This is a genomic window from Streptomyces sp. NRRL F-525 (genome assembly GCF_000716605.1).
GTDB lineage: Bacteria > Actinomycetota > Actinomycetes > Streptomycetales > Streptomycetaceae > Streptomyces.
On the sequence record NZ_JNXE01000029.1, the window covers coordinates 57,672 to 115,342 of the forward strand.

A 57,671-nucleotide genomic window follows, 5' to 3' on the forward strand; every position below is an offset into this window, starting at 1 on the left:
GCTGGTGACGGTGGCGGCGGCAGCGACCCACAACGGGGTCATCAGTAGGTAGTAGCCGTCCTGTGAACGGGTGGCCAGGTAGAACGCGCACCACGGCAGTACGGTGGCGGCCGGGCCGAGTCGCCGTACGAAGAGGGCGAACAGGGTGAGCAGTCCGGCGGCGAGCAACATGCTGGCGTACGAGTAGAAGTCCAGTCGGCTGCTGCCGTCGGAGAAGTAGTACGACAGGCCCATGATGCCCTGGCCGTGCAGGACCCCGTGCTGGGTGAACGGCAGGGCCAGGCCGGTTATCCAGGCCCGGGGGCTCTGCGCGATGAAGTAGGCGTTGGCGGCCAGGGCCACGAGCGCAGAGATCGCGGTGAAGCGTGCGACCACGCCGAGGGCCGCCCGCGCCGGGAGCTCGCCATTCCGTACCGCGTAGACACCGACGAGCAGGAACGGCGTGAGGAACCAGGGCAGTTGGTGGGTCGCGCAGGCGGCTCCGAGGAGTCCGGCGCGCACGAAGTCCGAGCGGCTCAGCCGTCCCCCGGCGCCGATCGCGGGCCAGCGGATCACCACCGGGATGAGCAGCACGAGTGCCGGGATCGCCGGGTAGCCCATGGCCGCGTAGCCCTTGAGCATGGGGAAGCCCAGGCAGACCGCCGTCGCGGCCGACCGCCACGGTGTCGGCAGCAGCCACCACAGCACCGCGGCGCCGACGAGCAGCAGGAGGGTCGGGACGAGCGTGGCCGCTTTGGCGCCGATCAACGCGTACACGGGGGCGTTGAACAGCACGGCCAGGGGCGGATACGCGAAGGAGTAGTCCGCGCCGCCCGACATCGTCTTTGTCACGCCGACGTGGCTGCGTTCGAACACCCATGGCCATTCGTGCCCGTACACGGCGTGGCCGTGCACCAACTCGTGCGTGGCCTGGGTCATCAGCACCGTCTCGTCGTTCATCCCGCCGCCGAGGGCGTACGAACACAGCGCCAGCACCATGCCCAGGAGCAGCACCCCCGCGTCGACCAGGACGAGAGCGCGACGGCCGCGCACGGCGAGGGCCAGGATGCCCAGGATCAGGATCCCGGCATACCCGAGCATGATCACTGCGCCGACCTTGGGCCGGTTGGCGATCGCTGTCGACCATTCACCGCGCGTGCCGATGAACAGACTGATGACGGCGAGCAGGGTGATCGCGCGGTGCAGTGGCGCGGGGCCGGTGGACTGCGACGGACTCGGGTGGATCAGTGGGGCGCGGGTGGCGACACCGCCGACCGTCTCGCTCATGTAGGGCACACCTCAAGCAGACAGATCATGATCAGACAAGGCTGCTCCGGCAGCAGAAGTTCGCCATCTTATCCGCGTCGGTGGCGGAGTTTTCCAGGAAGAATCCCATGCGGCTCTCGATGATCCGACCGATCGATACATGGCCGGAAAGGGACTCAATGGCGCCCCCGGCAGGACTCGAACCTGCGGCCAAGCGCTTAGAAGGCGCCTGCTCTATCCACTGAGCTACGGGGGCCGGGTGTGTGGCCTCGGTCGTGGTGTGCCCGGGTGTGGGCCGGTCCGTGACGTTGCCGGGGACAAGGATAGGGCTCCCGGGTCCTTGTCCCTGTTGCTTCACCTCCGTGGCTCGATGTGGAGGTTCAGTGAAGCGGTCCTGATAATCGCAGGCAGGTACGAATCGTGCATCGCTTTTGGTGCCCCGGGCCACGGGTGTTGTGCACTCGTTATGCCTGGACTGTGCCCATGCCCCAGTCATCCCTTCCGTCCGTTGTGTTCTGTCGGCGCGCAGGCGTGCTCATATGCTTCAGAATTCCCCCAAAATTGGGCATTCTTCACATGTGGTGACCTTGGACGTACGGCCTCAGCTGCTCGACGCACTCTCCGCCCTGCGCGACCGTGTCGCCGCCGCACGCTTCCCGCTGCCCCTGGCGGGGGCTCCACGCGCGCGTGCCAATCGCGATGAACTGCTCGCCCAGCTCGACGACTATCTGGTGCCCCGCCTGAAAGAACCCGAAGCACCGCTGCTGGCCGTGGTCGGCGGCTCCACCGGTGCGGGGAAGTCGACGCTCGTCAACTCCCTTGTCGGGCGCCGGGTCAGCGAGGCCGGTGTGCTGCGGCCGACGACCCGTACACCGGTGCTCGTCTGCCACCCGGAGGACCATCACTGGTTCAGCGGCATGCGGGTGCTGCCCGACCTCACGCGCGTGTGGGTGCCCCATCAGGACCCGGGAGACGAGTTGCTCCTCCCCGGTGAGGACGGTATGCGTGTGCTGCGGATCGAGACCGCCGACACCCTCCCGCGCGGGGTCGCCCTCCTGGACGCGCCCGACATCGACTCCCTGGTGGCCGACAACCGGGTGCTGGCCGCCGAACTCATCTGCGCCGCCGACATCTGGGTCATGGTCACCACCGCCGCCCGCTACGCCGACGCCGTGCCCTGGCATCTGCTGCGCACGGCCAAGGAGCACAACGCGACCCTGGTGACCGTCCTCGACCGGGTGCCCCACCAGGTGGTGTCCGAGGTGTCGCGGCAGTACGGCGCCCTGCTCGCCAAGGCCGGCCTCGGCGACGTCCCCCGCTTCACGGTGCCCGAACTCCCCGAATCCGCCTGGGGCGGCGGGCTGCTCCCGGCCAGCGCCGTGGCCACACTGCGGAGTTGGCTCGTCCAGCAGGCCCAGGACCCGGGTGCCCGGCACCAGTCCATGGCCCGCACGGCCTACGGCGTCCTCGACTCGCTGAAGTCGCGGATGCCCGAACTGGCCAGCGCCGCCGCCGCCCAGTACGCGGCCGCGCTCCGGCTCACGGCCGCCGTCGACGGGGCGTACGACAGCGAGCACGCGCGTGTGCGGGGGCGGTTGCAGGCCGGGACCGTGCTCGCCGGGGACGCGCTGAAGCGCTGGCGCGCCTTCCCGCTCGACTGCTCCGCCGGTGAACTGCTCGACGCCCTCGCGGAGAGCCTCGCCGCACTGCTGCTGTGCGCCGTCACGGCCGCCGACGAGCGCGTGGACGACGCCTGGCGCCGCGAACCGGCCGCGGGCGCCCCGGAGCTCACCGAGCGCGATCCGTCGCTGGAGAGCGCCGAGCACCGCATCGGGATGGCCGTACGGCGGTGGCGGCGCGAGCTGGAGGAGTACGCCGAGGAGGAGGTGGCCGACCTCGACCGGAGCATCGCGCCCGATCCCGAGGTCGTCGCCGCCCTGGTCGCCACCGCGCTGCTGGGCGGCCGCAGGGCGCGGTCCGCGGGCGAGGGGCTCGCCGAGCGGATCGGCGCCCACGGCGCGCTGCGGCTGCGCGACCGGGCCGGGCGGCTGCTCAACGAACATCTGGACCGGGTCGTGCACACCGAGCGCGAACGGCGGCTCGCCCCGCTCGACGCCCTCGAGGTGCACCCCGAACCCCAGGCCGAACTCATCGCCGCGCTGTCCGTACTGCAGAAGGAGAGGTGACCGGTGACTGCCGTCACTGACCAGGACCACACGGACGAGATGGACCACGTCACGCACACCGGGGACGCGGTCGCCGCCCAGGACGAGCACCCCGAGAACGCCTCCCCCGTAGAGGGCGATTCAGCGTCAACTCCCGCAAACGGCCTCCCCGTAGAGGACGCGGAGGAGGCGGGTGCCCCGGAGGACGCCGACGGCCACGCGGGCGTGCGGGCCGACGCCGACGCCTCAGGGCGTACGGAGTCCAAGGCGCCCGCGGATCCGGCGGACCCCGAGGAATCGACCGGCTCCTGGGACGACGGGCTGATCGCGCGGCGGGTCAACGAGACCACCGCCGCGCAGCAGGCCGCCGCCGTGGAGATCAGGGCCTCCCGCGCGCAGGCCGCGCACAGCGCGCACGCCGCACAAGCCGCCCACGTCCCGGCCCCGTTGGCGTACGACGGGCCGCTGCGGTCCCGTCTCGACGCGCTGCGCGAACTCGTGGGGCTCTCCCGCACCCGGCTCGACAGCGGGACCCTCGCGGAGGCGGGGCGGGTGCTCGACGAGGCGGCCGCGCGGCGCAGGCTCTCCGGGCAGCACACCGTCGTCGCCATCGCGGGCGCCACCGGCAGCGGCAAGTCGCAGCTCTTCAACGCCCTTGCCGGAGTGGCCATTTCGGAGACGGGCGTACGCCGGCCCACCACCGCCGCGCCCATCGCGTGCAGCTGGAGCGACGGCGCGGCCACCCTCATCGACCGGCTCGGCATCCCGGGACGGCTGCGCCGGCGCCCCCTGCAGAGCGCCGAGATGGAGGCCCAGCTGCGCGGGCTCGTCCTGGTGGACCTGCCCGACCACGACTCGGCGGCCGTCGCGCACCGCGAACAGGTCGACCGGGTGCTCGCGCTCGTCGACGCGGTCATCTGGGTCGTCGACCCGGAGAAGTACGCCGACGCGATCCTCCATGAGCGCTACTTGCGGCCGATGGCGGGCCACGCGGAGGTCATGTTCGTCGTCCTCAACCAGATCGACCGCCTCCCCGGGGAGGCCGCCGACCAGGTCCTCGACGATCTGCGGCGACTGCTCGACGAGGACGGGATCGCCCTGGGGGAGTACGGCGAACCCGGCGCGACCGTGCTCTCCCTGTCCGCGCTCACCGGGGACGGCATCCCCGAACTGCGGGAGGTCCTGGGCCAGTTCGTGGCGGACCGCGGCGCCGCCGCCCGGCGGATCTCGGCCGATGTGGACGCCGCCGCGTGGCGGCTGCGGCCCGTCTACGCCACCGGGCGGCGCACCGGGCTCAGCGAGGAGGCGCGGGACGAGTTCGCCGCGCGGCTCGCGGACTCGGTGGGCGCCACCGCGGCGGGCGAGGCCGCCGAACGCGCCTGGCTGCGCAACGCCAACCGCGCCTGCGGCACGCCCTGGCTGCGGCTGTGGCGCTGGTACAACGACCGGCGCGAACCCGTCACCGGCCGACTGCCGGTCCGCGCCCAGGCCGACGAGGAGGCCACGGCACGCCAGCGCGTCGAACAGGCGGTCCGCACGGTCGCCGACCGGGCCTCCGGCGGGCTCCCGGCGCCGTGGGCGCAGGCGGTGCGCGAGGCGGCCGTACGCGGGTCGCAGGGGTTGCCCGAGGCGCTGGACGAGCTGGCGGCGCGGGCCGGGCTGCCGGTGGGGCGGCCGCCGCGTCCCGGCTGGTGGCCGGCGGCCGTCCTCGCGCAGGCGTCCATGACGATCCTCCAAGTCGTCGGCGGGCTCTGGCTGGTGGGCCAGATCATCGGCTTCATGGCACCGAACCTGGGCGTGCCCGTGCTGCTGATGGTGGCCGGCATCATCGGCGGCCCGCTCGTCGAGTGGAGCTGCCGGATGGCGGCCCGCGGCCCCGCCCGGCGCTACGGCCTCGACGCGGAACGCCGGTTGCGGGAAGCGGCGGCGGGATGCGGACGGGCGCGGGTGCTCGATCCGCTGGCCGCTGAGCTGCTGCGGTACCGGGAGGTGCGGGAGCAGTACGCGCGGGTCACGGGGGCGGGCATCGGGGCCGGGTGAACCGAGGTCCGAATGTCGTTCCCTCGTCCGGGTGACGAGGTTTTCCACAGGTGGGCGGTGGTCCACAGCGCTCGGCGGGCCCGGCTCGGCGGAGGCAGTCTGACTGCAGCCGTACGGGACGGGCCCGTACGCGTTTCCGCTCGGCCTCGCGGGGCCGGGTCAGGGAGGGACGAGCGATGAACGACACCACGATCTGCGCGGTCGGCAATGTGGCGACCCAGCCGATGTACCGAGACCTGGCGACGGGACCGTCGGCGCGGTTCCGGCTGGCGGTGACCGCGCGGTACTTCGACCGGGAGAAGAGCGAGTGGACGGACGGCCACACCAGCTTCTTCACGGTGTGGGCCAACCGCCAGCTGGCCACGAACGTGGCGGCGTCGCTGTCGGTCGGCGACCCCGTCGTCGTCCAGGGCCGGCTGAAGGTGCGGACGGACGTGCGCGAGGGACAGCCGAGCTGGTCCTCGGCGGACATCGACGCGGTCGCGGTCGGCCACGACCTGGCACGCGGGACGTCGGCCTTCCGCCGGGCCAACAGGCAGGAGACGGCGGCCTCTCCGCCCCGGCCCGAGCCCAACTGGGAGACGCCGGACGGGGATTCGGCCGCGGATTCCGATTCCGTCGGCCAGGAGCATTCCGGTCAACAGCTCGCGGAGCCACTCGTGGTGACGTGATGTCAGTGAATGCCCCGAGCTGATCGAACTGCGGCTTATCGATGAATGCGCTCCGAAAGACCCGGTGGATTTGTCGATAAGCCCTGCTCGTAGGCGATCTTGGGGATAACGATTCCGATTCGGATCGGTTATCGGATGACCCGACTGGAGAAGGGGGTGCGCCCGCGTCCCTAGGATGCCGGGCATAGCTCGGGCACAGTTCCCGGCGCTTTGATTCTGCTGGTGGGACCGCACTCCCACGCCGACGGGTCCTGCTCGAAGGGGAATTCCGTGTCACCTGCGTTGTCTGTGTTCTCCGCGCTGTCCCTGCGCGGCCGAGGCGCCGTGCGCTTCGTCGCCGCGACCTGGGTGTGCGGACTCGTCGCCGCCGGAGTGCTGGCCGGTGCCGGCCCGGCCGTCGCCGACGGGACACCGCAGACCCAGGGCGGGGCGACGGCGACGATAGGCGGGCTCAAGACCTACGGCGCCGCCGTGATCCACGGGGACGGCGCCGCCGATGTGCAGGTCTCCGCGGGCCTGTTCGAGATGTCCGTGGACGGCGGCGGCACCCTCCAGACGTACTGCGTGGATCTCCGCAACCCCACCCAGCGGGACGCCAAGTACCACGAGACCGCGTGGAGCGGCACGTCGCTGGGCGCCAACAAGAGCGCGGGGAAGATCAGTTGGATCCTGCAGCACTCCTACCCGCAGGTGAACGACCTGGCGGCGCTCTCCGCGAAGGCCGGCACCAAGGGCCTGACCGAGAGCGACGCGGCGGCCGGCACCCAGGTGGCCATCTGGCGCTACTCGGACGGCGCCGACGTCGACGCGGTCGACCCGCAGGCGGAGAAGCTCGCGGACTACCTGGAGAAGAGCGCGCGGAACGTGGCGGAGCCGAAGGCCTCGCTGACCCTCGACCCGCCCGCGGTCTCCGGTCACCCCGGTGAGCGGCTCGGCCCGGTGACCGTGCACACGAACGCGAGCGGGGTGACGGTGACACCGCCCGCCGACGCGGCCACGACCAAGGTCCGGATCGTCGACAAGGACGGCAAGGTCGTCACGTCGGCGGCGGACGGCAGCCAGGTGTTCTTCGACGTGCCCGAGGATGCGGGGGCCGGGTCGGCCGACCTGACCGTGCAGGCCTCCACCACCGTGCCCGTCGGCCGGGCCTTCACCTCCGAGAGCAGGAGCCAGACGCAGATCCTCGCCGGTTCCAGCGAGTCGACGGTCGCCGCGGCCGCGAGCGCGAACTGGGCGGAGACCGGTGCCATACCGGCACTGTCGGCGCAGAAGAACTGTGCCGAGGGCGCCCTGGACATCACCGCGGCCAACCAGGGCGACGCGACGTTCACCTTCGAGCTGATGGGCGTCGAGCACGGCATCGACGCCGGTAAGTCCGCGACGGTGACGGTCCCGCTCCAGGAGGACCAGGCGTACGACTTCACGATCACGGGGCCGAACGGCTACGAGAAGCGGTTCACCGGGGTCCTCGACTGCCGGACGCAGAGCGACGCGGGCGGTGCCGTGACGCAGACGCTCAGCGAGCCGAGCCCGGCGACGGTCGGCGGCACCACCGTCGACACCAACCTCGCCGAGACCGGCGGCTCCGGCATCACCCCGATGATCACGGTCCTCGCCCTGGGCCTGGTCGGCATCGGCGCCACGACCCTGGTCCTGCTGCGGGACCGCAAGCCCGGGCAGCAGGGCTGAGCGGTAGCGGTAGCGGTAGCGGTAGCGGTGAGGGCACGGAACACCATCGACACCGGATGTGGGGGGGAACCACCGATGAGGACCACCGTTCGCCGTGGAGCGGTCGTGATGGCCGCGACCGGTCTGCTCGGCGCCGTGCCCGGGACCGTCGTGGCCGAAGCCGCGCAGCCGCGGGCCGCGGCGACCGCGGCGTACACGTGCAGATACGGAGCGGTCTCGGTCTCCGACGCCGCCGGGTCGGTGGTGCCCACCGCGCACAGCGCCGGCGTGGCGCTGCACGCCCGCCTCCGCGTGCACAACACCGAGGCCGTGGCGCTGCCCAAGGCCACCTACGTCTTCGCCCTGGGCAATCTCCTGAAGAACCGCGGGCCGGCGCCCCTCGTGCAGTGGCGCGTGGGCAGCGGGCACTGGCACAGGATGAGCCTGCACTGGAACAAGAAGACCAACGGCTCACTCGCGCTGTGGAACTCCACGGCCCTGTCCCTGGGCACGATCCCCGCGCGGGGCACGGTCACCACCGAGCTGTCGGTGACCTTCCCCAAGAAGTCGATCAAGGCTGTGGACTACGACTTCCTCGACGTCCACAGCGGCGTCTGCGGCGGCACCAGGCTCGACTGGTACACCGGAAACGGGTTCGAGTACTGGCCGTGGAGCGGGACTCCGGGCAAGCCCGCGTAGTTCCCGCCGGACGGGGCGCCGCCGTCCGCGGCGAACCCCCAGCTCACAGCCCCCCGGCCAAACGAGTTACCACCCAAGCCGGGACCTCAGGCAAGATGGATACGTCTGCCCACTCCAGATTTCAAGCTGCCGGACGGTTTCTCTTGGCTGAGTACATCTACACCATGCGCAAGACGCGCAAGGCGCACGGCGACAAGGTCATCCTTGACGACGTGACGCTGAGCTTCCTGCCCGGCGCGAAGATCGGTGTGGTCGGGCCGAACGGTGCCGGTAAGTCCACCGTTCTCAAGATCATGGCGGGGCTCGAGCAGCCGTCGAACGGCGACGCGTTCCTGACGCCCGGTTTCAGCGTCGGCATCCTCATGCAGGAGCCGGAGCTGGACGAGACCAAGACGGTCCTGGAGAACGTCCAGGACGGCGCCGCCGAGATCATGGGCAAGCTCAACCGCTTCAACGAGGTCGCCGAGCTGATGGCGACCGACTACTCGGACGCCCTGATGGACGAGATGGGCAAGCTCCAGGAAGACCTGGACCATGCCAACGCCTGGGACCTCGACGGGCAGCTGGAGCAGGCCATGGACGCGCTGGGCTGCCCGCCCGGCGACTGGCCGGTCGTCAACCTCTCCGGCGGTGAGAAGCGCCGCGTCGCGCTCTGCAAGCTGCTGATCGAGGCCCCGGACCTGCTCCTCCTCGACGAGCCCACCAACCACCTCGACGCCGAGTCGGTGAACTGGCTGGAGCAGCACCTCACGAAGTACGCGGGCGCCGTCGTCGCCGTGACGCACGACCGGTACTTCCTGAACAACGTCGCCGAGTGGATCCTCGAACTGGACCGCGGCCGCGCGATCCCCTACGAGGGCAACTACTCCACGTACCTCGACAAGAAGTCCGCCCGCCTCAAGGTCGAGGGCCGCAAGGACGAGAAGCGCCAGAAGCGGCTCAAGGAGGAGTTGGAGTGGGTTCGCTCCAACGCCAAGGGCCGTCAGACCAAGTCCAAGGCGCGCCTCGCCCGTTACGAGGAGATGGCGGCCGAGGCCGACAAGATGCGGAAGCTGGACTTCGAGGAGATCCAGATCCCGCCGGGCCCGCGTCTGGGCTCGATCGTCGTCGAGGTCCAGAGCCTCTCCAAGGCGTTCGGCGACAAGGTCCTCATCGACGACCTGAGCTTCACGCTGCCGCGCAACGGCATCGTCGGGGTCATCGGTCCCAACGGCGCGGGCAAGACCACGCTGTTCAAGATGATCCAGGGCCTTGAGACCCCGGACTCCGGCTCCATCAAGGTCGGCGACACCGTCAAGATCAGTTACGTCGACCAGAGCCGCGCCAACATCGACCCCAAGAAGACGCTGTGGGCCGTCGTCTCCGACGAGCTCGACTACATCAACGTCGGCCAGGTGGAGATGCCGTCCCGCGCCTACGTGTCCGCCTTCGGCTTCAAGGGCCCGGACCAGCAGAAGCCGGCCGGTGTCCTCTCCGGTGGTGAGCGCAACCGCCTGAACCTGGCGCTGACCCTCAAGGAGGGCGGCAACCTGCTGCTCCTCGACGAGCCCACCAACGACCTCGACGTGGAGACCCTGTCGTCGCTGGAGAACGCGCTGCTCGAGTTCCCCGGTGCGGCCGTGGTCATCTCCCACGACCGCTGGTTCCTGGACCGGGTCGCGACGCACATCCTCGCGTACGAGGGCGAGTCGAAGTGGTACTGGTTCGAGGGCAACTTCGAGTCGTACGAGAAGAACAAGGTCGAGCGACTCGGTGCGGACGCGGCTCGTCCGCACCGCGCCACCTACAAGAAGCTGACCCGGGGCTGATCTTCTTGCGCCACATCTACCGCTGCCCGCTGCGCTGGGCGGACATGGACGCGTACGGCCACGTGAACAACGTGGTCTTCCTCCGCTACCTGGAGGAAGCCCGTATCGACTTCCTGTTCCGCCCGGACAAGGAGTTCCAGCAGGGGTCGGTGGTGGCGCGCCACGAGATCGACTACAAACGCCAGCTCGTCCACCGGCACACACCCGTGGACATCGAGCTGTGGATCACGGAGATCAGGGCGGCGTCCTTCACCATCACGTACGAGGTGAAGGACGGCGACCTGGTCTACGTCCGGGCCTCCACGGTCGTCGTCCCGTTCGACTTCGCGGCCCAGCGCCCGCGCCGGATCACCGACGCGGAACGGGAGTTCCTGGAGGAATACCGGGACGACGCCGAGGACGAGGCCGTCGCCGCATGACGGTCCTCCACCTCGCCGACGAAGGGGAGGCGGCGGACCTCGCGGCCTTCCTCTCCCGGCTGCTCCACTACGACCGCGCCGCCGCGGTCCGCCTCCAGGCGGCCGGCACGGCACTCGCCGTCTTCGGGCGGCCACCGTCCTTCGAGGTCCTCGCCATCCGCGCGGTACGCCTCGCCAAGCCCTACGAGAACGGCCTCGACGTCACGCTCGACGTGACCGTCTCCGCCGGTGAACTCCTGGAATCCCTCGACGAGTTGGCGGCCACGGCCGGAGTACCGGCCGCGGTCACCGGCCCGCCCTGGGCCGGGGTGCTGCCACCGCGCCGCGGCTGGACCCCCGAGTCCGGCCTCCCCGGCCCGCAGGCACTGCGCGGGATGATCGCGGCCGGAGTCGCCGAATTCCGTTCCCGCACCCAGGAGTTGACCCCCGAAGCCCGCACGCGCACCGAACTCGACCGCATAGGACGGGAGATCTGGTCCCGCACGGTCGGCGAGACCTCGCTCCCGGTGCGCGCCGTGCACGCGGCCCAGTCGCTCGGATTCCTCCGCCCCGGCGGGGAGTCGGGCCTCTTCTCGTCGGGCGCGTGGCTGCGGCTCCGCACCCCGTACGGCTCGATCGCCGTCCGCAGGGCGGGGCTTGGGGCGCTCGGCGTCAGCGTGCGCTGAGCGCGGTCACCGCTGCTCGCTGTCGTCGGGCCACACACCGATGTGGTCCGACTCCAGCTCCAGGGCCACACGGTCCCGCATGTCCAGCGATTCCGTGTATTCGGCGGGCAGTTGGAGCCGCCCCGCCCGGTCCAGCATCGCGTACTCCCGCGCTACGACCGTCTCGTGACCCGTCGTCGCGTCGACCTCGCTGCGCCGCAGGACCTCCGTGGAGGTGCGGCCGTCGCGGATCGCGACCGTGCGGCGGACCTCGGTGGCCACCGCCTGGTCGTGGGTGACGATCACGATGGTGGTGCCCAACTGCTCGTTCGCGGTGCGGAACGCGGCGAAGACCTGTTCGGCGGTGTGGGAGTCGAGTTCACCGGTGGGTTCGTCGGCGAGCAGCACGGCCGGGGCGTTGGCGAGGGCCACCCCGATCGCCACCCGCTGCTGCTGACCGCCCGACATCTCGCGCGGACGCCGGTCGCGGCAGTCGGCGACATCCAGCAACTCCAGCAGTTCCAGGGCACGTTCGGCCTTCGCCCGGCGCCCGGAGCGGATGCCGGACAACTGCATGGGCAGGGCGATGTTCTGAGCCGCCGTCAGATAGGGGAGCAGGTTGCGGGAGGTCTGCTGCCACACGAACCCGACGACCTCACGACGGTAGGCGAGCCGGTCCTTGGCGGTCATCGCGAGCAGATCCCGGCCGGCCACCCGGGCCGCACCGGCGGTGGGTGTGTCCAGCCCGGCCAGGATGTTCATGAGCGTCGACTTGCCGCTGCCCGAGGCCCCCACCAGGGCCATCAACTCGCCCTCCCTGACCAGGAGATCGAGCCCCTGGAGCGCCTGCACCTCGACCCCGTCCGCGGTGAAGATACGGACCAGCCGGTCGCAGGTGATCAGGGCGTCATGGCCGTAGGCGGGCCGGTTGCGGCTCTCGGCCGCGCGGGTGGCCAGGTCGGCGAGGGTGGGGTTCGTGGTCATCGGTGATCTCCTCGGTCCCAACTGCCTTCGGCGTAAACCGTGTCGCTACGACTCACCGCGCGTCCCCCGCCCTCAACTCCCGTACGGATCCCCGCCGTCCGGACCACCACCCCTGCACCCCCGCGACCCCCACCGCCACCAGCAGCACCCCGATCGCGGGGACGGCCAGGGACACCGGGTCGGTTCTCAACTGGGCCTCCCCGACCGGGTTCCGGGCCGACGCCAGGGCCACCGACGTCAGGTCGAAGCCCGGGGCGAGCAGACGGATCGTCGCCCAGCCGGTGAGCGCGCCGCCCGCCGCCGCCAACAGGGCCTGGGGCAGCGACTCCAGGATCAGCAGACGGCGGCCCTGGGCGCGCGTGAGGCCCATCGTGCGGAGGCGGGCCAGGAGGGCGGCGCGTTCCGGGGCCGCGCGCAGGAGGGAGAGCAGGAGGGCCAGTACGGCGTAACCGGCGCCCGCCGCCACCGCCGCGGTGTAGATGCGCTCGGCGCCGGACTGGAGGGGCGAGTCGATGTACCGGGCGCGTTCCTCGGCCCGTACCGTCACCCCGGCCGAGGTCCCGGCCGCCTTGCGCAGCGCGGCCCCGCTCACCCGGCCGCCGGTCACCAGCAGCGAGGTCGGGCGGGCCGCCGTACCGGACAATCCGGCGCGGTCCACGACCAGGAAGTCGGCGCCGGACACGGCCGGGGTCACGTCCCGGACGAGCGTGATCCGCACGGTGACCGCGCTGGTGTCCGGCAGCCGGACGAGGAAGGGGCGGGTGCCGTAGGCGGTGGCCACGGAGGGCGAGGCGAGGGCGGGGAGGACGGCACCCGAGCCCGCGGGGCGCTTCAACTGGCCCTCGGTGAAGGTTCCCAGGCCGGTGTGGTGCGTCAACTCCGCGTAGTCGCCGGGGTTCACGCCCACCAGCGGGACCGCCTCCAGACCGTCCCTGGGTTTCGCCTCGTCGGTGATGCTCACCTCGGCGAGACCGCGCACCCCGGGCAACCGGCTGATCTCGCCGGAGAGTTGGGAGGGCAGGGGAGCGGTCGCGTCGAGGCGGGCGTCCGCGCCGACGGCGAGGAGCGCCGCGTGGTCACGGGCGTCGCTCACACCCGCGAGGACCGAACCGCCGAACGCGGCCGTCGTGAGCGCCGTGAGGAGGGCCAGCAGGGGCAGCACCGCGGAGACGGAGGTACGGCCCGCCCGGGCCAGCGACAGATGGCCCACCGCGCCCCGTAGCCGGCGCGCCGGACGGGCCAGCCCGCGCAGCAGGAACGGATACACGCGCACCAGCACCAGCGCCGCGATCACGCCCACCAACACCGGTGCCAGGGACACCAGTTGATCTCCCGCCGAGCTGGACGTCCCGCGTCGGCGCAGGGCCTCCACCGCGCCGGACGCCACCACCAGCAAGGTGAGTTCGGCGACCGTCCGGCGCCGGGAGGGACGTACGGTCGTCACGTCCTCGCGGGGGCCGTGGACGCGGACGGCCCGGTGGGTGAGCGCGGCGCGTGCGGGGAGCGCGGCGGTCGCGGTGAGGGTGACCGCGAGGGCGGCCGCGACGGCGTAGACGGCGCGGCCCTCCGGGACGGCCAGCAGCGCGGCCGTCAGGCCAAGTGCCCCTGCCGGTACGGCGATCACGGCCGTCTCGGCGAGCAGGCGGGCGGTGAGGCCGCGCAGGGAGGCGCCGCGGGCGCGGAGCAGGGCGAGTTCGGTGCGGCGGCGGTCGGCGGTGAGGCCGCCCGCCATGAGGAGGACGACGACGGCGACCGTGCCGGTGGCGAAGGCCGCGACGGCGGTCAACGGGCGGATGCCGGACCGGAGCTCGCCGAAGGTGGCGAACACGTCGTCGAGACCGGTGCTCAGGTCGGTGTCGGGGTTGGTGTAGGTGCGGACCCGCTGGAGGCCCGGGCCCGATTCGAGTGCGGCGACGGCGGCCTTCAGGCTGTCCAGGTCGTGGGCGTGCAGAGCCGTCGGGTCGGGGGCCAACTGCCAGTACGGGACCGGCTTCGCCGCTGTGCCGAGGAGGGCGGGGGCCGCGTCCTGGGCCAACAGCAGGGCGCCGAGCCAGTACTTCGGCTGGTCCGGCGTCGGCAGGACGACCAGGGTCGGGGTGCGCAGCAGGGGCTGGGTCGACCAGTAGGCGCCGGCGGGGTCGCGCGGGGTGAGGATGCCGGTGACGCGGACGGCGAGCGGGGCGCGTCCCTCGCCGGGTACGTGGATAACCGAACCCACCTTGATGTGCAGGCTCTTGGCGGTCGCGACGGTGACCGCGGCCTCGATCCCCGGGGTCTGCGCGGTGACGTGGCCGGAGGCGCGCGGGAACCGGCCCTCCCGTACCGTCGCGTGTCCGGCGAGGTCGCTCTGGGCGGCGGGGTAGACGTGCGCGGGCAGCCCGTTCGGGCGCGGTATCCAGCTGTCCGGCACGGCGAGGTCCTCGGCGGGACGCACGCCGTACGCGGACTGGGCGGGGTCGATGACGAGGGGACGGCCGACCGCGGTACGGACCTTGTCGTACTGCCTGCGGAGCTCGGCGGGGCGCAGGTCCGCCTCGCGCTCTCGCTGCGGGACCACGAAGTCGGGCTGCGGTCCGGAGAGTTGGACGGAGGTCCGGTCGGGGCCCGCCTGCCGTACGGCGTGCCGCAGCCCGGCGTCCTCGTACCGGTCGAGCGCCCTCGGGAAAGAGGCGGCCAGACACGCGGTCACCACGACGAGCAGCGCCAGCGCCCACGCGGCACCGGGGGCGGAGCGCAGCCGGGTACGGACCCAGGGGGCGGTCACGGCGGCACCGGAACCCTCAACACCCCCGGCATGCACCGCACTTCCGGCTCTCACGTCCCTCATCTCACTCACCCCCCTGCTCCCGGAGTGAAGTCGCCGGATCGGCCCGCCGCAACGCCAGCGCCACCGTCACGATCAGCGGTGTCGCCGCCACCGCGACCAGCAGCAACGCCACGTGGGTGACGGGCAGTTCGACCAGGACGCGCGGGACCGGGCGGGTCGCGCGGGCCGTCAGGACGATCAGGGGGATCACCGCCCGGGTGAGTACGGTCCCCAGGGCCGTGCCCACCACGAGGGCCAGCGCGACCAGGACGCCCTGTTCGGCGGCGATCATGCGGGCCAGCTGGCGGCGCGGGGCGCCCAGCGCGCGCAGGACGGCGAACTCCGCGCCGCGCTCCCGCAGCGACCCCGCCGTGCTGACCGCGAACCCCACCGCCGCGAGGGCCGCCGCCACCAGCGCCGCCGCGGCGAACGCGGCCTCAGGTCCGGCGCCGAACGGGTCGTCGCGCAGTTCCTGGGCGATCTCCTCCCGCACCACGACCTCCGTGGGATCGACGTCGGGCAGCGCGCGCACCGCCGCGGCCACCGTCGCCGCGTCGCCCGGCGCCGTCCGCAGCCACCACTCGGTGGGCGTGACGCTCGCGCCGTAGCTCGCCTCCAACACCCAGTTCACGGACCGGAGATCGACCAGCAGCGCGCCCCCGTCCTGCGCGCTCGAATCGGCGGAGTCACCCGTCGTCGGCAGCCCCCGCACCGCCGCCACGATCCGCACCGGCAGGTTCTCCCCGCCGAGCGTCACCTGCACCCGCTGTCCGGTGCGCGCGCCCGCCGAGGCCAGGAAGCGGTCGGTGGCGACGGCCGTGATCTCGGGCACCGCGGGCTGCGCGACCCGCAACTGCACCGTGACGGAGGCGATCGTCCAGAAGTCCTTGCCCGGGATGTATCCCGTGTCGTAGTCGACGGTCAGGGGCTTCGCCGAACTCACCCTGGGAGCACGCGGGTTGGCCGTGCCGTACGACGCGCTGACGGAGGACCGCCCCGTCCAGGCGGCGGGCAGTGTCAGCCTCCGTACCTTGCCCCGCGCGTCCGTGGCGCTCAACTCGCTCACCGTGAGGCGTTGTTGGGCGGCGCGCTCGCCGGGCTGGGGCAGGTCCAGTTGCAGCCCGGTGAAGGTCAGGGGGCCGAGTGCCGGGGACAGGGCGAGTGTCAGGTCGTAGGACCGTCCGTCCGTGGGGAGTTGGCCGAGCGGCTCCTCGTACGGCGTGCCGTAGCGGTCCTCGACCGTGGCCGTGACGTCGACCGCCATCCGCGGGCCCGTGCTGCGGATGCCCGCCCGCATTTTCAACAGGGCTGTTCCCGCCGGGATTTGGCTCCCGGCAGTGGTCCCCTTCGGCGCTAGGCCGGCCAGCAGTGGTCCGGCGGGGTGTCCCGAGGTCAGGTCCCCGCGGATCAGTACCGCGTCCGACGCGCGGGCCGTGTCCAGGGCCAGCACGGTCGCCGTGCGGTCGCCCGAGAGGGACAGGGAGGTGCGGACGGCCGGGGCCGCCTCCCGTACGCGGGGAAGGTCCGCGTAGGTCTCCGTGCGGCCCAACCCGCCGTCACCCGCGGCCAGTACACGGACCGGTACCCCGGCCTGGAAGTCGGCCTGGTCGCTCTGTGAGCGGTTCCAGGAGGCGCTCTGGCCGATGGCCAGCATGCCCAGCGCCAGGGCGAGCACGAGCAGCAGCACCGGCCCGGCACCGCGCATCGGACGGCGGCTGAACTGCCAGCCCGCCAGCGCCACCGGCAGCCCCCGCCCGGCGGCGGCCCGGCGCTCGGCCAGCCGTGCCACCGGCGGCAGCAGCCGTAGCGTCAGGACCGTGCCCGCGAGGAGGGCCAGGGCGGGGGCCGCGACGAGCAGGGGATCGATGCCCAGCGTCCCGGAGTCGTCGGTGCTGACGGCTCCCGAGGTCTGCCGGTTCAGCTGCCAGTAGGCGACCCCGGCCACGACCAGCAGCCCGATGTCCGCACCCGCGCGCAGCGGAGCGGGCACCGCGCGGGCCCGGCCGCCCTCGAAGGACGACGTGAGCGCGGGGAGCGTCACCGCCAGCGCGCAGCCGAGGGCGACGGCCGCCGCCACCAGCCACACCCCCGCACGGCCGCCCGCCGGGGTGTCCAGGTGCAGGCCGATCCGCGCCAACGCGCCGTGCCCGGCGAGGAGTTCGGTGAGCGGCCCCGCGAGCAGCGGCGCAACTGCCGTGGCCGGTACGGCGAGCAGCAGCGCCTCCACCGCCGACAGGCCCGCGATCCGCGCCCGGGAACCGCCGCGCGCCCGCAACAACCGGCTCTCGCCCGCCCGTTCGGTGCTCAGCAGCCGGGCCACCAGCAGCAGGGCGTACCCCGCGAGCAGCGCGAGCTGGAGCGCGACGATCAGCAGGGTGGAGCGGGAGACGAGCAACGAGCGGTCGATCCGGTCGAGTACGTCCGGCAGCGAGGTCGTCGCGGTGGTAACTCCCTTGACCGCACCGGACTTTCGCAACGAGGCGCTGCCCGCCGCAGCCGTCCCGCGCAGGGTGCCGATCCGCCCGGTCGTCAGCGTGGAGAAGTCGGCCGACGCGAGCCACGCGGACTGCCCGGCGCTCAGCCCGGCGAGGCTCGCGGGATCGGTGAGCAGCGGGCCGTAGGTCGTGAAACCGGCCGTGCTGAGGCCGCGGCCGCGCAGGTCGTCGAGGAGCCAGTACGCGGCGCTCGCGACGGTGGGACGGTAGACGCCGGTGACGAGGATGTGCGCCTTGGGCCCGCTGAGCCGGTTGTCGAGGGTGAGCCGCGTGCCCGCCCGCACCCCGAGCCCCTCGGCCGCGGTGCGCGGCAGCGCGACCTCGATGTCCCCCGAGCCCGTCGCGCGCGGGAGGCGTCCGGACACCAGCCGCACCTGCGACCGGTCCAGGGCACCGAAGTAGGTGAGATCCGGATCGCCGGACCGCTCGGCCCGCGGCTGGAGCGAGCGCGGCAGGGCGTACGGCCCCGAGCGCATCAACGTCCGTACGGTCACGGGCAGTTGGTCGAAGGTCCGCCCCGCCGCCTTCCGTACGGCGGTGTCGGCGGCCGCGCGCTCGGCGGGCGGGACGTCGGCCTTGACGATCAGGGCGGTGTCGGGGGCGTTGCGGGCGTCGTTCAGGGAGTGCTGGAGCGCCGCGTCGCCGATCGCGCCCGAGTAGGCGGTGAGCGTCGTGAGGACGGCCGTGGTCAGCAGCACGGTGAGCAGGGCAGCGGCGAGCAGCAGGCGATGTGCCCGCGCGCGTACGAGGACGAACCCCACCCGGCCCCCCGCCGTCGTCCGGATCTTCCCCGGCGATGCTGCCAGAGGGGACCGGCGGCGAGTAACCGTTTGCGACCACTGCTTGACCGGATCGTGACCGGAATCCGGCGCCGAACGACCGGAATCCGACGTTCAGTGAACGGTGGTCAGCCCGCCGTGTTCACCATCGAGGCGGCCGCGTACGTCAGGTAGTTCCACAGCGTGTGCTCGTGCTCCTCGGACAGGCCGAGTTCGTCGACGGCGACGCGCATGTGCTTCAGCCAGGCGTCGTGCGCGGCCTGGTCGACCTGGAACGGAGCGTGGCGCATGCGCAGGCGCGGGTGGCCGCGGTTGTCGCTGTACGTCGTCGGGCCGCCCCAGTACTGCATCAGGAAGAGGGCGAAGCGCTCCTCGGCCGGACCCAGGTCCTCCTCCGGGTACATCGCCCGCAGCAGCGGGTCCTCCGCGACGCCCTCGTAGAAACGGTGGACGAGCCGACGGAAGGTCTTCTCCCCGCCGACCTGCTCGTAGAAGGTCTGCTCCTGAAGCGTGCCGCGCCGAATCTCGTTCACACCCCCCATGGTCTCAGACGGGGCGGCGGAGGACTTCGGACTTAGGACCGCTCGCCTCCCGGCCGCTACGGCAGGACAGTGGACGTATGAGCGCGCACGCTCTCGACGAAGACCACGAGGACGACTGGTACCTGGACGCCCTCGCCGTCTCCGCGCGGGCGGAACTGGTGCGGGCGATCGGCCTGAGCGGCGCCTGGGACGCGGACCCCGGCTGGCGGGCGGTGTTCACGGCCGTACCGCGGCACCTGTTCGTGCCGTACTACTACGCGGCTGTCGCCGACGGGAACGAACGCCTGTGGAGGGACAGCCCCGACCCGCGCACCCGCGAGCGCTGGCTGCGCGGGGTCTACGCCGACGTACCGCTCGCCACGCGGCTACGGGACGGGGAGCTGATGTCGTCCAGCAGCCAGCCGTCCCTGATGGCACGGATGCTGGCCGAACTGCGGGTGTCCGACGGCGACCGGGTGCTGGAGATCGGCGCGGGGACGGGCTACAACGCGGCGTTGCTCGCGGAGCGGCTCGGCGACGACCGGGTGACGACCGTGGACCTGGAACCGGAGATCACCGACTCCGCCCGCACCCACCTCGCCGACGCCGGATACCGCCCGACGGTCATCACCGGCGACGGCACCCGCGGAGTCCCCGAACACGGCCCCTACGACCGCATCATCGCGACCTGCGCCCTCACATCGATCCCACCCGCCTGGCTGGCCCAGTGCACCTCGGGCGCCCGCATCCTGGCCCCCCTGGCCACCGGCCTGATCGCCCTCACCGTGCGGGACGCGGAGCATGCCGAGGGCACCTTCTTGAACACGGCCGCGTACTTCGTCCCCCTGCGCGGCACCGACCCCGCCGTACAGGACGAGATCCCACACCGCCCCGGCGACCACGAACTGCTCCGCTTCCTGCTCACCCTCACCCATGGCGCGCTTGATCCGCGGGACGCCCGAGAGCTGTGGGAGCAAGAAGGCAGACCCGGGCGAGAGCGCTACGGCGTCACGGTCACCGGTGAGGGGGCGCGAGCGTGGCTGGACGCCCCGGAGAGCCCGCACACTTGGCCTCTCCGGTGACTACAACGCCCCTTCCAGGGGCGCGGGGAACTGCGCGACCAGCCACGACGGCGCGGCAGACGACGAACGACCCGTCTTTAGCCGCGCCGCACAGTGATCGTCGTCCACGCCCCCACGTGCACCCGATCCCCATCCTGCAACGGCACCGGCACAAACGGCTGAATAGGCTCCTCGCCACCATTGACGGTCGTACCGTTCGTCGAGTTCTGATCGACGACGGCCCAACTCCCGTCCGGCTGCTGCACCAGCACCGCGTGCTGATGCGAAACACCCGGGTCCTCCGGCGGCACCGACAGGTCGATGTCGGGAGACTCCCCGGTGGAGTGCCGCCGACGCCCGATGGTGATCTGGTTCCCGGTCAACTGCCGTTGCTGCTCAGGCGAGTACGCGGGCAGATTGAGCCCCGCGGCCTCCGGCCCCGAACGCTGCATCATCGCCATGAAGTACTCACGGTCCGGCCCGATCGTCGCCATCCACGTCGTCGGCTGCTGCTGATACGCCGGACGCGGCGGGGCCTGGTTCGAACCGGGCTGCGGATAGCCGTAGCCGCCACCACCCTGACCGGGACCGCCAGGACCGCCAGGACCACCGGGTCCACCCGGAGAACCGGGGGAGCCAGGGGTCGGCGGGGAGATCACCCAGTCGTCGTCACCGCCGCCGAAGGGCGAGCCGCCCTGCTGCGGACGGTTCGTCTCCTGCGGGAACCCGGGCGGGGCCGGCGGAGCGGACTGCTGGAACGCCTGCGGGGCGCCGCTCGTCCCACCGGGACCCGCGGGCGGGGTCGGTCCGGGCGGCGGCGGGATCGGCCGCGAGGGGTCGGGGCCGCCGAAGTTCGGGGGACCCTGCGGGTTCGAGGGCTCGTTGCCGAACGGCCCGGGCGGACCCTGCCGCTCGCCGCCGAAGGTGCCGGGGCGGCCGCCGCCGAAGTCGCCCTGGCGGGGTCGCTCGTTGCCGAACTGGCCGCCGGGACCCGGGGATTGCTCGTTGCCGAAGGAGCCGGGCCGGCCGGACGCCTCGTTGCCGAAGGGCGGGGGAGGGGGCGGGCCGGAGGGGTCGTTGCCGAACGGCCGCGGCGGACCGGACGGGTCGTTGTTCCCGAAGGGCGCGGGACCGCCGGCCTGGCGCTCACCGCCGAAGCCCTGCGCGCCAGGTCCGCCCTGACCGCCGGGCCCCCCCTGCCGCTCATTGCCGAAACCTTGCGAGCCGGGGCCACCGGGGCCGCCCTGCCGCTCGCCACCAAAGCCTTGCGCGCCCTGGCCGCCGGGACCACCCTGGCCGCCGGGACCGCCGCCCGGACGCTCACTGCCGAAACCTTGCGCGCCGGGTCCGCCCTGACCGCCGGGCCCACCCTGCCGCTCATTGCCGAAGCCCTGCGAGCCCTGACCACCGGGCCCGCCAGGCCCACCTTGCCGCTCGCCGCCGAACCCCTGCGGGCCGGGGCCACCAGGACCGCCGCCGGGCCCACCTTGCCGCTCGTTACCGAACCCCTGCGAACCGGGACCACCCGGTCCACCCTGCCGCTCGCCACCGAAGGCACCGGGGCCGTTGGGCCCACCAGGACCCCCAGGCCGCCCCGTCGGTTCACTCCCGAACGGGGGTATGGGCTCCGCGGGCCGGTTCATCTGCGAGGGCCGCGACCCCTGGTACTCGTAGGGGTCACCGCCGTAGGACTGACCGGGACCGGGACCCGCACCGGGCGGCGGAGGCTGCTGCTGGAAGCGGGACGCCGGGCTCGGGCCAGGCCCGGGGCCCGGGGTCGAGGGGCGCGGGGCCGCCGGGGTGTACGACGTCGCCGTGTTCGTGAGGAAGTTCCACCGGCACTCCTCGCAGAACGGCGCACCGCCCTCGCGGGGCGTGCGGCACTGCGGGCAGAGTTCCGCCTCGGCGGACGGGGCGCGGCCGGGGGCGGGCGGCGGGAAGCCGTAGCCGCCGCCGGGGGGCGGGGGAGGGGGCGGGGGCACGGCACCGGCCATGCGGTGACCGCAGACCTCGCACCAGTCGTCGGAACCCGACTGGTGTCCGTTCGGGCAGGTCGGCATGTCGGCGCGTCCCCCTTTCGCACAGGGTCGTTCTCGGTCTCACGGAGTCGTGCTTGCTAGGTCACTTCTTTACACGAACAGTCTTTGTGGACCGTGTCTCGAGAGTCATCTCGTCGGCCTCCGCGACCTTCGCCTTCAGTCGCACAGTACCCGCCGCGGCATCGACCACGTCCACCACCTTCGCAAGCAGTTTCGCAGTATCCGCGTTTCCGGAGACGCTGGCGAGCTGAACGGCCCGTCCCAGTTTGGCCGTTGCTCCGTCGACATCTCCCGATTTGCGGAGATCAAGCCCTTGTTGGATGACTTGTGCCAGTTCGGCCTGGCCGGTGTAGTGCGCGACCTGGGGGTTGATGGACGTGGACGCGACCATGTCGTCGGTCCACACGGCCTTCACCAGGCCCTGGGCGCCCAGGCTTTGGGTGCTTCCGTCGGGCTGCGGGACGACCAGCGAGACTCTCGCGGCCAGCATCTCCTGGCCGATGCCGGCCTCGGGGACCTCGACGCACACGTGGTAGTCACGGGACTCGTCTCCCCAGGAACCGGTGGGGTAGTCCCCGGCGCGGGGGCCCGCCTCGGTGCGGCGGTCGGTCAACTCCTCGACCCGGGGCGCGACTTGCTTGACGAACTTGATGGCCGTGCCCACCGGCGTCCACAGCCGCAGCGCGACGTCCGCGACCTCCTTGCCCATCGCCGTCTCCATCATCTTCGTGAAGTCGGCGGCGAGGTGGGCCGGGTCGGCGACGATGTCGGCGGTGCCGAGCAGTGCGGAGGCGATCCCTGTGACTTCTTTCACTTCCCAGTCGGTGCCGACGCCCCGCGCGTCACAGGTGAACCGTCCGGCGCAGGAGTCGAGCGCGGCCTTCAGGTCCTCCGGCGCCTCGTGCTCGTTGCGGCCGTCGGTCAGCACGATGCCGTGGCGTATGGAGACGTCGGCCGAGGACAGCAGCCGGTCGGCGAGGCGCAGCCAGGTGCCGATCGCCGTACCGCCGCCCGCGCTCAGCTTGCGCAGCGCCTGCTTGGCCTGGTCGCGGGTGCGGGCGTCGGCGACCGCGAGCGCCCCGCCGCCCGGATAGACCTCCTTGGCGACATGCGTGCCGCCGATCACCGCGAAGTGCACGCCGTCGCGCAGGGTGTCGATCGCGGCGGCCGTGGCGTCGCGGGCGTTGCGCATCTTGGTCGGCGGGTAGTCCATCGACCCCGAACAGTCGACCATGATCGCCACGGCCGCGTCCGGACCCTGCCCGGCCGAGTACAGATGGGGCGCCGCGACCGGGCTCCCGATGGTGCCGCCGCCGGTCGAGGTCACCGTGACGATCGCGTTGACCTCACGCCCGCCCTCCGGCAGGTACTCGTTCTGGTACACGTCGACCGAGAACTGTGGCACGTTCGACTTCGAGAAATTGGCCATGCTCGCTCTGATCCCCCTCAAGTACCCCACCTGAATGGGGCGATGACTATATGCGGACCGGTCCCCACCGGTCCGAGGCCGTCCCCGTTTATGCGGCCTCAGCCGATTACTGCCCCTTGCGGCGGGGCCGGGAACGGCACGACGGCCACTGTTACGTTGTCGTGGCCCCCGCCGTCCAGCGCGTGGCCGACCAACACCTGGGCGCTGTGCAGCGGACGGACCGCCGCGTCGGCGGGGACGATCTCCGCCATCTCCTCGGCGGACTCCGCGTAGTTCCACAGTCCGTCGGTGCACACGATCACCACACCGGGCCGGTCCGGCTTGAACGAGGCGGTGTGCGGCTCCAGTTCGTACGCGTCCGCGCCGAGCCAGCCGGTGATCGCGTGGGCGCGCTCGTCGGCGTAGGCCTCCGCCTCGCTCATCAGGCCCGCGGCGACCATCTGGGCCGCCCACGAGTCGTCCTCGGTGAGCCGGGCCGGCGGTGAACTGCGGTCCACCGGGATCCAGTAGGCGCGGCTGTCGCCGACCCAGCCGACGACGAGGAGGGTCGGGGTGACGATGGACGAGACCAGCGTGCAGGCCGGCGCGTTCTGGTGCGGGGCGTGCTCGCGGGCCGTAGCGGGCTCCTGGGCAAGGGAGTTGACCGCGTGCGAGGCCGCGATGATCGCCTCGTGCATCGCCGCCTGCGGATGCGTCCCCTGCGGCAGCGCGGACAGCAGCGCCTCTCCCGCCTCCCGCGAGGCGGCCAGCGAGGCCGCGTCGGGCCGCGTCGCCGACGACACCCCGTCACACACCACCGCGACCAGCGCGGGCGCCCCGTCCGGCAGCAGGCACTGTCCTACGGCGAAGGCGTCCTCGTTGCGGTGGTGGCGCAGCCCGCGGTCGCTGACCGCCGCGAGCGGGCCCAACTCCTGTTCCATGTGGTCGCGTTCGCGGGGCTGGGCGTGCCCGCAGTTCTCGCAGTAGCCGTCCGGGTCCACCCGGCCCGAGCGGCACGCCACGCACACCTTGACGCCCTCGCCCGCGGTCGGCGGATCGGCGGCGACCCGCGGGTCCGGCGCCTGCAGGGGGTACTCGTCGGGCTCCGGCGGCCGGTCGAACCGTACGCCCGACGCGGCCGGTGAACCGGCGGGCGGCGGTGGGGCGTTGGAGGGCAGGGGGGTGCCGCCCGAGTCGGTGCCGGGCAGGTCGGTGGGCAGATGGACCGCCGGCGGGGTCCCGGCGCCCTCCGGCTGGGGTACCACGGGCCAGTCCACGTCCGCGGCCTCCTCGGGGGGGAGCGGCACCGCGCCGTTCATGGTGAGCGTCGGGTGGTCGTCCGGCGGCGCGGGCACGGCGGACAGGTCGTATCCGCACGCGCCGCAGAAGCGGTCACCGGACTCCAGGGGCTCTTCGCAGCTCGGGCAGGCGGAGAGCTGGGGCATCTGCGACATCAACTACACCCACGTCCGGGGGCGGTAACGGTTGGCTCGTTCCACCAGGTCGATCCTCTCCTCGCCGTCCCGTGCCAGCCGGGCCAGCGTGCGGTACGAACGCTCCAGGCCGAAGCGGAGTCCCCGCTCGTCCAGTTCGCTGCCGAGCAGCTCCCGCCGCGTGAGCGGTACGGAACCCTGGCCTCCGGAGAGTATCCAGTCGAGGGCGCGGCCGAGGACCTCGGCCGACAACCGCTCGCGCCGGACGGCGTCCAGACCGTATCCCTCCAGCGCTTCCACCTGTCCGGCGGCCGCGGTCAGATCGTCCAGGAACGGCGTGTCGTCCGCCGTCGCGGCCCGCTCCCGAAGCCGCGCCCGTACGGCGGCCACCCGCGCGGCCGTGTAGTGGATCGACGCCTCGGGCACCGACTCCAGCGTCCGTACGGCGCCGGGCCGGTCGCCGGTCGCGAACTGGACGCGGGCCAGGCCGAAGGCCGCGCTCACATAGCTCGGGTCGGTCGACCACACCAGGCGGTAGTACTCGGCCGCGTTGTCCAGCTGCCCCAGCACCTCGGCGCACAGGCCCAGCGCCAGCTTCGGCGCGGGCTCGCCCGGGAAGGCGTCGTAGATCGCGTCGAAGGACAGCGCGGCGGCCTCGTAGTCGAGGGTCGCCAGCGCGGCCACGCCCGTGTACCAGACCACCCGCCAGTCGTCGGGCCGCTCGTCCTCCAGCTTCGCCAGGGCGTCCAGCGCCGTGTACGAGTCGCCGTTCTCCAGCCAGGCCCTGATCTGCCGCAGCCGGGTCTCCACGGACGGCGACGGCGCCGAGGCGAGCGCCCCGAGCAGTTCGGTCGCCGCGGTCGCCATCAGGCCCGCCAGGAAGCCCGCGTTGGGGTCGCTCGCGTCGACGTGCGGGACGGGCAGCGCGAGGGCCACGGCGGGGGAGTCGACCTGCTTGACGATGCTCCGCGGCGCGCTGCCGTTGAGCGCGGTCAACACCGGGCCGCCGGCGGGTCGTTCGGCAAGTGCCGTGCCGGAGCGGGCACTTGAGGCCCGCTTCGACGGCTGCGTCGCTCTCGCCCCCAGCAGGGACACGTCCCCGTCCAGCTTCGGGAACAACTCCGTGTCCGTGACCTTCAGTTCGGGGCCGAACAGGGTCGACAGCGACGGGCGGGCGCGCCCGGTCTGCAGGGAGACGACCTCGCGCAGGACGCCCGTCAGCTGCTCGGCCATCTCCTGCGCGGAGGCGAAGCGGCGGGCCGGGTCGGGGTCGGTGGCGCGGACCAGGAGCCGGTAGAACGACTCGTAGCGGCGGAAGACCTCGATGTTGTCCGGGTCGGGCAGGGAGTCCACGAAGACGTTCGTGTAGCCCTGGAAGTCGAAGGTCATCACCGCGAGCGTGCGGGCCACCGTGTACAGGTCGCTCGCCACCGACGGGCCGACCTCCGCGACCTCCGGCGCCTGATAGCCCACCGTGCCGTAGATGGCCGACTCGTCGTCGTCCATCCTGCGCACCGCGCCCATGTCGATCAGCTTGAGCTGGTCCTCGGTCTGGATCGCGTTGTCGACCTTGAAGTCGCAGTACAGCAGGTTGCGGCTGTGCAGGTGGCCGAGCGCCTCCAGGGCCTCGATGCCGTACGCGCACGCCTGCTCCACCGGCAGCGGATCGCGCTTCCCGTCCGGCGTACGGCGGTCGTTGGCGATCTCCTTGAGGGACTTGCCGCCGACGTACTCCATGACGATGTAGCCGTCCAGCGAACCCGTCCGCTGGTCCAGGTGCTCCACGAAGTTGTAGATCCGCACGATGTTGGCGTGCTCGATCTCGGCGAGGAAGCGCCGCTCGGAGATCGCGGCCTCCATCGCGTCCTGGTCGCCGGTGTCGAGGAGGCCCTTGAGGACCACCCAGCGGTCGGAGACCGCGCGGTCGACGGCGAGATAGACCCAGCCGAGACCGCCGTGCGCGAGACAGCCCACGGTCTCGTACTGGCCGTGCACGATGTCGCCGGCTTCCAGCTTGGGCGTGAACGAGTACGGGTTGCCGCACTTGGTGCAGAACCCCTCCGTGCGCCCCGGGCTGTCGCCGCGCGCGCGACCCACCGGAGCCCCGCAGTCCGAGCGCGAGCAGAACCGCTTCCGCTCGGGCACCTCCGGGTTCTCCAGGACCATCTCGCGCGGGTCGGGCCGCGGCACCCCCGGCACCTGCACCAGGCCGACGCCGAGCCGGCCGCGGCTGGAGGTCCCGGACGACGAGCCGGAGCTGCGCACCGACACCGAACGGCCGGTGGAGCGCCCCGACTCCGAGCGCGAGAGCCGCCCCGACACCGAGCGCCGCGACTTCGACGACTGCGACGACGTACGCGAACTGCGGCTGCTGGTACGGGAACTGCCGCTCCCCGAACCCCGCGAGCCCTTGCCGCTGGTCATCCCGGTGGGCGGTGAGCTGATCGCGCCCTTCGCCGACACCACCGGCGCCAGACCGCAGGTGTCGCAGTACAGCTCGCCGCCGCCGACGTCCTCGTACGACCCCTCGCAGCCTGGCCGTTGACACTTCTGCTGTGTCTCGCTCATGACCGACCCCGCTTCTTCCTCGTCACTCACGCGCCCGGCCCCCTCTGGTCCTCGGGACCGCCCTGCGGCTGTGGCCGCGGAGCGTTGAACTGCTCGGCGGCCGCGTGCTGGTAGCGCAGCACCGCCTGTTCGGCGACGCGCAGGTCGCAGGGCGCGCTCCACAGCATGCGGCGGGCCGCGTCGTACCGCTCGATCAGCAGCGGGTCCTCCGCGAGGCCGTGCCGGGCGACCTTCGCCTTGTACGCGTCGAGGCGGCCGCGCAGCTCCGCGCGGACCGCCAGCGGCTGGGTGACCGCGGTCAACGACTCGCGGGCGCGCAGCAGTTCGTCCTCCGCCTTCTGCTCCAGGGACTCCAGGAGCGGGGACAGGCGGTGCCACTGGGCGTGTCTGCGGTACTCGGCGGCCGTCGACAGCTGCTCCTGGAGCACGGTCGGCGGTCCGCCGACGACCGGCACCTCCGTGGCCGCGATCTTCGCGAGGACCTCACCGCGCGCGGTGCGCGCCTCGGCGAGGGTGCGGTCCGCGCGGGAGAGCACGTCCCGCAGCTTCACCAGCCGCGCCTCCGCGTCCTGCCGGACGGTGAGCACGGCGTCGATCTCCCGGCGCACGTCCTCCAGGGCGCGCGCCTCCCGGTCGTAGACCGTGGTGTCCGGGCGGCCGCCGCCGGGGGCCGAACTCCCTTGCGCCCGCACCCAGAAGGCCAGCGGGTCGGAGATGACCCGCTCGCGCAGCTCGGTCAGGGTGCTGGTGATGCGCTCCAGGTCGTCGCCCGCGGGGTGTTCGCCCGGGCGGACGCCGACGGAGTGGGCGAGCTGGCGGGTGCGCTGCAACTCCGCGGCCAGTAAATCGATCCGGGCGGGCAGCGCGGACCACACCGCGTCCGAGGTGACGACCATGTCCAGCGAGTTCGCGTACAGGTCGTTCATCTCGTCGACGAGCCCGCTCAGCGAGAACTGGTGGCTCAGCTTGCTCGAACCCCCGGTCAGCGTCGGCATGTTGGCCGTCGCCGTGGTCGAACCGGCGACCGTGACGGACTCGCCGCGCAGCAGCTCGGTCAGCTCGACCAGGTCCTCACGGCTGGACCAGCGGCGCCGCGAGCGGATGCTCTGGGCGGCGTGGAACGCGTCCGTGTAGGCGTCGAAGTACGCCCACAGCAGCGTGATCGACGCGTCGGTGGACGCCCAGCGCTCCTTGGTCGTGCCGGTCAGCTCGGCGCCTTCGAGGAGTCTGCGGCCCGCGTGGTCCTGCAGGGCGAGGAGCGAGGTCTCGATGGCCTCGTGCTCCGCGCCGAGCCGCGCCAGCGCACGGTCCACCTCGTCCCGGTCCATTACCGGCCCGGGGGGTCCCGTGACGCCCATCGATCACCTCTCGCTGCTTTGTGTTCCGTGGAAAGTCCGTTGTGCCGCTCGGTAGTTGATGGTCCGTCACGTGTAGTGCGGGGTCGGCGGGTCGGCCGACTCCGAGTCCTTACCCAGGGTGGGCAGCAGCCATTTCGTGTACGACGCCCGCCAGCCGTCGGGGCTGGTGCGGTAGCTCTCCAGTATTCGGTTGACCCGGCGTACCAGATCGGTGGCGTCCTTGTTCATCGCCACGCCGTAGTACTCGGTGGTGAAGGTGGTGCCCTTCAGCTCCACCGTCGGGTCCTGCGCGGCCTGGCTCGCGGCGAGCGCTCCGTCGGTCACCACCGCGTCCGCCTGGCCGAGTTGGAGCTCCACCAGGCAGTCCAGCTGGTTGGCGACGGGGGGCAGGATCTTCACGCTGGCGGGCAGCTTGCCGCTCGCCTTGTCATCCGTCAGCCGGTCGTTCGCCGTGGAACCCGACGCGGAGCAGACGCGCTTGCCGGCCAGGGACTTGTCGTAGCCGGTGATCGTCGACGCCTTCGGGGCGAGGACCTGCTGGCCGGTGAGGAAGTACGGGGCGGAGAAGGCGACTTGGCCGGCCCGGTCGCAGGTGATCGTCATCGTGCGGACCACCATGTCGACCTGCTTGTCCTGGACCGCCGGGATGCGCTGGTTGGTCGGGATGGCCAGGAACTGGACGCTGTTGGCGGTGTACGAGTCGCCGAAGATGTTCTTCGCGATCGCGGTGACCAGGTCGATGTCGAAGCCCTCCAGGTCACCGGAGGAGCTGTTGGGGTTGCGGTAGCCCCAGCGGTAGCTGTTCTGGTCGATGCCCACCTTCAGCACACCGCGCGCCTTGATGGCGTCGATCGTGGCGCCGTCGGCGTCCGACGGGGACGGGCTCTGGTTCTGGACGGTCGCCTCGTCGCACTCGGGCGCCCTGGCCTGGGTGCCCTGGACCGTCCGCTGACCGCCGAGGGCCGCGCCGCCCTCGCCGCGCGACTGCGTGAGCGGCAGCAGCAGCACGAAGGCGACCGCGAGGACGCAGACGACCGCCATCGCGCCCACCCCGCCCCAGCCCCGCAGGCCGGCCCGCACCCGCCGCACCGCGTTCAGCCGGCGAAGGAAGTCACTCCGTGCGCGCATCGTCACGCCCCCTTTCACCGGTACTCCGACAGCCTGCGCCCGATGCCCAGGACGGCCCCGGCCGCACCCAGCACCGCGAGCACCGCGGCTCCGAGGGTGAGGCCGGTCATCGCGTCCAGGCCGTCGCTCGCGGACTTCCTGAACTCCTTCGTCTCGTGCAGCAGCGCCGTGTTCAGCGAGGCGTCCACGGCGTTGAAGCACTCGCCCGTCGCGCCGCTCTTGCCGATGACACCGTCACGGGCCTGTTGGTAGAGGCCCTTCTCGTTGTCGTCGCTGACCTTCGCGTGGCGGGAGATCCACACCTTCATCGAACTGTTGGCGACCGCGACCGGCTTGCGGCCCGCGGAGTCGTCGGCCAGCGAGTCGGCCAGCTTCAGGCCCTTGCCGAGCTTCGCGATCTCCTGGTCGTACTCGTAGTCGTAGGCGTCCACGACCGTCTTGTCCGCCAGCGTCTTCGTCTCCGCGCCACGGCTGACCAGCGTCAGGTTCTCGTCGCTGCGCGCCTTCAGGGAGGCGATCCGCGCGTCGTGCAGCACGTTGAGCGACTTCACCCCGTGGTCGTACGAGGCGTCGAGCCCCGCGCGCGCGAAGGTGTGGCCGACGACCACCCACAGCAGGACGACCGCGGTGGTGGCCGAGGCGGCGACCAGGCCGTGGTTCAACACCCGGTTCGTACGCTGGTAGTTGCGCCGCTGGGCCCAGGCGAGCCCGCCGAGCGCGAGGAGCCCGAGGGCGATCGCGAACCAGGGATACGGCTTCGCGTCCCCGTAGTCGTCGCTCAGCCGCTGGTTCTCCGTCTTGTACAGCGTCTCGGCCTTGGGGAGCATCTTGTTCTGCATGGTGTCGTTCGCCGCGCGCAGATAGGCGCCGCCCACCGGGAAGCCCTGCCGGTTGTTGGCGCGGGCCGACTCGACCAACCCCTTGTACTCCGGGAGCAGTTCGTTGAGCTGCTTGATCGTCGTCGCGGACGACGAGCCCGGGTCGGTGTTGGCGGCGGCCGTCACGAGCTTCGCGGCGGCCGTCTTGATGTCCGCCTCGTACTGGTCGCGGGTCGCCTGCGTCTCCTGGAGCCCCGCCAGATAACCGCTCGCCGCCATCGTGTTGGCGTCGGCGAGCGAGCGGTAGATGTCCGCCGCGTCCGAGCTGAGCGGCTGGCTGTGGTGGAGCACGTCGCCGGCCGCCGTCGCCCGGCTGTCGGTCTGCCAGGCGGTGACCGCGCCGAACGCGATCACCAGCACGGCCAGCAGCGCGCCGATGGCCCGCAGCCGGCCCGGCTCGGTGGTCGCGGCCGCGCGCAACTGGTCCACGCCCTCGGCGATCGCCGTACGGCGCGCGGGCGCCGCGTCCGGCGTACGCCGGGGCGCGGGCGCCCCCGGCCGGCCCGGCTGCGGCGGCAGCACCGGCATCGTGGGCACCGCGGTGCCCGGTGGCGCCGTACTGCTCTTCTGCGGTTGTGTCACTGCTGACCTCCCCCAGGGTCATCCCGTCGCGGCAAGTATCGCCGCAGGGACTGACATTCCGCACCGGCCTTCACTGGATCTTGATCGGATCGCAGCGCGGTCACCGGATTTCCGGCACCACACAACGCCCCGCACCGCCCCCCTGTCCATGAATACGCCGTGGGAATCTGTTCGGTTCCCGGGTGTCAGTGCTCGTAATAGGCCCTGGCCCGCACATGTGCCCCGGCCGCGGCGCCCACATGGTCCAGACCGAGCAGCACGGAACCGAGGACCGGCCGCGCGGTGACGACCGTAGCCACCGCCTTGGGTGCCTTCGCTGCCAGCAACTCCCTTATCCGGTCGTCCAGTTGGGGATGCCGGGCGGCGAGGACGCTGCCGCCGAGCAGCACCGGCGCCTCCTCGTCGAGCAGGTCGAGGCGGGTCAGCGCGACCGTCGCCATGGCCACGACCTCCTCCGCCATCCGGTCCACGATCGACCGGGCCACCGGGTCGCCGTCCACCGCCGTCGCGAACAGCACCGGCGTCAACTCGTGCCGGCGGCGGTGTTCGACGTGTTCGAGATGCAGGGCCTCGATCAGGTCGTACATCGAGTCCAGGCCGAAGTACGCCGGGAGCGTACGCGCCAGGGCCGTAGGACCGCCGCGCCCGTCCTCCGCGCGGGCCGCGTGCCACAGGGCCTCCTCCGCCAGGCCCCAACCGCCGCCCCAGTCACCGGAGATACGGCCCAGCGCCGGGAAGCGGGCGGTGCGGCCGTCGGGCCGCATGCCGACGCAGTTGATGCCCGCCCCGCACACCACGGCGACTCCGCGCGGCTCCGGGATGCCCGCCCGCAGCACCGCGAACGTATCGTTGCGCACCTCCACACTCGTGCCCCACCCGCGCGCGTGCAGCGCGGCGGCCAACTGCTCCTCCTCCACGGGGAAGTCGGCGTTGGCGAGACAGGCCGACACATGGTCGACCGAGCTCACCCCCGCCTCCGCGAAGGCGCGGGCGACGGCTTCGGCGACGTTGTCGACGGCCGTCCCGATGCCCACGACCGGCGGCCGGAACCCGCCGCCGCGGGCCGTGGCGAGGATCTCCCCGTCGGCCGCCACGACCGCGACGTCGGTCTTGCTGTTGCCCGCGTCGACGGCGAGGACACTTGCGGTCAGGCCCACGCGAGGTGCTCCCGGTTGTGCGCGATCAGCTGGTCGGTCAGGGCTTCGGCGTACTCGTACTGGCCGATCAGGGGATGCGAGAGCAGCGCCCGGAACACCCGGTCCCGGCCCCCGCGCAACGCGGCCTCCAGAGCGAGGTCCTCGTACGCGGTCACGTTGGCCATCAGCCCCGCGTACAGGGGGTCGACTTCCGCTACGGCAAGGGGAGTCGGGCCCTTCGCGCCGACGGCCGCCTGTACCTCGATCACCGCGTCGTCCGGCAGGAACGGCAGCGTCCCCTTGTTGTACGTGTTCACCACTTGGTACGGGCTCCCGCCCCCGCCGAGCAGCGAGGCGGCGAGGTCGACGGCGGCCTCGGAGTAGTAGGCGCCGCCGCGCTTGGCGAGCAGCGCGGGCTTCTCGTCGAGGGCCGGGTCGGCGTACATCTTCAGCAACTCGCGTTCCATCTCGGCCACTTGGGAGGCCCGGGACGGCTTCGTCCGCAGTTCCCGTACGACCTCGTCGTGCGCGTAGAAGTAGCGCAGGTAGTACGACGGGACGACGCCGAGCCGGTCGAGGAGGACCCGGGGCAGGCTCAGGTCGGCGGCGATGTCGTCGCCGTGTTCGCCGAGCAGCTTGGGCAGCACGTTCTCGCCCTCGGGACCGCCGAGCCGCACACCGGTTTCCCAGGTGAGGTGGTTGAGGCCCACATGGTCGAGGTGCACATCGGTCGGGGTGACCCCGAGGAGTCCGGCGAACTTCCGCTGGAATCCGATCGCCACGTTGCACAGGCCGACTGCCTTGTGCCCGGCCTGGAGCAGGGCGCGGGTGACGATCCCGACCGGGTTGGTGAAGTCGATGATCCAGGCGTTCGGGTTCGTACGACGGACCCGTTCCGCGATGTCGAGAACGACCGGTACGGTCCGCAACGCCTTGGCGAGGCCGCCCGCGCCGGTCGTTTCCTGGCCGACGCAGCCGCACTCCAGCGGCCAGGTCTCGTCCTGCTCGCGGGCCGCCTGCCCGCCGACGCGGAGTTGCAGCAGCACGGCGTCGGCACCCTCGACACCGGCGTCCAGGTCGTCCGTCGTGACGATCCGGCCGGGGTGCCCCTGCTTGGCGAAGATACGGCGGGCCAACCCGCCCACCAGTTCAAGGCGTTCGGGCGCCGGGTCGACGAGGACGAGTTCCTCGACGGGCAGGGTGTCCCTCAACCGGGCGAAGCCGTCGATGAGTTCGGGTGTGTAGGTCGAGCCTCCGCCGACCACGGTGAGTTTCATGTGGGGTTAACCCTTCACTCCGGTGAGCGTGACGCCCTCGACGAACGCCTTCTGCGCGAAGAAGAACACGAGGATCACGGGGGCCATGACCAGCACGGTCGCGGCCATGGTGAGATTCCAGTCGGTGTGGTGCGCGCCCTTGAACGACTCCAGGCCGTAACTCAGCGTCCAGGCACCGGGGTTCTCGGACGCGTAGATCTGCGGCCCGAAGTAGTCGTTCCAGGCGTAGAAGAACTGGAAGAGCGCCACGGCGGCGATACCCGGTTTGGCCATCGGCAGCACGACCCGCACGAGCGTCTTGAACTCGCCGCAGCCGTCGACCCTCGCCGCGTCCAGGTACTCGTTCGGGATGGTCATCAGGAACTGCCGTAGGAGAAAGATCGAGAAGGCGTCTCCGAACGCCATCGGGATGATCAGCGGCCACAGCGTGCCCGAGAGGTCCAACTGCTTGGCCCAGAACAGGTACATGGGGATGATCACGACCTGCGGCGGCAGCATCATCATCGAGATGACGAGCATCAGCGACAGATTCCGGCCCCGGAAGCGGAACTTGGCGAGCGCGTACGCCACCGGGATCGACGACACGACGGTCAGGACGGTGCCGAGACCGGCGTAGATCAGGGTGTTCTTCCACCAGGTGAGGAAGCCCGGAGTGTCGAACACCTTGCGGTAGTTGCCCCACTCCCAGGTGTGCGGGATGAGGTCACGGCTCAGGGCCTGGCTGTCGCTCATCAGCGAGGTCAGGAACACGAAGACGAACGGGAGCGTGAAGAAGAGCGCGGCGGCGACGCCGAGCGAGTGGACGGCGATCCACTCCATGAGCGCCTTGCGGCGGGCGGTGCGCTCGGCGGGGGTCACCGGCGCCCGCAACTCCACGGGCTTGTCGAGTACTTGGGCCATGGTCAGTCACCTGCCAGGTTGAGGCCGCCCCGGCGCCGCATCAGGAACGCGGTGAACACCATCGACAGGGCGAACAGGACGAGTGCCACCACGCAGGCCGAGCCGTAGTCGAAGCGCTGGAAGCCGAGGTTGTAGACGAGCTGGGGAAGGGTGAGCGTGGACTTCTCCGGGTAGCCGGGCTCGAACTGCGTGCCGGCGCCCTGGATGACGCCGGACGCGACCTTCCCGGCGATGAGGGGCTGTGTGTAGTACTGCATGGTCTGGATCACGCCGGTGACGACCGCGAACATCACGATCGGCGAGATGTTCGGCAGCGTGACGAACCGGAACCGCTGCCAGGCCGACGCCCCGTCCAACTCCGCTGCCTCGTACTGCTCTTGGGGTACGTCGAGCAGCGCGGCCATGAAGATGACCATCAGGTCGCCGATGCCCCAGAGGGCGAGCAGGGTGAGCGCCGGCTTGGACCAGGTCGGGTCGTTGAACCAGCCCGGGGCCGGGATGCCGACCTTCTCCAGGATCGAATTGACCGGCCCGGTACCGGGGTTGAGCAGGAACGCGAACGCCATCGTCGCCGCGACCGGCGGGGCGAGATACGGCAGATAGAAGAGCGTCCGGAAGACGCCCGTCGCCGTCTTGATCTTGGTGATCAACAGGCCGACGCCGAGCCCGAACACGACCCGCAGCGAGACCATCACCACGACCAGCCACAGGGTGTTGCGCATCGCGGGCCAGAAGTACGGATAGTTCTTGAAGACGTACGTCCAGTTCTTCGTCCCCACCCACGTCGGCGGCTTGAAGCCGTCGTAGTGCATGAACGAGAAATAGACCGTCGAGATCAGCGGATACGCGAAGAAGACCGCGAAGCCGATCAGCCAGGGCGACATGAAGGCGAGTGTCCGAAGCGCCGACTTGCGGCGCTTCGACGCCAGAGTGACTGTGCTCATTCTGCGGCTACTTCGCCTGCGCGATGTCGGTGTCGATCTGCTTGGCCGTGCTCTTCAGAGCCGAGTCGAGGTCGGTGACCTTGCCGCTCTCGTAGTCGTAGCCGAGGTTCTGGATCGTCGTCAGGTACACACCGCCGTTGATGGAGGCGGGACTTGTGGTCGAGTACTGGTTCGACGCGATGTCCAGGAACGTCTTGAAGCGCGGGTCGTACTTCAGCTTCGGGGACTTGAGGGCGGCGAGGGTCGAGGGCACGTTGTGGATGCCGTTGGAGAAGTTCACCACCGCGTCCGTGTCCGTGGTGATGTACTTGACGAACTCCCAGGCGGCGTTCTGCTTCTTGCTGTTGGCGGCGATTCCGGTGATCGTGCCGGTGATGTAGCCCTTGCCGTACTGGGCGACCTGGTCGTCCGGGACGGGCAGCGGGGCAACTCCGATGTCCAGCTTGGGATTTGCCGCCGTGGCCATCCCGAGCCGCCACTCGCCGTCGAGCTGCATCGCGACCTGGCCGGTGTGGAAGGGGTGCTTGTCGCCCCACTCGTCACCGAGCGTGGAGCGGTAGCTCTCCAGCTTCTTGAATCCGCCGAGTTCGTCGACGAGCTTCTTCTGCAGCGTGAAACCGGCCTTGAACGCGGGGTCCGTGGCGAGCGCCGACTTGCCGCTCTTGTCGAAGTACGTCGGCGAGAACTGCGCGAAGATGTGCTCGGTCGTGGTCTCCCAGCCGTGGTAGTCGGGCATGAACCCGAGCTGCGAGTACGAGTCGCCCTTGCTGATGGTCAACTTCTTGGCGTCGGCCTCGAATTCGGACCATGTCTTGGGCGGGCTGGTGATGCCGGCCTTCTTGAATTCCGTCTTGTTGTAGTAGAGCCCGTACGCGTCGCCCAACAGGGGGGCGGTGCAACGGTTTCCGTCGAACTGGGTGTACTCGTTCATGGCCTTGGGGAACGTGGTCTCCGGGTCGATGTTCGCCTTCTTGAAGAAGGGATTGAGATCGACGAGAGCGCCCGACGAACAGAACTTGCCGACGTTGTTCGTGGTGAACGACGAGATCACGTCAGGGGACTTGCCGCCGCCAGTGCGCAGCGCCTGGTTGATCTTGTCGTCGGTCATGTTGCCGACCACATTCACATGGATGTTGGGGTGCGCCTTCTCGAACCCGGCGACCAGTGACTTCACGGCGCTCAGCTCGGAGGCGGCGCTCCAGGCGTGCCAGAAGTTGATGGTCACGTCCTTCGAGGCGTCGTCGGAGGCACCGGACGAGGACTGCCCCGTACAGGCGGTCGCGAGAAGGGCGAAGGAGGCGGAGGCGGCGACTGCGATGACCGCTTTCCGGGATATTCCGGGCATGGCGAGGTCTCCCAAGGGCAGGGCGGGGCGAGGTGGTTGGGGAAGCCGGGTGGTTCGAGGTGGGCCGAAGTCGGTCTGGGGGAACCGGAGTCGGCCGTGCGGGAAGTCGGGTCAGCGCGAGGTGTCGAAGACCTCGTCGCGGGTGGTTGCCAGCGCGCTCTCCAACGCGCCGCGCAGCACGGGGTGTTCATGGACGTCGCCGACGACGAGCCGGGGCCGCGACGCCGCCAGCTCCTCCAACTCGGCCTGGACGAGGGCGCGGAGAGGTTCGCCGCCCGCGGTCAGCGATCCACCGCTGAGGACGACGAGTTCGGGGTCGAGTACGGAGACGAGCGAGGCGAGACCGGTCGCGAGGTGGGTCGCGTAGATCTCCAGGAGCCGCCGCTGGGGACCGCTGGTGTGGTCGGCGGCGGTGGCGACGAGGGCGGCGGCGACCTCGGCGTAGGGACCCGTCGGGATCTCGGTGATGCCGAGTTCGCGGGCGAGTTGGGGCAGGGCCTGCGAGCCCGCCAGGGCCTGGTAACCACCGCTGTTGGCCTTGGTCACCTGGCGGACCAGGGGTGCGCCCGGCACCGGCAGGAAGCCGACCTCGCCCGCGCCGCCGGTCCAGCCGCGGTGCAGCCGGCCGCCGAGGACCAGGGCGGCGCCGAGGCCGCCCTCGTTCCACAGCAGCACGAAGTCGCCGTGTCCGCGGGCCGCGCCGAGCCGCTGCTCGGCTATGGCGACGAGGTTCACGTCGTTCTCGTACTCCACCGGCATCGGCAGCGCGGCGGCGAGTTCGTCGAGGAGGGCGGGGGAGTGCCAGCCCGGCAGGTGGGAGGCGTAGCGCAGCCGTCCGGTGTTGGGGTCGAAGGCGCCCGGGGTGCCGATGACGAGCCGGTGGACGTCGTCCCGGGCGAGCCCGGCGGCCTTCACGGCCCCGTCGAGGGTGTCGGTGACCTGCCGCACGACGGGCTGGGCGGGCCGCCGGCCCGGGGTGGCGAGCTCGAACTCCCCCACCGTGCGGCCGGTGACGTCGGCGACGGCGGCGCGGATGCGCTCCGGCGTGACGTCGAGCCCGGCGGCGTACGCGGCACTCGGATTGACCACGTACAGCTGGGCGTTGGGCCCCGGCCGCCCCTCGCTCGTCCCGGTGGCGAGCACGAGCCCCGCCGCCTCCAGCCGGGCCAGCAGCTGGGAGGCGGTCGGCTTGGAGAGGCCGGTGAGCTTGCCGATCCGGGTGCGGGAGAGCGGGCCGTGCTCCAGCAGGAGGTCCAGGGCGGCGCGGTCGTTCATGGCGCGCAGGACGCGGGGAGTGCCCGGGGTACCGGAGGTTCCTGCCATGTCGTACGCCACCTGCCTTCGAACTCTCGAACTTCCGAACCGCACAGCCTGTCACGTGATCACTGTTAGGAAAGTTTCCTATTGGGTGGGAGGAACGTAAGCCCGAGGCGAAGGGGGCGTCAATAGAGACCGCCCCCGAGGCAACAGACTCGTTACCTGCGGGGGCGGTACCGGCGAAGACGTAGCTGTCTTGACGGTGGTGTAGGTGCTCGAACTCTTTGCCCGGAACTGCAACTTGGCGGGCTGGGACACGCTGATCTTGTCGTCCGAGCCGTCGAGGTCGGCGCGAGGGTGGCCTCGATGTCGTTGTCCATGCCGGCGAGCCGGCCGCGGTAGAGCATGATCCCCGCGAACGTCGACCTGCCGTCCGCGACCACGTCCGCCGGCCGCGTCGGCGTGTACGTCACGGGCACTTTCACCGCCGCGGTCGTCCCTGCGACGATCGCCTTCCCCTTGTTGACCGTCACCCCGCTGAAGACGAGTTCCGGCGCGGCGGCCTGCGCGAGCGGCGCCGATGGCGAGTTTTCTCATGCTTGGGCGTGGTGAGTCTGCGATGAAAATGAGCCGAGCCTGTGAAGGTGGTCGCATCACGGGTTCGTCACGATGGGTAAAGCCGCAGGTGGGGGCGGGTGGCGGAGATTCCCCCGATCTGCCGGAATTGCGAGGCCTGTTGGGCGCTTTTCGGCCTCTGCGACTCCGCCCCCGAGGCCGATTCGTGATGCGGACCGGCCTGTCCTGCCAGCCGCCTCACAGATTCCTGACTTTTGATCAACCCCGTTTGCGAGAGGCAGGGAACGGTGAGCGGGGTGCGGGCGTGAAGGTGTGGGCGGGGTGCTGGCGGGAGGCGGCGTGCGCGGTCGCCGTACCCGTGGTGATCAGGGCCGGCTTCGAACTCTGGGACCGGGGCGGCGTCGCCTGGAGCACGGCGGGCGAACTGGCGGCGACATGGGCCGCCGCCAGCGTCGTATGGGCGGTAGTGGCATGGCTGTCGCTACGACACCGGGCGCGCGGGTCGGGCATCACCCTCACCCCGGACGCCCTCGCCGCCCGCCAGGCCCGCCAACTCCGCGTGCTACGGCCCTCGGTGGGCTGGTCGGACCGGATGCGCACGGAGTTGAAGGCGTCGGACCGCGCGTCCGTCACGGCGGAGAAGGGGCGCGAGGAGATCTGGTTCCACTGGCGGCCGGGGTGGCGTAGGCGCACGGTCTGGGGGTCGATGGCGTTCGACGAGGTGTCGGGGACGGTCGTGCTCGACCTGCGCGACGAGGAGATGGCCGGGGGGCTGCGGAAGGGGGCGTCATTCGTGGCGATGTGCCAAGTGGCGGGAGTTCTGGGGCTGGTGGGCGTGGAGGGGGAGGCGCTCACGGCGTAGATGCGGAGGGGGAGGAGCTCGCGCCGCGCATACCGTCGATCGCGATGTCCAGCAGCCGGGCCGCCTGGGTGCCGTCGTCCTGGCCCTCTGTCGCGAGTGAGATGGCGCTGACGAGCGTGAGCATGTCCTCGGTGCGGATGTGGGGACGTACCGCACCCGACTGCTGGGCGTCGCGCAGGAGTTGACCGGCAGCGGTGGTGATCGTCGCCACGCAGTCGTCGTCCTCCTCCAGCAGGCCGGTGTCCCGGCCGTCGTGCAGGAGTGAGGCGACGAGGCCGCGGCTGGCGGCCGCGTAGGCGTTGAAGTCCCGTAGCCAGGAGAAGAGCGCGGTGCCTGGTTCGCTCGCGAGGGCGTGCTCCTCGGCCCTCGCGCAGAGCGCCTCGACGCGGTCGCGGAAGACGGCTCGCAGGAGGGATGCCCGGGAGGGGAAGTGTCGGTGCAGGGTCGCCGACCCCACGCCCGCCCGGCGGGCGATCTCCTCCAGCGAGGCGCCGGCTCCGTGCGTCGCGAACGCCTTCTGGGCGGCGGCGAGGACACGGTCGTAGTTGCGCTGGGCGTCCGCCCGCAGGGGCCGTCGCGCCGCCGTGTCGACCACGTTGACCTCCTGCGCTTGATAAATGGGGTGGCTCTCCGGTTATGGTAGCCGACAGGAAGTGGGGTGCCACCCCACTTTGTGTTCCGGGACGCCCAGGGGAGACCGATCATGCGTGCTGTGCAGTACGACCGTTACGGCCCGCCCGAGGTGCTGCGGGTCGACGAGGTGCCCGTGCCGAGTCCCGGGCCGGGAGAGGTGCTCGTCGAGGTGTATGCCGCGAGCGTGGACGCGGGGGAGATCGCCTTCCGGGCGGGCAGGTTGCGCTGGATGACTCGCGCGGGCTTCCCCCGCCGCGTGGGCGGTGACTTCGCCGGCCGGGTCGTGGAGGCCGGGGCCGGAGTGAGCGCGTGGCGGACCGGGGACGCGGTGTGGGGACTCGTGCCGCACCTCACCTTCGGGTCGATCGCGGAGTACGTCGCCGTACCCGAACGGCGCCTTTCCCGCGCACCGAAGAACCTGAGCCTGCTCGACGCCGCCGCGCTTCCGGTATCGGGGACGACCGCGCTGACCGCGCTGACGGACAAGGCCCAACTCGCGCCGGGCGAGCGGCTCTTGGTCCGGGGTGCGGCCGGGGGCGTGGGCAGCGTCGCCGTACAACTGGGCAAGGCGTTGGGCGCGCATGTCACGGCCCTTGCGGGGGCGCGGAACGTCGACTGGGTCGTGGAACTCGGTGCGGATGTCGCCCTGGACTACCGCACGACCCGGCCGGAAGACCTGGGCCGCTTCGACGTCATCGTCGACGTGGTCGGCACGGACCTGGGCGCCTACCAGGCCCGGCTCGCTCGGCGCGGCCGCCTGATCGCGCTGGCCTTCGACCCGGATCACATCGTCACGTCGATGCTCGGCACGGGGCTGCGGGCCGCGGCACGGCCCCGCCGGGTGAAGCTCTTCAGCAACGACCCGTCGGCCGACCGGATCGCTGAACTTGCCCGGTCCGTCGAGGCGGGGGATGTGCGGCCCGTGACCGACACGGTGTTTCCGCTGGCCGACATCGCGGAGGCGCACCGGAGGCTCGAAAGGGGCGGCGTGCGGGGGAAGTTCGTGATCGAGGTGCGGGGGGCGTAGGGGGATTGCCTGGGGGTGGGGGGTGGGGCGTGGAAGTGTGACAGTTGGTGTGAAAGTGTCACACTTTGGCGGGGAGGGTGTGCTGCGGTGGGGGTCTTGGAGTCGCGTGGGGCGAGGCTGAGGCGGGATGCGCGATCGTCGGGATCGAGCGCCACCCGGAAACGGCTCACCGCCTGCGCGCCGCTGAGCAGGCGATCAACAGCGCCGACCCCTCCGTACGCGACCGTGCCATCGGTGGAGCCGGGGAAATCGTGCAGGCGGCGCGTCGCCAGGTCGCGGATGATCGTGGTGGCTCAAGTGAGCCGGTCGGACGGTGGTGTTGAGTGGGGGTACAGGTCAAGGAGCGGTCCTGGTACGGCGTCCGGTGTGTCTTCCGGCATCGTGAACTCGGTGTCTACGAAGAGCGGTTGACCCTGTGGCGGGCCACCTCGCTCGACGAGGCCGTCACCCGTGGGGAGTTGGAGGCGCACGAGTACTGCGCCGACCTCGACGGCGTCGAGTACGCCGACTTCGCCGAGGCGTACCGGATGTTCGGTGAGCCGGGGGAGGGTGCCGAGGTCTTCTCGCTCATGCGGGAGAGCGGGTTGCCTGCCGGTGAGTATGTGGGGCGGTTCTTCGCTAGGGGGGCGGAGCGGGCGGGGGGTTGAGACGTATCCGCCCCCTACAACTACCGCCCCGTCGGCCGCTGCGAAGCAATAGGCGAAGTAGCCGCCACCTGAGGCGAATCCGAGTTCGAGTACACCGACGGCGCCGCGACCGCTTCCGTCGGGTCCGCCGCATCCTCCACCGGATCAGCCGTAGCCCCGCCCACGATGCGAATGTTCGCCTCGTCGAAGGCCCGCTTGACCCGCCACCGCAGTTCCCGCTCGACGCTCACCGACTTGCCCGGCATGGTCCTCGCGGAGAGCCGGACGACCATCGAGTCGATCAGGACGCTGTCCAGGCCGAGGACCTCGATCGGGCCCCAGAGGAGCTCGTTCCAGGGCTCTTCCTTGCTCATCCGCTCCGTTACCGCGTCCAGGGTGGCCTTTACGCGGTCCAGGTTCTCGGATGCCTTCACCGTCACATCCACGCCCGCCGTCGCCCAGCCCTGGGACAGGTTCCCGATGCGCTTGACCTCGCCGTTGCGGACGTACCAGATCTCGCCGTTGTCGCCGCGGAGCTTCGTCACGCGGAGGCCGACCTCGATGACCTCGCCGGAGGCGACGCCCGCGTCGATCTGGTCGCCGACGCCGTACTGGTCCTCGAGGATCATGAAGACGCCGGAGAGGAAGTCCGTGACGAGGTTGCGGGCGCCGAAACCGATCGCCACGCCCGCCACACCGGCGGAGGCCAGCAGCGGGGCCAGGTTGATCTCGAAGGTCGCCAGGACCATCAGGGCGGCTGTGCCGAGGATCACGAACGACGCCACCGAGCGGAGGACCGAGCCGATCGCCTGGGAGCGCTGGCGGCGGCGTTCCGCGTTGACCAGGAGACCGCCGAGCGCCGTGCCGTCCACCGACTCGACCGTGCGGTTCATCCGGTCTATCAGCTTGGTGATCGCCCGCCGTACCGTCATTCTCAGGACCGCCGCGATCACCACGATCAGCAGGACCCGGAGACCTATCGCCAGCCATGTGGACCAGTTCTGCTCCACCCAGCTCGCGGCGTTGGTCGCGCTCTCCTGGGCGTCCTGGAGCGAGGGTACGGTCACCGACGTCTCCGAGGGGCTCGGGGACGGCGACGGCGTAGCGGCGGCCAGTAGGACGGCGGACAAGGACACGGCAGGTACCTCCAGGTGCTGCGTCCGCCCTCCGGCATGGTCCGACAGGGGCAAGGTCACGAATAGGTCACCAAGAGGGCGGGCCCACCACACTATCGGGGCATCGTGTGTGGATCGTTGCCGTGTTCAGGGGAGAGGCTGTGCTCAGCCGGGAATGAACAGGTGGGACGAACCCACACCCGTCCCGGCCCCGCATCACATGTGGTCGAAAACACTCCCAGCCCGTTACCGGGACATGGTGGCGCTTCCACCAGGCATGAGGGGAGACTGACTACAGATCGTCCCGGCGCGAGCCACGCGCCGCCGACGCACAAGGAGGCATCCGTGCCGCATGTCCTGGTCCTCAACGCGTCGTACGAGCCACTCGGCGTCGTACCGCTCCGCCGCGCGCTCGTCCTCGTCCTGGAGAACAAGGCAGTCTCCCTTGAGGAATCCGGCGCCTTTATGCACAGCGCAACCGTCACAGTCCCCGCACCCAGCGTGGTCCGGCTCAAGCGATTCGTGCGGGTTCCCTATCGGGGGCCCGTTCCTCTCACCCGCCGGGCGCTCTTCGCGCGCGACGGGGGCCGGTGCATGTACTGCGGTGGCGTCGCAACCAGCGTCGACCATGTCATTCCGCGCAGCCGCGGGGGCAAGCACGCCTGGGACAACGTGGTGGCGTCCTGCCGCCGCTGCAACCACACGAAGGCCGACCGGCACCTCTTCGAGATCGGCTGGCGGCTGCGCCACAAACCCGCCCCACCCACCGGCCTGGCCTGGCGCATCATCGGGACAGGTCATAGGGACCCGCGCTGGCTGCCGTACTTGCAGCCGTACGGCGCGGAGGACGCGATGGCCCGGATCGACGGCATCTCCGCCTGACGATCCGGGCTTTTGTGTACGCCCACGTACGGCGGTACGGAGTCGTCCGCCCCGGCAGCCCCCCGTGCTGCCGGGGCGGACCGTCATGCGTAGCGCAGCTCGCCCGGCCGCACCGACCGCCGCAGCAACGGCAGTGACGTCGCCGCCGCCAGCACGCAGGCCGCGTACACGCCGACCGGCACCAGCAGCGCCGCGTACGGCACCGGCACGTCCGTGTGCTCGGAGACGGCGGCGCCGTACCAGGCGCTGATCACCGTGCCGCCGAGGCCCGCCACCGCGATCGCCGGGAGCAGCGGCAGCGCGGTCTCCAGGAGGAGCGCCCGGGCCAGTACGGCGTGCGGCACCCCGGCGGCGGCCTGCGCGGCCAGGCCCCGGCGCCGGACGGCGAGCGACTCGGCGGTGCCCACGGCCAGGGCGGTCAGCACGAGCGCGAAGGCGACGAGGATCGCGGCGGCCGTCAGGTCGATGCCCGTCGTGTAGTACGCCATGCGCGTGCCGAGGTGGCCCCTGCGGCGCATGTCCTCCAGGCCCGCGAGCAGGATCTGCCGTACGCCCGCGAAGCCCGACCCCACGACCGTCACCAGCAGCAGTGCCGCGTGGGTCCGGGCCGTCGACCAGGGGTCCTCGCGCATCCGTTCCGCCGCGATCAGCAGCGCGGGGCGGGAGGTGCCGGCCGCGAAGCCCTCACCCAGTTGGCGGGACGAGGCCCCGGACAACCAGATCGCGATCAGGCTGATCAGTACGGCCAGGACGAGCACCATCACCGGGACCAGGTCGAAGGCGACGGGGCTGCCGAACACCGGGGTCAGCGCGAGGAACACCGCCGTCGCCGCGAGCAGCCAGGTCGCCGTGCGCAACAGCCGCCCCGGCTTTCGCGCCGGCCACGTCCGCCGCACCCGGCCCAGCGGATCCGCCACCACCCGCCGCAACGCCACAGCGCTCACGACCGCCCCCAGCACCGGCACGCCCACGGCGACCAGCACGACACCGGCCTAGGCGACGGCGTACGGCAGCAGCGGCACCACGACCGCCGTCGCCACCACCGCCCCGGCCAGACACGCGAGCCCCGACTCCAGCGCGGCGATCCGCCGCACCTGCCACGGCCCGGCCCCCGCCAGCCGCAACGCGGCCAGCCGCCGGTCCCGGTGCACCGCCCCGATCCGCGCACACTGCCCGAGAAACCCGAGCACCGGGATCAGCAGCAGCCCGAGCGCCAGACTCACGTTCCGCCGGTCACTGGGGGAGTCGAACAGCCCGGACCCGAAGGACACCGAGTAGAACCCGTCCAACGACAGCAGCGCTACGACGGCCAGCCCGATCCCCGTCGCCAGCGCGGCCCCGGCCGCCGTGAGCCCGACCCGCCACCACTCGCGCCGGTCCGACCCCTGAGTCAGCAACCAGGCCAGCCGCAGATCCGTGAGCAGCGCGCTCATACCGTCACCCCCGCCGTCGCCACGGTCCCGTCCGTCAGCCGGAGCTCGCGGTCCGCGTACGCCGCGACCTGTGCGTCATGGGTGATCAGCAGCACCGCCGTACCGGACTCGCGGGCCGTGCCGACCAGGGCCGTCATCACCTGCTCGCTCGCCAGGGAGTCCAGCGCGCCCGTCGGCTCGTCCGCGAAGACGACCTTCGGGGAGGTGACCAACGCCCGTGCCAGCGCGACCCGTTGGGCCTGTCCGCCGCTCAGCTCACCCGGCCGCAGCTCGCCCTGCCCGCGCACCCCGAACCGCTCCAGCCACTCCCCGGCCGCCGCCCGGGCGTCCGTCCGCGAGGTGCCCGCGAGCAGCAGCGGCAGCGCGACGTTGTCGACGGCCGTCAGCTCGGGTATCAGCTGCCCGAACTGGAAGACCACCCCGAACTCCGTGCGCCGCAGCTCGCTGAGCCGCTTCTCGGGCAGGTCGTCCAGCCGTTCCCCCGCGTACGTCACCGTCCCCTCGTCGGGGCGGACGATTCCCGCCAGGCAGTGCAGCAGCGTGGATTTTCCGCTGCCGCTGGTCCCCGTGACGGCGAGGATCTCGCCGGTGTGCAGGTCGGCCGAGGCGCCGGTCAGCGCGCGGGTCCTGCCGTGCGTCTTGGCGAGGTCACGGGCCGCGAGGAGCGGCGCCGCCGTACCCCCGTTGTCGCTCATGCTGTGTCGACCTCCGCGGTCAGAGTGGTCAGCCGGGCCGCCGTCGTCGCCATCCAACGGAGGTCCGCGTCAAGGTGGTTGAGGGCGTAGTCCGCCGAGAGCACGGTCGCGAGGTCGGTGCCCTTGGCGGTCTTGACCGCCGTGAGTTCCCTCATCCGCTCCATGTGCGCGGCGCGTTGGGCCCGCAGATACGCCTCCGGGTCGCCGTCGGCCAGGATCGAGACGACGACCTTGGCGAAGATCTCGTTCGTCACGAAGGGCGCGGGCGGGGCGATCTCCCCTGCCCAGCGGGCGAGTTCACGCGAACCGTCCGCCGTCGCGCGGTACGCCGTGCGCTCCGGGCCGCCGTCCGAACCGGTGCCGTCGACCTCCGCGAGACCGTCCCGGACCAGCCGCTGGAGGGTCGTGTAGACCTGCCCGTAGGCCAGCGGGCGGGCCTGCGGGAAACGTTCGTCGTGGCGTCGCTTGAGGTCGTAGCCGTGGCTCGGTCCTCCCGCGAGCAGGCCCAGCAGGATGTGGCGGGTGCTCATGGCGCTCAGTATGCACTGGATACATGTACTGAGTGAATAGTGATCAGCCGGAAAAGTACGGGGAGTGGGGGGTGGGAGTGGCCGCAGTGCCACCCGTACCCCAACCTGGAGGTCTGCCGTCGCGTCCACTGGGTAGGGCTTGCGGTGACCATCTCCCACGCTCGCCCGACACGACAAGGAGGCCCCCGTGGCCGCAGCATCGGCATCACTTCCGCGCCCGGCCCGCTCCAAACGCACCCCGGAGCCGGCCGCCGACCCCGACCTGTTCTTCGTCGACTCCGAGGGCGCCTGGGCCGAGACCCCGCTGACCAGCGAACCCCCGCTGGCCGACGCCGAACCCCTCACCAGCGAGCCCCCGCTCGCCGACGCCACCCCGCTCACCAGCGAGTCCGCCACGATGGACGCGCCGCTGACCAGCGAGGCCGGCCTGATCGACGACCCGATGACGACGAGCGGTGAACTCGCCGCCCTGGCCGACCCGTTCGCCGACCCGGACCCGACGAGGCCCTAGATGACCGCACCCCGGCCGGCGGACGCCCTCGGCGAGGACCTGGCGCACCTCGCCGAACTGCACGGCGTCGCCACCGCCTACAGCCCCTCACCGGACCGCGCGGTCCCCGCCTCCGCCGTCGCGGTCGTCGCCGCGCTGGCCGCCCTCGGCGTCGACGCGAGCACCCCGCAGGCCACCGCCGCCGCGCTCGCCGCCCGCCAACAGGAGCTGGCCGCACGGCTGTTGCCGCCCACCGTCGTGGGCCGGTACGGCAGCACGCCCCCCGCGCTCGACGCGCTGCCCGAGGGCACCGTGCTCCACATCGAGACCGAGCAGGGCGAGTTGCGGTCGAGCGCCGAGCAACTCCCGCTCGGCGTCCACCACTTGACGGCCACCGCGCCGGACGGCCGCAGCGCCGAGGCCCAACTCGTCATCGCCCCGGACCGGTTGCCCACGCCCGCGGAACGGTCGTACGGGCTGATGGTGCAGGTGTACTCGCTCCTCTCCCGGCGCTCCTGGGGCATGGGTGACCTCGGTGACCTGGGTGAACTCGCCGCCTGGGCCGGGCGGTCGCTCGGGGCCGGGTTCGTGCAGGTCAACCCCCTGCACGCGGCCGTGCCGGGCGCGCCCACCGACCCGTCGCCGTACCGGCCGTCCTCGCGCCGCTTCCCCGACCCGGTGTATCTGCGGGTCGAGGACGTCCCCGAGTTCGCGTACGTCGAGGAGGCGGAGCGGGAGCGGCTGCGCGGGCTCCTCGAACGGGCCGGGCGGCTGCGGGAATCCGTCCTGGAGAAGGAGGCGTTGATCGACCGCGACGCCGTGTGGGAGCTGAAGCGCGAGGCGCTGGAGCTCGTCCGCGAGGTCCCCCTCGGACCCGGACGACGGGCCGCCTACGTCGACTTCCTCGCCCGCGAGGGCGAGGCGCTGGAGGACCACGCCACCTGGTACGCCCTCGCCGAGGTGCACGGCTCGAACTGGCGGGAGTGGCCGGCCGCCCTGCGCGACCCGCGCTCACCCGAAACCGCGCGCGCCCGGGGCGAGTTGATGGACCGCGTCGACTTCCACTGCCGCCTCGCCTGGCTCACCGACGACCAGCTCACCGCCGCCCAGCGGGCAGCGCGGGAAGCGGGCATGCCGATCGGGGTCGTGCACGACCTCGCCGTCGGAGTGCATCCGGACGGTGCCGACGCGTGGGCCCAACAGCGGTACTTCGCCGCCGGCATGTCGGTCGGCGCACCCCCGGACGCCTTCAACTCCCTCGGCCAGGACTGGGGTCTGCCCCCGTGGCGCCCCGACCGCCTCGCCGAGTCCGGCTACGCCCCCTACCGCCGCCTGCTCCGCGCGCTCTTCCGTTACGCGGGCGCCCTGCGCATCGACCACGTCATGGGCCTGTTCCGCCTGTGGTGGGTCCCGCAGGGGCATCCGCCCACCGAGGGCACGTACGTCCGCTACGACGCGGAGGCCATGCTCGCCGTCCTCGCGCTGGAGGCCTCGCGCGCCGGGTCCGTGGTGATCGGCGAGGACCTGGGGACCGTAGAACCGGGTGTGCGCGAGACGCTGCAGGAGCGCGGGGTGCTCGGGACGTCGGTGCTGTGGTTCGAGCGGGACTGGGAGGGCGACGGGCGTCCGCTCGCGCCGGAGAAGTGGCGGGCCGACTGCCTCGCCACCGCCACCACCCACGACCTGCCGCCCACCGCGGCCCGGCTCACCGGCGAACACGTCGAACTCCGCGACCGGCTGGGCCTGTTGACCCGGCCGGTGGAGGAGGAACGGGTCGAGTCCGCCACCGATGTGGGGGAGTGGCTGGCGCTGCTGGCCCGGCTCGGCCTCTACGAGCACCCCACGGGCGGCGGGCGGCCCGCGTCCGAGGAGGAGGCGGAGATCCACGCCGTCCACCGGTTCCTGCTCCGGACCCCGGCCCGCATGATCGGCGTCTGGCTCCCGGACACCGTCGGCGACCGGCGTCCGCAGAACCTGCCCGGCACGTGGGACCAGTATCCGAACTGGCGCCTGCCCATCGCCGATGCGGAGGGGCGGCCGGTGACGCTGGAGGAGCTGGCGGCTTCGCCGCGGCTGCACGCGCTGGTGGACGTGCTGCGGGTGGGGCTGGGCGAGGGGACGGAGGCCGGTGGAGAAGGGGGTCCGTGAGGGGCGTGCGGCCCATGCGGCACCCCATACGGCACCCCGGGCGCGCGGCCCGTTCGGACGTTCGCTACTTTTGCGGTGTGGACAAGAAGAACGCCCTGCGCGCCGGCGCCCTGGCTGCCGGTACGACGCTGATGATGCTGCTCATGACGTCCCCCGCGCTCGCGCTCACCCGCGACGACGGTGACGACCCGGGCTCCGGCCTGAGCGTCGCCGAGACGCTGGGGCTCTATGTCCTGATCCCGCTCGCCCTGTTCGCGATCATCGCGGGCCTGGTCATGGCGCTGGACAAGTCCAAGGACCGCGCGCCGAAGGCCAAGTCCGGCAAGACCGGCACCGCCGTCGACGCCAAGGTCTGACCTCACCTTTTCCGGAAGGCGCCCACATCACCCACAGCGGTGAGGCGGGCGCCTTCGGCATGTCCTGAGGCGGGCACCCTCTGCCGCTGAACAGACCTGTGCGGAGCGGTCATCGCTCGGTCGAGGCCAGCAACTTCCTCAGCAGGTCGGCCAGTTGGTCGGCCTCGTCGGCGGCCAGGCCGGACAGGGCCGCCGTCTGGGTCGCGAGTCCGGAGCCGACCGCCTCGTCTATCAGCGCCAACCCCTTCTCCGTCAGGGTGACTTGGAGGCCGCGGCGGTCGTGCGGGTCGGGGGAGCGGCGGAGGAGGCCGGCCCGTTCCAGTTTGTCGAGGCGGCCGGTCATGCCGCCGGTGGTGAGCATCAGGGTCGCGGAGAGCTCGCGCGGCGAGAGCGTGTACGGCTCGTCGGCCCGGCGCAGGGTCGCGAGGACGTCGAACTCGCCGCGCGAGATGCCGTGCGGGACGTACGCCTTCTCCATGCGGTCGCCCATGGCCCGGGCGAGCCGGAAGATCCGCCCGAAGACCTCCATCGCGGCGGTGTCGAGGTCGGGCCGCACCGTCGCCCACTGCTCGACGATCGCGTCGACGGGGTCCTTGTCGTTCATGGGGTGAGTATCCGCCGGTCAGTGGGTCGGTCGCAAGAAAGTGGATCACGGGTCAGTGGATCAGGGGTTAGTGGCTTGACGGTAAGTTGCTTAGCGGTAAGCTAATCAGTGTCGACCTACTTCGGCCTCCGCTGAAAGGCATGTCTCCCATGGCCAGTCGCCCGGTCCTGACGGCCGCCCTCACCGCCCTCGCCCCCATCTCCTGGGGCACCACCTACGCCGTCACCACTCAGTTCCTCCCGCCCGACCGCCCCCTCTTCACCGGCCTGATGCGCGCCCTGCCCGCCGGCCTCGTGCTCCTCGCACTCGCCCGGGTGCTGCCGCGCGGCGCGTGGTGGTGGAAGGCGACGGTGCTCGGCGCGCTGAACATCGGCGCCTTCTTCCCGCTGCTGTTCCTGTCGGCGTACCGGCTCCCCGGGGGCATGGCGGCGGTCGTCGGGTCGGTCGGGCCGCTGATCGTCGTAGGACTCTCGGCCGTGCTGCTGGGGCAGCGGCCCACGGCCCGGAGCGTGCTCACCGGTGCCGTCGCGGCCTTCGGTGTCAGTCTCGTCGTACTGAAGGCGGCCGGGGCGTTCGATCCGGTCGGCGTGCTCGCGGCCCTGGCCTCCACCGCGTCCATGTCCACCGGCACCGTGCTCACCAAGCGGTGGGGCCGCCCCGACGGCGTCGGCCCGCTCGCCCTCACCGGATGGCAGCTCACCGCCGGCGGGCTGCTGATAGCCCCCGTCGCCTTCCTGGTCGAGGGGGCGCCGCCCGCGCTGGACGGGCGGGCGGTCGGCGGTTACCTGTATCTCGCGCTGGCCAACACGGCGATCGCGTACTGGCTCTGGTTCCGCGGGATCGGCCGGCTCTCCGCGACCCAGGTCACCCTCCTCGGCCCGCTCTCCCCGCTGACCGCGGCCGTCGTCGGCTGGGCCGCGCTCGGGCAGGCGCTCACGGCGGTGCAGGTGGCGGGGATGGCGCTGGCGTTCGGGGCGACGGTGTTCGGGCAGATCGGTCCGCGTACGCCTCCTGTTCCGGTCCGGGAGGTAGCGTCACGCGGGAATGTCGTTACGCAACGCCGTGAGGCGACACCTGTGACGCAACGCTCGTGACGCAACGCCGGAGGCACCCGTGGCCGAAGACTCCTGCCCCAGCTGTGGCAAGCCGCTCATCGCACGGGCGGGCCGTACCGGCCGGCGTTCCGTGTACTGTTCCGCCGCCTGCCGGCAGAAGGCCTACCGGGAGCGGCAGGGCGGCGGTGGCGGGGCCGGAGTCGACGGGCTGATCAAGGAGATCGGGCGGCAGGTCGAGGAGTTGGTCCCGCAGCCGCCTTCCGTCTTCTACTCCGGAGTGACGGAACTGTCCTCCTCCGTCGCGCGGTTGAGGCGGGTGGCGCGCACCGCGCGGGACACCGCTCAGGAACCCGTCACGCACCTACCCGTTACGGAAGCCCCCGCCATCCCCCAAGTCCCCGTCGACGAAGGCGACTTCGCCGCCCTCGTCGAGTCCCACCGGCGTGAGATCCAGGTCCACTGCTACCGCATGACCGGGTCGTACGACGACGCCGAGGACCTGGTCCAGGAGACGTTCCTGCGGGCCTGGCGGGCCCGGGACACCTTCGAGGGGCGGGCCGGTGCCAGGACCTGGCTGTACCGCATCGCCACCAACGCCTGCCTGGACTTCCAGCGCCGTACGGCCCGCCGCCCCAAGCGCTACGAGCCCTTGCCCGGCATGAACCACGGCGGCGGGGAGCCGCCCGCCCGCATCACGTGGCTGCAGCCCTACCCCGACGACGAGTTGCCCTCCGCCGAGGAGCAGCCGGAGGCCGCCGCGGTCTCCCGCGAGACCCTCGAACTGGTCTTCCTGGCCGCCGTACAGCATCTCCCGCCGCGCCAGCGCGCGGTGTTGGTGCTGCGGGACGTCCTCGGACTGACCGCCGTGGAGACCGGCGAGGCCCTCGACATGACCGTGGCCTCGGTCAACAGCGCGCTGCAACGCGCCCGCCCCACCCTGCGCGACCGGCTGCCCGGCCGCCGTGCCGACTGGACGACCGACGAGCCCACCGAGCACCAACGCACCCTGGTCAAGCGGTACATGGCCGCCGCCGAGCGCCTCGACCTGTCCGAGGTCGCCGAGCTGCTCAGCGAGGACGTCACGCTCACCATGCCGCCGAACCCGTTCTGGTTCACCGGCCGCGACGCGCTGCTCGAATTCCTGAGCGTGAGTCTCGACGCCAACTCGCCCATGTTCCTGGGGCATTGGCGTCATCTCCCCGCCCGCGCCAACGGGCAGCTGGCGGCCGGGGGTTACGTCCGCCGACCCGGTACGACGGTCTACCGCGCCCAGGTCCTCGACGTGCTCCGCTTCGGCCCCGACGACCGGATCGTGGAGATCACGTCCTTCGAGCCGCACCTGTTCCCGGCCTTCGGACTGCCGCTGCGCCTGTGACCGACCAGGGGTGACCGATGAGTGGCGGCCCCCGCGTGCGTCTGTATGGCCGACTCGAACGACACCCGACCCGCAAGGAGAACCACCATGCTGCTCACCGACAAGACCGCGGTCATCTACGGCGCCGGAGGCTCGATCGGCGGCGCGGTCGCCCGTGCCTTCGCCGCCGAGGGGGCCCGCGTCCACCTCGTGGGACGCACCCGGGAGACCCTGGAGGCCGTGGCCAGTGACATCAAGGACGCCGAGGTGGCTGTCGTCGACGCCCTCGACGAGAGCGCCGTCACGGAACACCTCGCCCGCGTCGGCGACATCGACATCTCCTTCAACCTCGTCTCGCGCGGCGACGTCCAGGGACTGCCGATCACCGACATGCCCGTCGACGCCTTCCTCGCGCCGGTGATCAACGGCACCCGCGCCAACTTCATCACCGCCCGCGCCGCCGCCCGCCGGATGGCCGAGCGGGGCAGCGGTGTCGTCCTCACCCTCAACAGCGGTTCCGCGCACGGGAGTCCGATGATGGGCGGCACCGGTCCCGCCGACGCGGCGACCGACAGCCTCGTGCGCAACCTGGCGATGGAGCTGGGCCCGCGCGGGGTGCGCGCCGTAGGACTGTGGGCCGCCGGCATCCCCGAGACCCTGACCGTCGAGAAGCTCGGCAAGGTCAACCCCGACCTCAACGAGGCAGCGATCCAGGGCATCCTCGACCACCTGTCGAGCCTGCGCATGACCCGCCGCAACCCCACCCTCGCGGAGATCACCGCGACCGCCGTGTTCCTCGCCTCGGACCACGCGGCGAGCATCACCGGCACGTTCGTCAATGTCACCGGCGGGATGTTCCCGGGCTGAGGACGGGCCGGGCGGGGTCGTCCGTCCCCGGGGTCCCTCTTGACATGCCGTACCCCTGGAGCTCCCATGGGGAATTCAACAGCCCTATGGGCACGGTGAGTTGGCGTGGTGACGAAGGGGAGGGCCGGCGTGCGGACACCGCACTTCCGGGGCGCGCCGTATCCCGGCGTCGACGAACTGGAGCGGCAGGCCCGCGCGTTGGCCGCCCTGGCACCCGGGGTGCTGCGGCTGCGCGCCGTGGGGGAGAGCCGGGCCGGGCGGCCGTTGTGGCTGCTGTCGGCCGGGCACGGGGACCGGCAGTTCCTGACCGTCGCGGGCGCGCACGCCAACGAACCCGTGGGCGGGGCCTCCGCACTCCGCCTGGCACGGCTCTTCGCGCGCCGGCCGCACCACCTCCAACTCCTCGGCTGCACCTGGCACTTCCTGCTCTGCCTCGACCCGGACGGGGCGCACCTCGCGCAGGGCTGGCAGCCGGAGGAACCGGAGCCGTCCCTGGAGGAGTGCCACCGCTCCTTCTACCGGCCCGAGTTCGCCTGCCAGCCCGAGTCGATGCCGGCCCGGGGCGCGGGACGGCGGCCGCTGCCCGAGTCCGCGGCGCTGGTGCGGCTGCTCGACGAGCTGCGGCCCGCCGCCCAATTCACCCTGCACGGCATCGAGTTCGGCGGCGGCTTCGTGATGCTGACCAAGGACGTCCCGGGCGTCGCCGACGCCTTCCGGCGCACCGCGGCCCGGCTGCGCGTCCCCCTCGTCCATCACCCCCTCGACGGCCTCGACTGGCGCCCGGAACCACCCGGCGTCCTGGTACTGCCGTCGGGCCGGGGCACGGGCGAACGCGACCAGAGCGGTTTCGTCGCCGAGAGCACCTGGCTCCACCCCGGGCGCTACGGCACCCTCACCGCGCTCGTCGAGGCGCCCGCCTGGGCCGTCGCCGCGACCGGCGACCCGCGGCCCGCCGCCGACCCGGCCGGGGAGACCGCGCGGGTGAGCGAGCTGCTCCTCGACCGGACCCGGCAGCTCACGGCCGTACTCGACGGGCGGGCGCTCGACGGTGTGCCCGAGGAGCTGAGACCGCTGCGGGACGCGGGGCTGGAACTGGTCGACGTCTCGCCGTCCATCGCCGGCACCTGGGCCGCCGAGGAACTCCCCGCGCACGAGGGCCACTTCGCGACCCTGGGCGTCTCCGCCCGCCGGGTCCCGCTGCGCGCTGCGGCCATGCTGCGCCGCGCCCTCGCCCGCACCGACCCCGACGCCGCCGAGACCCTCGGGAACCTGGTGCACGAGTGGTGCCAGGAACTGCGGAAGTCCTACGACCCGCGGTGGGTGCCCGTGGCCGTACAGACCGGGCTGCACCTGAGGACGATGCTGGACACCGCGCGGCTGCTGGGCACCGAGGGCGAGTACGCGGAGGGCGGGTACACGGAGGGCGGGTGACCTGGTTGGTCACCCGCCCTCCGTCTGGTCCTGCCTAGTGGTCGGCGGCCGCGTCCGCGGCCTGTGCCTTGAGCGCGCGCTCCACGCCCGAGCGGGACTCCGAGACCAGGCGGCGCAGGGCCGCGTTGGGCTCGGCGGTCGTCAGCCAGGCGTCCGTGCGGTCCAGGGTGTCCTGGGAGACCTGGACCGACGGGTAGAGGCCGATCGCGATCTGCTGGGCGATCTCGTGCGAGCGGGTGTCCCAGGCCTCCTTGACGGCGGCGAAGTACTTCTCCGTGTACGGCGCCAGCAGTTCACGCTGGTCCGTCTGCACGAAGCCCGAGATCACCGCTTCCTGAAGGGCGTTGGGGAGCTTGTCGGACTCGACGACCTGCGCCCAGGCCTCCGCCTTCGCCTCCTCGGTCGGACGGGCGGCACGGGCGGTCGCGGCGTGCCGCTCACCGGCGGCCGTCTTGTCCCGCTCGTGCTCCGAGGCGATGTCCTCCTCGTCGAAGTGCCCGACCGCCACGAGCCGCTCGACGAACGCCCAGCGCAGCTCGGTGTCGACGGCCAGACCCTCGATCGTCGTCGCGCCGTCCAGCAGGGAGTCCAGCAGGTCCACCTGCTCCGGGGTGCGCGCGGTCGCCGCGAACGCCCGCGCCCAGGCCAGCTGGTGGTCGCTGCCCGCCTCGGCGGACCGCAGGTGCGCCAGCGTGGCGTCGGTCCAGCGGGTGAGCAGGGCGTCACGGGCGGCCGGGTCGGCGTACAGCTCGATCGCCAGCTTCACCTGCCGCTGGAGCGACTGCACGACGCCGATGTCGGACTCCTTGCCGATGCCCGACAGGACGAGCGACAGGTAGTCACGGGTGGGGAGTTCGGCGTCCCGTGTCATGTCCCAGGCCGAGGCCCAGCACAGGGCGCGGGGCAGCGAGGACTCGAAGTCGCCGAGGTGCTCGGTGACGAACGCGAGGGACTGCTCGTCGAGACGGACCTTCGCGTACGACAGGTCGTCGTCGTTGAGCAGGACGACGTCCGGACGACGCTTGCCCACCAGCTGCGGTACGGCGGTGAGTTCGCCGTCCACGTCCAGCTCGACGCGCTCGTCGCGCACCAACTTGCCGGTGCTCTCGTCGAGTTCGTAGAGGCCGACCGCGATGCGGTGCGGGCGGAGCGTCGGCTCGCCCTTCGCACCGGCGGGCAGGGCCGGGGCCTCCTGCCGGATCGCGAACGCGGTGATGACACCGTCCGCGTCCGTCTCGATCTCGGGGCGCAGGATGTTGATGCCGGCGGTCTGCAGCCACGCCTTCGACCAGGTGCTCAGGTCACGGCCGGAGGTCTCCTCCAGCGCGCCGAGCAGGTCGGACAGGCGGGTGTTGCCGTACGCGTGCCGCTTGAAGTACGCCTGCACGCCCGCGAAGAACTCGTCCATGCCGACGTACGCGACGAGCTGCTTCAGGACGCTCGCGCCCTTGGCGTACGTGATGCCGTCGAAGTTGACGAGGACGTCGTCCAGGTCGCGGATCTCGGCCATGATCGGGTGCGTGGACGGGAGTTGGTCCTGCCGGTACGCCCAGGTCTTCATCGAGTTGGCGAACGTGGTCCACGAGTGCGGCCAGCGCGAGTCGGGGGCGTAGGCCTGGCAGGCGATGGAGGTGTACGTGGCGAACGACTCGTTCAGCCACAGGTCGTTCCACCACTCCATGGTCACGAGGTCGCCGAACCACATGTGGGCCAGCTCGTGCAGGATGGTCTCCGCGCGGACCTCGTACGCGGCGTCGGTCACCTTGGACCGGAACACGTACTGGTCGCGGATGGTCACCGCGCCCGCGTTCTCCATCGCGCCCGCGTTGAACTCCGGGACGAACAGCTGGTCGTACTTCTTGAAGGGGTACGCGTAGGCGAACTTCTCCTGGAACCAGTCGAATCCCTGCCGCGTGACCTCGAAGATCGCGTCCGAGTCGAGGAACTCGGCGAGCGAGGGCCGGCAGTAGATGCCCAGCGGCACGCTCTGCCCGTCCTTCTCGTACACGCTGTGGACGCTGTGGTACGGCCCGACGATCAGCGCGGTGATGTACGTCGAGATGCGTGGCGTCGGCTCGAACACCCAGGTGTCGTCCCGGGGTTCGGGCGTCGGGGAGTTGGAGACGACGGTCCAGCCGGAGGGCGCCTTCACGGTGAACTGGAAGGTCGCCTTGAGGTCGGGCTGCTCGAAGGAGGCGAAGACCCTTCGCGCGTCCGGCACCTCGAACTGGGTGTAGAGGTACGCCTGTTGGTCGACGGGGTCGACGAACCGGTGCAGCCCCTCACCGGTGTTGGTGTAGGCGCAGTCGGCGACGACGCGCAGGACGTTGGGCCCCTCCAGCAACCCGGCCAGCGCGATCCGCGAGTCCTTGAAGACCTCGTCGGGGTCGAGCGGGTCGCCGTTCAGCGTCACCTCGTGGACGGCCGGGGCGACCAGGTCGATGAAGGACTCGGTGCCGCCCTCCGTCACGTCGAAGCGCACCGTCGTCGCGGACCTGTAGGTCCCGCCCTCCTGCGCGCCGGAGAGGTCGAGATCGATCTCGTACGAGTCAACGGTGAGCAGCGTTGCCCGCTGCTGCGCCTCTTCGCGAGTCAGGTTTGTGCCAGGCACGCGGTCATCTCCTCGTTATGTGTGGGTTGCGCCATCCTTCCACGGGAGCCGACGGAAGCGCGATGTCCGTATCCCGCCGGTGAGCGGGGCGGACGAGCGCGAACCTGGGTTCATGACG

The 57,671-nt window shown here is 71.6% G+C and carries 46 protein-coding genes, 1 tRNA gene and 1 pseudogene (2 of these 48 cut by a window edge); 22 read left to right on the top strand and 26 right to left on the bottom strand.

Going from position 1 to position 57,671, the window contains the following annotated elements; all coding sequences use genetic code 11:
- Together OO69_RS33100 and OO69_RS33105 are read right to left on the bottom strand one after the other, a co-directional pair.
- On the bottom strand, positions 1 to 1,266 hold the 5' portion of the coding sequence (locus tag OO69_RS33100; protein ID WP_033284558.1) for a membrane protein. The gene continues 447 nt to the left of window position 1, outside the view; only the first 1,266 of its 1,713 coding nucleotides appear in the window; it begins with the start codon at positions 1,264 to 1,266; the stop codon falls past the left edge of the window.
- Between the two features lie 159 nt (positions 1,267 to 1,425).
- Positions 1,426 to 1,501 (bottom strand) — tRNA-Arg (locus tag OO69_RS33105).
- A gap of 322 nt (positions 1,502 to 1,823) precedes the next feature.
- Between OO69_RS33105 and OO69_RS33110 the strand changes: the two genes are divergently transcribed.
- From OO69_RS33110 to OO69_RS33145, 8 genes are all read left to right on the top strand, one after another.
- Positions 1,824 to 3,431, top strand: a complete 1,608-nt coding sequence (locus OO69_RS33110) for a dynamin family protein (protein ID WP_033284559.1) — start codon at positions 1,824 to 1,826, stop codon at positions 3,429 to 3,431.
- Between the two features lie 3 nt (positions 3,432 to 3,434).
- On the top strand, positions 3,435 to 5,450 hold the full coding sequence (locus tag OO69_RS33115) for a YfjP family GTPase (protein ID WP_033284560.1): 2,016 nt from the start codon (positions 3,435 to 3,437) through the stop codon (positions 5,448 to 5,450).
- Positions 5,451 to 5,626: 176 nt separating this feature from the next.
- Complete coding sequence (locus OO69_RS33120; RefSeq protein ID WP_033284561.1) at positions 5,627 to 6,121, top strand: single-stranded DNA-binding protein; 495 nt, start codon at positions 5,627 to 5,629, stop codon at positions 6,119 to 6,121.
- A 270-nt stretch (positions 6,122 to 6,391) separates the two neighbouring features.
- Positions 6,392 to 7,810: a Cys-Gln thioester bond-forming surface protein gene (locus OO69_RS33125; RefSeq protein WP_420707926.1), complete on the top strand. Its 1,419-nt coding sequence runs from the start codon at positions 6,392 to 6,394 to the stop codon at positions 7,808 to 7,810.
- A gap of 75 nt (positions 7,811 to 7,885) precedes the next feature.
- Complete coding sequence (locus tag OO69_RS33130; RefSeq protein WP_158713449.1) at positions 7,886 to 8,488, top strand: hypothetical protein; 603 nt, start codon at positions 7,886 to 7,888, stop codon at positions 8,486 to 8,488.
- Between the two features lie 143 nt (positions 8,489 to 8,631).
- Positions 8,632 to 10,296, top strand: coding sequence for an energy-dependent translational throttle protein EttA (gene ettA / locus OO69_RS33135; protein ID WP_078652673.1), 1,665 nt, complete (start codon positions 8,632 to 8,634; stop codon positions 10,294 to 10,296).
- Positions 10,297 to 10,301: 5 nt separating this feature from the next.
- Positions 10,302 to 10,715 (top strand): acyl-CoA thioesterase, encoded by a 414-nt coding sequence (locus tag OO69_RS33140; protein WP_033284563.1) that lies wholly within the window; start codon positions 10,302 to 10,304, stop codon positions 10,713 to 10,715.
- Positions 10,712 to 11,380, top strand: coding sequence for a hypothetical protein (locus tag OO69_RS33145; RefSeq protein WP_033284564.1), 669 nt, complete (start codon positions 10,712 to 10,714; stop codon positions 11,378 to 11,380). Before OO69_RS33140 ends, OO69_RS33145 begins: the two co-directional genes overlap by 4 nt.
- A gap of 6 nt (positions 11,381 to 11,386) precedes the next feature.
- Here the strand turns inward: OO69_RS33145 and OO69_RS33150 are convergent, their stop codons facing one another.
- The 4 genes from OO69_RS33150 to OO69_RS33165 all read right to left on the bottom strand — a co-directional run bounded on the left by OO69_RS33150 (position 11,387) and on the right by OO69_RS33165 (position 18,965).
- Positions 11,387 to 12,343, bottom strand: a complete 957-nt coding sequence (locus OO69_RS33150; protein ID WP_033284565.1) for an ABC transporter ATP-binding protein — start codon at positions 12,341 to 12,343, stop codon at positions 11,387 to 11,389.
- A gap of 52 nt (positions 12,344 to 12,395) precedes the next feature.
- Complete coding sequence (locus OO69_RS33155) at positions 12,396 to 15,107, bottom strand: FtsX-like permease family protein (RefSeq protein WP_033284621.1); 2,712 nt, start codon at positions 15,105 to 15,107, stop codon at positions 12,396 to 12,398.
- Between the two features lie 64 nt (positions 15,108 to 15,171).
- Positions 15,172 to 18,405: an ABC transporter permease gene (locus OO69_RS33160; protein WP_033284566.1), complete on the bottom strand. Its 3,234-nt coding sequence runs from the start codon at positions 18,403 to 18,405 to the stop codon at positions 15,172 to 15,174.
- Positions 18,406 to 18,551: 146 nt separating this feature from the next.
- Entirely contained in the window at positions 18,552 to 18,965 is a 414-nt protein-coding gene (locus OO69_RS33165; protein ID WP_033284567.1) for a globin, read from the bottom strand.
- A 77-nt stretch (positions 18,966 to 19,042) separates the two neighbouring features.
- Between OO69_RS33165 and OO69_RS33170 the strand changes: the two genes are divergently transcribed.
- Positions 19,043 to 20,026: a methyltransferase domain-containing protein gene (locus tag OO69_RS33170; RefSeq protein ID WP_033284568.1), complete on the top strand. Its 984-nt coding sequence runs from the start codon at positions 19,043 to 19,045 to the stop codon at positions 20,024 to 20,026.
- 77 nt (positions 20,027 to 20,103) lie between these two features.
- On the opposite strand, the gene OO69_RS50580 is transcribed toward OO69_RS33170, so the two are convergent.
- The 13 genes from OO69_RS50580 to OO69_RS33235 all read right to left on the bottom strand — a co-directional run bounded on the left by OO69_RS50580 (position 20,104) and on the right by OO69_RS33235 (position 38,324).
- Positions 20,104 to 22,065, bottom strand: a complete 1,962-nt coding sequence (locus OO69_RS50580) for an FHA domain-containing protein (protein WP_033284569.1) — start codon at positions 22,063 to 22,065, stop codon at positions 20,104 to 20,106.
- A gap of 61 nt (positions 22,066 to 22,126) precedes the next feature.
- Positions 22,127 to 23,473, bottom strand: coding sequence for a vWA domain-containing protein (locus OO69_RS33180; protein WP_033284570.1), 1,347 nt, complete (start codon positions 23,471 to 23,473; stop codon positions 22,127 to 22,129).
- Between the two features lie 98 nt (positions 23,474 to 23,571).
- Positions 23,572 to 24,909: a PP2C family serine/threonine-protein phosphatase gene (locus OO69_RS33185; protein ID WP_033284571.1), complete on the bottom strand. Its 1,338-nt coding sequence runs from the start codon at positions 24,907 to 24,909 to the stop codon at positions 23,572 to 23,574.
- A complete protein-coding gene (locus OO69_RS33190) occupies positions 24,910 to 27,453 on the bottom strand; it encodes a serine/threonine-protein kinase (RefSeq protein WP_033284572.1) in 2,544 nt (847 codons plus the stop codon).
- Positions 27,454 to 27,479: 26 nt separating this feature from the next.
- On the bottom strand, positions 27,480 to 28,811 hold the full coding sequence (locus OO69_RS33195; protein ID WP_199811079.1) for a hypothetical protein: 1,332 nt from the start codon (positions 28,809 to 28,811) through the stop codon (positions 27,480 to 27,482).
- 66 nt (positions 28,812 to 28,877) lie between these two features.
- Positions 28,878 to 29,939 (bottom strand): glutamate ABC transporter substrate-binding protein, encoded by a 1,062-nt coding sequence (locus tag OO69_RS33200; RefSeq protein WP_051801350.1) that lies wholly within the window; start codon positions 29,937 to 29,939, stop codon positions 28,878 to 28,880.
- A 14-nt stretch (positions 29,940 to 29,953) separates the two neighbouring features.
- The gene (locus OO69_RS33205) at positions 29,954 to 31,399 is read right to left on the bottom strand and encodes a hypothetical protein (RefSeq protein ID WP_033284574.1); all 1,446 of its coding nucleotides are present in this window, start codon (positions 31,397 to 31,399) and stop codon (positions 29,954 to 29,956) included.
- Positions 31,400 to 31,584: 185 nt separating this feature from the next.
- The gene (locus OO69_RS33210; protein ID WP_033284575.1) at positions 31,585 to 32,556 is read right to left on the bottom strand and encodes an N-acetylglucosamine kinase; all 972 of its coding nucleotides are present in this window, start codon (positions 32,554 to 32,556) and stop codon (positions 31,585 to 31,587) included.
- Positions 32,547 to 33,812 carry a 6-phospho-beta-glucosidase gene (locus OO69_RS33215; protein WP_033284576.1) on the bottom strand — a complete coding sequence of 422 codons (1,266 nt, stop codon included), beginning with the start codon at positions 33,810 to 33,812 and terminating at the stop codon, positions 32,547 to 32,549. The genes OO69_RS33210 and OO69_RS33215 overlap by 10 nt, the downstream gene beginning before the upstream one ends.
- Positions 33,813 to 33,818: 6 nt before the next feature.
- Positions 33,819 to 34,712: a carbohydrate ABC transporter permease gene (locus tag OO69_RS33220; protein WP_033284577.1), complete on the bottom strand. Its 894-nt coding sequence runs from the start codon at positions 34,710 to 34,712 to the stop codon at positions 33,819 to 33,821.
- Between the two features lie 2 nt (positions 34,713 to 34,714).
- On the bottom strand, positions 34,715 to 35,656 hold the full coding sequence (locus OO69_RS33225) for a carbohydrate ABC transporter permease (protein ID WP_033284578.1): 942 nt from the start codon (positions 35,654 to 35,656) through the stop codon (positions 34,715 to 34,717).
- A gap of 7 nt (positions 35,657 to 35,663) precedes the next feature.
- A complete protein-coding gene (locus OO69_RS33230) occupies positions 35,664 to 37,001 on the bottom strand; it encodes an ABC transporter substrate-binding protein (protein WP_033284579.1) in 1,338 nt (445 codons plus the stop codon).
- Between the two features lie 111 nt (positions 37,002 to 37,112).
- Positions 37,113 to 38,324: an ROK family transcriptional regulator gene (locus OO69_RS33235; protein ID WP_033284580.1), complete on the bottom strand. Its 1,212-nt coding sequence runs from the start codon at positions 38,322 to 38,324 to the stop codon at positions 37,113 to 37,115.
- Between the two features lie 339 nt (positions 38,325 to 38,663).
- Between OO69_RS33235 and OO69_RS52100 the strand changes: the two genes are divergently transcribed.
- The gene (locus OO69_RS52100) at positions 38,664 to 38,870 is read left to right on the top strand and encodes a hypothetical protein (protein WP_033284581.1); all 207 of its coding nucleotides are present in this window, start codon (positions 38,664 to 38,666) and stop codon (positions 38,868 to 38,870) included.
- 232 nt (positions 38,871 to 39,102) lie between these two features.
- A complete protein-coding gene (locus OO69_RS33245; RefSeq protein ID WP_158713450.1) occupies positions 39,103 to 39,696 on the top strand; it encodes a hypothetical protein in 594 nt (197 codons plus the stop codon).
- On the opposite strand, the gene OO69_RS33250 is transcribed toward OO69_RS33245, so the two are convergent.
- Positions 39,686 to 40,291: a TetR/AcrR family transcriptional regulator gene (locus OO69_RS33250; protein ID WP_033284583.1), complete on the bottom strand. Its 606-nt coding sequence runs from the start codon at positions 40,289 to 40,291 to the stop codon at positions 39,686 to 39,688. The genes OO69_RS33245 and OO69_RS33250 overlap by 11 nt on opposite strands.
- A 108-nt stretch (positions 40,292 to 40,399) precedes the next feature.
- Here OO69_RS33250 and OO69_RS33255 point away from each other — a divergent pair, with 108 nt between their 5' ends.
- Both OO69_RS33255 and OO69_RS33260 read left to right on the top strand, forming a co-directional pair.
- Entirely contained in the window at positions 40,400 to 41,356 is a 957-nt protein-coding gene (locus tag OO69_RS33255) for an NAD(P)-dependent alcohol dehydrogenase (RefSeq protein ID WP_033284623.1), read from the top strand.
- 323 nt (positions 41,357 to 41,679) lie between these two features.
- Positions 41,680 to 42,003, top strand: a complete 324-nt coding sequence (locus tag OO69_RS33260) for a hypothetical protein (RefSeq protein ID WP_033284584.1) — start codon at positions 41,680 to 41,682, stop codon at positions 42,001 to 42,003.
- Between the two features lie 20 nt (positions 42,004 to 42,023).
- Here OO69_RS33260 and OO69_RS33265 read toward each other — a convergent pair whose 3' ends face one another.
- Positions 42,024 to 43,118 carry a mechanosensitive ion channel family protein gene (locus OO69_RS33265; protein ID WP_033284585.1) on the bottom strand — a complete coding sequence of 365 codons (1,095 nt, stop codon included), beginning with the start codon at positions 43,116 to 43,118 and terminating at the stop codon, positions 42,024 to 42,026.
- A 324-nt stretch (positions 43,119 to 43,442) separates the two neighbouring features.
- On the opposite strand from OO69_RS33265, the gene OO69_RS33270 reads away from it, so the two are divergent.
- Entirely contained in the window at positions 43,443 to 43,979 is a 537-nt protein-coding gene (locus OO69_RS33270; protein ID WP_033284586.1) for an HNH endonuclease, read from the top strand.
- A gap of 83 nt (positions 43,980 to 44,062) precedes the next feature.
- On the opposite strand, the pseudogene OO69_RS49005 reads toward OO69_RS33270, so the two are convergent.
- From OO69_RS49005 to OO69_RS33285, 3 genes and pseudogenes are all read right to left on the bottom strand, one after another.
- Positions 44,063 to 45,412: pseudogene (locus OO69_RS49005) on the bottom strand (ABC transporter permease).
- Positions 45,409 to 46,107 carry an ABC transporter ATP-binding protein gene (locus OO69_RS33280; protein WP_033284587.1) on the bottom strand — a complete coding sequence of 233 codons (699 nt, stop codon included), beginning with the start codon at positions 46,105 to 46,107 and terminating at the stop codon, positions 45,409 to 45,411. The pseudogene OO69_RS49005 and the gene OO69_RS33280 overlap by 4 nt, the downstream one beginning before the upstream one ends.
- The gene (locus OO69_RS33285; protein WP_033284588.1) at positions 46,104 to 46,637 is read right to left on the bottom strand and encodes a PadR family transcriptional regulator; all 534 of its coding nucleotides are present in this window, start codon (positions 46,635 to 46,637) and stop codon (positions 46,104 to 46,106) included. The genes OO69_RS33280 and OO69_RS33285 overlap by 4 nt, the downstream gene beginning before the upstream one ends.
- Before the next feature lie 187 nt (positions 46,638 to 46,824).
- Between OO69_RS33285 and OO69_RS53155 the strand changes: the two genes are divergently transcribed.
- The 3 genes from OO69_RS53155 (at position 46,825) to OO69_RS33300 (ending at position 49,631) form a co-directional block, all read left to right on the top strand.
- Positions 46,825 to 47,148 (top strand): hypothetical protein, encoded by a 324-nt coding sequence (locus OO69_RS53155; protein WP_234444591.1) that lies wholly within the window; start codon positions 46,825 to 46,827, stop codon positions 47,146 to 47,148.
- Positions 47,149 to 49,275 carry a 4-alpha-glucanotransferase gene (gene malQ, locus OO69_RS33295; protein ID WP_033284589.1) on the top strand — a complete coding sequence of 709 codons (2,127 nt, stop codon included), beginning with the start codon at positions 47,149 to 47,151 and terminating at the stop codon, positions 49,273 to 49,275.
- Positions 49,276 to 49,352: 77 nt separating this feature from the next.
- Entirely contained in the window at positions 49,353 to 49,631 is a 279-nt protein-coding gene (locus OO69_RS33300; RefSeq protein ID WP_033284590.1) for a hypothetical protein, read from the top strand.
- Between the two features lie 109 nt (positions 49,632 to 49,740).
- Here the strand turns inward: OO69_RS33300 and OO69_RS33305 are convergent, their stop codons facing one another.
- Entirely contained in the window at positions 49,741 to 50,235 is a 495-nt protein-coding gene (locus OO69_RS33305) for a MarR family winged helix-turn-helix transcriptional regulator (protein WP_033284591.1), read from the bottom strand.
- Between the two features lie 140 nt (positions 50,236 to 50,375).
- Between OO69_RS33305 and OO69_RS33310 the strand changes: the two genes are divergently transcribed.
- The 4 genes from OO69_RS33310 to OO69_RS33325 all read left to right on the top strand — a co-directional run bounded on the left by OO69_RS33310 (position 50,376) and on the right by OO69_RS33325 (position 54,942).
- Positions 50,376 to 51,329 (top strand): EamA family transporter, encoded by a 954-nt coding sequence (locus OO69_RS33310; RefSeq protein ID WP_234444592.1) that lies wholly within the window; start codon positions 50,376 to 50,378, stop codon positions 51,327 to 51,329.
- Positions 51,330 to 51,348: 19 nt separating this feature from the next.
- Positions 51,349 to 52,665 (top strand): sigma-70 family RNA polymerase sigma factor, encoded by a 1,317-nt coding sequence (locus OO69_RS33315; RefSeq protein ID WP_033284592.1) that lies wholly within the window; start codon positions 51,349 to 51,351, stop codon positions 52,663 to 52,665.
- Positions 52,666 to 52,752: 87 nt separating this feature from the next.
- On the top strand, positions 52,753 to 53,511 hold the full coding sequence (locus OO69_RS33320) for an SDR family NAD(P)-dependent oxidoreductase (RefSeq protein WP_033284593.1): 759 nt from the start codon (positions 52,753 to 52,755) through the stop codon (positions 53,509 to 53,511).
- Positions 53,512 to 53,640: 129 nt separating this feature from the next.
- A complete protein-coding gene (locus tag OO69_RS33325) occupies positions 53,641 to 54,942 on the top strand; it encodes a M14 family zinc carboxypeptidase (protein WP_051801345.1) in 1,302 nt (433 codons plus the stop codon).
- A 34-nt stretch (positions 54,943 to 54,976) separates the two neighbouring features.
- Here the strand turns inward: OO69_RS33325 and pepN are convergent, their stop codons facing one another.
- Positions 54,977 to 57,553, bottom strand: coding sequence for an aminopeptidase N (gene pepN / locus OO69_RS33330; protein ID WP_033284594.1), 2,577 nt, complete (start codon positions 57,551 to 57,553; stop codon positions 54,977 to 54,979).
- A gap of 112 nt (positions 57,554 to 57,665) precedes the next feature.
- Here pepN and OO69_RS33335 point away from each other — a divergent pair, with 112 nt between their 5' ends.
- Positions 57,666 to 57,671 carry the 5' portion of a DUF1203 domain-containing protein gene (locus tag OO69_RS33335; protein ID WP_033284627.1) on the top strand. The gene runs 468 nt beyond the window's last position, so 6 of the gene's 474 nt are visible here — the first part of the coding sequence; its start codon is at positions 57,666 to 57,668; its stop codon lies beyond the right edge, outside the window.

Bases quoted from the DNA above. Each gene is read 5' to 3' on its own strand.
- OO69_RS33200 (WP_051801350.1), bottom strand. From the start codon at position 29,939: ATGCGCGCACGGAGTGACTTCCTTCGCCGGCTGAACGCGGTGCGGCGG.
- OO69_RS52100 (WP_033284581.1), top strand. From the start codon at position 38,664: ATGATCCCCGCGAACGTCGACCTGCCGTCCGCGACCACGTCCGCCGGC.
- OO69_RS33285 (WP_033284588.1), bottom strand. From the start codon at position 46,637: ATGAGCACCCGCCACATCCTGCTGGGCCTGCTCGCGGGAGGACCGAGC.
- OO69_RS33280 (WP_033284587.1), bottom strand. From the start codon at position 46,107: ATGAGCGACAACGGGGGTACGGCGGCGCCGCTCCTCGCGGCCCGTGAC.
- OO69_RS33195 (WP_199811079.1), bottom strand. From the start codon at position 28,811: ATGGGCGTCACGGGACCCCCCGGGCCGGTAATGGACCGGGACGAGGTG.
- OO69_RS33215 (WP_033284576.1), bottom strand. From the start codon at position 33,812: ATGAAACTCACCGTGGTCGGCGGAGGCTCGACCTACACACCCGAACTC.
- OO69_RS33150 (WP_033284565.1), bottom strand. From the start codon at position 12,343: ATGACCACGAACCCCACCCTCGCCGACCTGGCCACCCGCGCGGCCGAG.
- OO69_RS33235 (WP_033284580.1), bottom strand. From the start codon at position 38,324: ATGGCAGGAACCTCCGGTACCCCGGGCACTCCCCGCGTCCTGCGCGCC.
- OO69_RS33225 (WP_033284578.1), bottom strand. From the start codon at position 35,656: ATGAGCACAGTCACTCTGGCGTCGAAGCGCCGCAAGTCGGCGCTTCGG.
- OO69_RS33230 (WP_033284579.1), bottom strand. From the start codon at position 37,001: ATGCCCGGAATATCCCGGAAAGCGGTCATCGCAGTCGCCGCCTCCGCC.
- OO69_RS33180 (WP_033284570.1), bottom strand. From the start codon at position 23,473: ATGGCCAATTTCTCGAAGTCGAACGTGCCACAGTTCTCGGTCGACGTG.
- OO69_RS33190 (WP_033284572.1), bottom strand. From the start codon at position 27,453: ATGAGCGAGACACAGCAGAAGTGTCAACGGCCAGGCTGCGAGGGGTCG.
- OO69_RS33220 (WP_033284577.1), bottom strand. From the start codon at position 34,712: ATGGCCCAAGTACTCGACAAGCCCGTGGAGTTGCGGGCGCCGGTGACC.
- OO69_RS33255 (WP_033284623.1), top strand. From the start codon at position 40,400: ATGCGTGCTGTGCAGTACGACCGTTACGGCCCGCCCGAGGTGCTGCGG.
- OO69_RS33120 (WP_033284561.1), top strand. From the start codon at position 5,627: ATGAACGACACCACGATCTGCGCGGTCGGCAATGTGGCGACCCAGCCG.
- OO69_RS33145 (WP_033284564.1), top strand. From the start codon at position 10,712: ATGACGGTCCTCCACCTCGCCGACGAAGGGGAGGCGGCGGACCTCGCG.
- OO69_RS33320 (WP_033284593.1), top strand. From the start codon at position 52,753: ATGCTGCTCACCGACAAGACCGCGGTCATCTACGGCGCCGGAGGCTCG.
- malQ (WP_033284589.1), top strand. From the start codon at position 47,149: ATGACCGCACCCCGGCCGGCGGACGCCCTCGGCGAGGACCTGGCGCAC.
- OO69_RS33305 (WP_033284591.1), bottom strand. From the start codon at position 50,235: ATGAACGACAAGGACCCCGTCGACGCGATCGTCGAGCAGTGGGCGACG.
- OO69_RS33310 (WP_234444592.1), top strand. From the start codon at position 50,376: ATGTCTCCCATGGCCAGTCGCCCGGTCCTGACGGCCGCCCTCACCGCC.
- OO69_RS33165 (WP_033284567.1), bottom strand. From the start codon at position 18,965: ATGGGGGGTGTGAACGAGATTCGGCGCGGCACGCTTCAGGAGCAGACC.
- OO69_RS33170 (WP_033284568.1), top strand. From the start codon at position 19,043: ATGAGCGCGCACGCTCTCGACGAAGACCACGAGGACGACTGGTACCTG.
- OO69_RS50580 (WP_033284569.1), bottom strand. From the start codon at position 22,065: ATGCCGACCTGCCCGAACGGACACCAGTCGGGTTCCGACGACTGGTGC.
- OO69_RS33130 (WP_158713449.1), top strand. From the start codon at position 7,886: ATGAGGACCACCGTTCGCCGTGGAGCGGTCGTGATGGCCGCGACCGGT.